The 55,276-nt window shown below is 69.1% G+C and carries 50 protein-coding genes and 18 pseudogenes (1 of these 68 running past the window's edge); 35 read left to right on the top strand and 33 right to left on the bottom strand.

The window, feature by feature from the left end; genetic code table 11:
- Both AQJ64_RS16860 and AQJ64_RS16855 read right to left on the bottom strand, forming a co-directional pair.
- On the bottom strand, positions 1–101 hold the 5' end (the start) of the coding sequence (locus AQJ64_RS16860) for an alkene reductase (protein WP_055637006.1). 988 nt of this gene lie to the left of the window's left edge; the window shows 101 of its 1,089 coding nt (coding positions 1–101); its start codon is at positions 99–101; its stop codon lies off the left edge, out of view.
- A 163-nt stretch (positions 102–264) separates the two neighbouring features.
- Complete coding sequence (locus AQJ64_RS16855) at positions 265–1,611, bottom strand: aldehyde dehydrogenase family protein (protein ID WP_055637007.1); 1,347 nt, start codon at positions 1,609–1,611, stop codon at positions 265–267.
- Positions 1,612–1,784: 173 nt separating this feature from the next.
- Here AQJ64_RS16855 and AQJ64_RS16850 point away from each other — a divergent pair, with 173 nt between their 5' ends.
- Together AQJ64_RS16850 and AQJ64_RS16845 are read left to right on the top strand one after the other, a co-directional pair.
- Positions 1,785–2,708 carry a helix-turn-helix domain-containing protein gene (locus tag AQJ64_RS16850; RefSeq protein WP_059202747.1) on the top strand — a complete coding sequence of 308 codons (924 nt, stop codon included), beginning with the start codon at positions 1,785–1,787 and terminating at the stop codon, positions 2,706–2,708.
- 573 nt (positions 2,709–3,281) lie between these two features.
- Positions 3,282–3,692 (top strand): tetratricopeptide repeat protein, encoded by a 411-nt coding sequence (locus AQJ64_RS16845; protein WP_211286485.1) that lies wholly within the window; start codon positions 3,282–3,284, stop codon positions 3,690–3,692.
- 315 nt (positions 3,693–4,007) lie between these two features.
- Here the strand turns inward: AQJ64_RS16845 and AQJ64_RS16840 are convergent, their stop codons facing one another.
- Positions 4,008–4,421 (bottom strand): peptidase inhibitor family I36 protein, encoded by a 414-nt coding sequence (locus tag AQJ64_RS16840; RefSeq protein ID WP_063788824.1) that lies wholly within the window; start codon positions 4,419–4,421, stop codon positions 4,008–4,010.
- Between the two features lie 234 nt (positions 4,422–4,655).
- On the opposite strand from AQJ64_RS16840, the gene AQJ64_RS16835 reads away from it, so the two are divergent.
- Positions 4,656–4,886 (top strand): hypothetical protein, encoded by a 231-nt coding sequence (locus AQJ64_RS16835; RefSeq protein WP_055637010.1) that lies wholly within the window; start codon positions 4,656–4,658, stop codon positions 4,884–4,886.
- A gap of 128 nt (positions 4,887–5,014) precedes the next feature.
- Here the strand turns inward: AQJ64_RS16835 and AQJ64_RS49080 are convergent, their stop codons facing one another.
- The 3 genes from AQJ64_RS49080 to AQJ64_RS16830 form a co-directional block, all read right to left on the bottom strand.
- Positions 5,015–5,164 (bottom strand): hypothetical protein, encoded by a 150-nt coding sequence (locus AQJ64_RS49080; protein WP_157881094.1) that lies wholly within the window; start codon positions 5,162–5,164, stop codon positions 5,015–5,017.
- Positions 5,161–5,292, bottom strand: a complete 132-nt coding sequence (locus AQJ64_RS51730) for a hypothetical protein (protein ID WP_276206708.1) — start codon at positions 5,290–5,292, stop codon at positions 5,161–5,163. The genes AQJ64_RS49080 and AQJ64_RS51730 overlap by 4 nt, the downstream gene beginning before the upstream one ends.
- A gap of 139 nt (positions 5,293–5,431) precedes the next feature.
- Positions 5,432–5,836: a growth inhibitor PemK gene (locus AQJ64_RS16830; RefSeq protein WP_055637011.1), complete on the bottom strand. Its 405-nt coding sequence runs from the start codon at positions 5,834–5,836 to the stop codon at positions 5,432–5,434.
- Between the two features lie 166 nt (positions 5,837–6,002).
- Here AQJ64_RS16830 and AQJ64_RS45900 point away from each other — a divergent pair.
- The 4 genes and pseudogenes from AQJ64_RS45900 to AQJ64_RS16810 all read left to right on the top strand — a co-directional run.
- Positions 6,003–6,458: pseudogene (locus AQJ64_RS45900) on the top strand (IS701 family transposase); the annotation flags it as partial.
- A pseudogene (locus AQJ64_RS16825) lies at positions 6,394–6,984 on the top strand (MHYT domain-containing protein); the annotation flags it as partial. The pseudogenes AQJ64_RS45900 and AQJ64_RS16825, both read left to right, overlap by 65 nt.
- A 676-nt stretch (positions 6,985–7,660) precedes the next feature.
- Positions 7,661–8,590: a tetratricopeptide repeat protein gene (locus AQJ64_RS16815; protein ID WP_079061716.1), complete on the top strand. Its 930-nt coding sequence runs from the start codon at positions 7,661–7,663 to the stop codon at positions 8,588–8,590.
- Positions 8,591–8,860: 270 nt separating this feature from the next.
- Positions 8,861–9,267 (top strand): annotated as a pseudogene (locus tag AQJ64_RS16810) (transposase); the annotation flags it as partial.
- 21 nt (positions 9,268–9,288) lie between these two features.
- Here the strand turns inward: AQJ64_RS16810 and AQJ64_RS45895 are convergent.
- From AQJ64_RS45895 to AQJ64_RS16785, 6 genes and pseudogenes are all read right to left on the bottom strand, one after another.
- Positions 9,289–9,684 (bottom strand): annotated as a pseudogene (locus tag AQJ64_RS45895) (transposase); the annotation flags it as partial.
- Positions 9,685–9,741: 57 nt separating this feature from the next.
- A complete protein-coding gene (locus tag AQJ64_RS16805) occupies positions 9,742–10,431 on the bottom strand; it encodes a type 1 glutamine amidotransferase domain-containing protein (RefSeq protein ID WP_055637014.1) in 690 nt (229 codons plus the stop codon).
- An 88-nt stretch (positions 10,432–10,519) separates the two neighbouring features.
- Positions 10,520–11,113, bottom strand: coding sequence for a TetR/AcrR family transcriptional regulator (locus AQJ64_RS16800; RefSeq protein ID WP_055637015.1), 594 nt, complete (start codon positions 11,111–11,113; stop codon positions 10,520–10,522).
- Between the two features lie 337 nt (positions 11,114–11,450).
- Positions 11,451–12,038 (bottom strand): hypothetical protein, encoded by a 588-nt coding sequence (locus AQJ64_RS16795; RefSeq protein ID WP_159060293.1) that lies wholly within the window; start codon positions 12,036–12,038, stop codon positions 11,451–11,453.
- 178 nt (positions 12,039–12,216) lie between these two features.
- Positions 12,217–13,521: an MFS transporter gene (locus AQJ64_RS16790; protein WP_244902661.1), complete on the bottom strand. Its 1,305-nt coding sequence runs from the start codon at positions 13,519–13,521 to the stop codon at positions 12,217–12,219.
- A 170-nt stretch (positions 13,522–13,691) separates the two neighbouring features.
- Positions 13,692–14,321 (bottom strand): flavin reductase family protein, encoded by a 630-nt coding sequence (locus AQJ64_RS16785; protein WP_055637016.1) that lies wholly within the window; start codon positions 14,319–14,321, stop codon positions 13,692–13,694.
- A 29-nt stretch (positions 14,322–14,350) separates the two neighbouring features.
- Here AQJ64_RS16785 and AQJ64_RS16780 point away from each other — a divergent pair, with 29 nt between their 5' ends.
- The 6 genes from AQJ64_RS16780 (at position 14,351) to AQJ64_RS16755 (ending at position 20,153) form a co-directional block, all read left to right on the top strand.
- The gene (locus tag AQJ64_RS16780) at positions 14,351–15,112 is read left to right on the top strand and encodes a helix-turn-helix domain-containing protein (RefSeq protein ID WP_099054074.1); all 762 of its coding nucleotides are present in this window, start codon (positions 14,351–14,353) and stop codon (positions 15,110–15,112) included.
- Positions 15,113–15,307: 195 nt separating this feature from the next.
- Positions 15,308–16,399, top strand: a complete 1,092-nt coding sequence (locus AQJ64_RS16775; protein WP_055637018.1) for a homoserine dehydrogenase — start codon at positions 15,308–15,310, stop codon at positions 16,397–16,399.
- Positions 16,392–17,822 carry an aldehyde dehydrogenase family protein gene (locus AQJ64_RS16770; protein WP_240512843.1) on the top strand — a complete coding sequence of 477 codons (1,431 nt, stop codon included), beginning with the start codon at positions 16,392–16,394 and terminating at the stop codon, positions 17,820–17,822. Before AQJ64_RS16775 ends, AQJ64_RS16770 begins: the two co-directional genes overlap by 8 nt.
- A complete protein-coding gene (locus AQJ64_RS16765; RefSeq protein ID WP_055637019.1) occupies positions 17,819–19,225 on the top strand; it encodes an aspartate ammonia-lyase in 1,407 nt (468 codons plus the stop codon). Before AQJ64_RS16770 ends, AQJ64_RS16765 begins: the two co-directional genes overlap by 4 nt.
- A 161-nt stretch (positions 19,226–19,386) precedes the next feature.
- Complete coding sequence (locus AQJ64_RS16760) at positions 19,387–19,800, top strand: DMT family transporter (protein WP_240512844.1); 414 nt, start codon at positions 19,387–19,389, stop codon at positions 19,798–19,800.
- Between the two features lie 35 nt (positions 19,801–19,835).
- Positions 19,836–20,153, top strand: coding sequence for a DMT family transporter (locus AQJ64_RS16755; RefSeq protein ID WP_055637021.1), 318 nt, complete (start codon positions 19,836–19,838; stop codon positions 20,151–20,153).
- A gap of 43 nt (positions 20,154–20,196) precedes the next feature.
- Here AQJ64_RS16755 and AQJ64_RS16750 read toward each other — a convergent pair whose 3' ends face one another.
- The 3 genes from AQJ64_RS16750 to AQJ64_RS16745 form a co-directional block, all read right to left on the bottom strand.
- Positions 20,197–20,670: an Lrp/AsnC family transcriptional regulator gene (locus AQJ64_RS16750; protein WP_055637022.1), complete on the bottom strand. Its 474-nt coding sequence runs from the start codon at positions 20,668–20,670 to the stop codon at positions 20,197–20,199.
- Positions 20,639–21,217, bottom strand: coding sequence for an HAD hydrolase-like protein (locus AQJ64_RS45890; protein WP_244902660.1), 579 nt, complete (start codon positions 21,215–21,217; stop codon positions 20,639–20,641). Before AQJ64_RS45890 ends, AQJ64_RS16750 begins: the two co-directional genes overlap by 32 nt.
- A 162-nt stretch (positions 21,218–21,379) precedes the next feature.
- On the bottom strand, positions 21,380–22,615 hold the full coding sequence (locus tag AQJ64_RS16745) for a trans-sulfuration enzyme family protein (RefSeq protein ID WP_055637023.1): 1,236 nt from the start codon (positions 22,613–22,615) through the stop codon (positions 21,380–21,382).
- Positions 22,616–23,184: 569 nt separating this feature from the next.
- Between AQJ64_RS16745 and AQJ64_RS50855 the strand changes: the two are divergent.
- From AQJ64_RS50855 to AQJ64_RS16730, 4 genes and pseudogenes are all read left to right on the top strand, one after another.
- Positions 23,185–23,298 (top strand): annotated as a pseudogene (locus tag AQJ64_RS50855) (XRE family transcriptional regulator); the annotation flags it as partial.
- A gap of 5 nt (positions 23,299–23,303) precedes the next feature.
- Positions 23,304–23,921, top strand: a complete 618-nt coding sequence (locus tag AQJ64_RS16740) for a 2-keto-4-pentenoate hydratase (RefSeq protein ID WP_099054075.1) — start codon at positions 23,304–23,306, stop codon at positions 23,919–23,921.
- Positions 23,922–24,172: 251 nt separating this feature from the next.
- Positions 24,173–25,222, top strand: a complete 1,050-nt coding sequence (locus tag AQJ64_RS16735; protein WP_059202746.1) for an amidohydrolase family protein — start codon at positions 24,173–24,175, stop codon at positions 25,220–25,222.
- A 12-nt stretch (positions 25,223–25,234) separates the two neighbouring features.
- Positions 25,235–26,794, top strand: a complete 1,560-nt coding sequence (locus AQJ64_RS16730) for an MFS transporter (RefSeq protein WP_059202745.1) — start codon at positions 25,235–25,237, stop codon at positions 26,792–26,794.
- A 224-nt stretch (positions 26,795–27,018) separates the two neighbouring features.
- Here AQJ64_RS16730 and AQJ64_RS16725 read toward each other — a convergent pair whose 3' ends face one another.
- The 4 genes and pseudogenes from AQJ64_RS16725 to AQJ64_RS45880 form a co-directional block, all read right to left on the bottom strand.
- On the bottom strand, positions 27,019–27,624 hold the full coding sequence (locus tag AQJ64_RS16725) for a carotenoid oxygenase family protein (RefSeq protein WP_055638932.1): 606 nt from the start codon (positions 27,622–27,624) through the stop codon (positions 27,019–27,021).
- A gap of 42 nt (positions 27,625–27,666) precedes the next feature.
- Positions 27,667–27,831: pseudogene (locus AQJ64_RS45885) on the bottom strand (Ku protein); the annotation flags it as partial.
- A gap of 25 nt (positions 27,832–27,856) precedes the next feature.
- Complete coding sequence (locus AQJ64_RS16720; RefSeq protein ID WP_055638931.1) at positions 27,857–28,246, bottom strand: hypothetical protein; 390 nt, start codon at positions 28,244–28,246, stop codon at positions 27,857–27,859.
- 47 nt (positions 28,247–28,293) lie between these two features.
- Positions 28,294–28,593, bottom strand: a pseudogene (locus tag AQJ64_RS45880) (integrase core domain-containing protein); the annotation flags it as partial.
- Positions 28,594–28,689: 96 nt separating this feature from the next.
- Here AQJ64_RS45880 and AQJ64_RS50850 point away from each other — a divergent pair.
- Positions 28,690–29,277, top strand: a pseudogene (locus tag AQJ64_RS50850) (transposase); the annotation flags it as partial.
- On the opposite strand, the pseudogene AQJ64_RS16710 reads toward AQJ64_RS50850, so the two are convergent.
- The 3 genes and pseudogenes from AQJ64_RS16710 to AQJ64_RS16705 all read right to left on the bottom strand — a co-directional run.
- Positions 29,272–30,139, bottom strand: a pseudogene (locus AQJ64_RS16710) (IS701 family transposase); the annotation flags it as partial. The pseudogenes AQJ64_RS50850 and AQJ64_RS16710 overlap by 6 nt on opposite strands.
- Positions 30,140–30,276: 137 nt before the next feature.
- Positions 30,277–30,531, bottom strand: a pseudogene (locus AQJ64_RS50845) (aminoglycoside phosphotransferase family protein); the annotation flags it as partial.
- A 621-nt stretch (positions 30,532–31,152) separates the two neighbouring features.
- Entirely contained in the window at positions 31,153–31,782 is a 630-nt protein-coding gene (locus tag AQJ64_RS16705; protein ID WP_059202744.1) for a hypothetical protein, read from the bottom strand.
- 128 nt (positions 31,783–31,910) lie between these two features.
- Between AQJ64_RS16705 and AQJ64_RS16700 the strand changes: the two genes are divergently transcribed.
- The 4 genes from AQJ64_RS16700 (at position 31,911) to AQJ64_RS16685 (ending at position 33,824) form a co-directional block, all read left to right on the top strand.
- Positions 31,911–32,342: an Hsp20/alpha crystallin family protein gene (locus AQJ64_RS16700; protein ID WP_059202743.1), complete on the top strand. Its 432-nt coding sequence runs from the start codon at positions 31,911–31,913 to the stop codon at positions 32,340–32,342.
- 101 nt (positions 32,343–32,443) lie between these two features.
- Complete coding sequence (locus AQJ64_RS16695; RefSeq protein ID WP_059202742.1) at positions 32,444–32,839, top strand: DUF2267 domain-containing protein; 396 nt, start codon at positions 32,444–32,446, stop codon at positions 32,837–32,839.
- A gap of 53 nt (positions 32,840–32,892) precedes the next feature.
- Entirely contained in the window at positions 32,893–33,336 is a 444-nt protein-coding gene (locus tag AQJ64_RS16690; RefSeq protein WP_059202741.1) for a DUF2267 domain-containing protein, read from the top strand.
- A 245-nt stretch (positions 33,337–33,581) separates the two neighbouring features.
- A complete protein-coding gene (locus tag AQJ64_RS16685) occupies positions 33,582–33,824 on the top strand; it encodes a hypothetical protein (protein WP_055639086.1) in 243 nt (80 codons plus the stop codon).
- Here the strand turns inward: AQJ64_RS16685 and AQJ64_RS16680 are convergent.
- Entirely contained in the window at positions 33,803–34,585 is a 783-nt protein-coding gene (locus AQJ64_RS16680) for a helix-turn-helix domain-containing protein (RefSeq protein WP_059202740.1), read from the bottom strand. The genes AQJ64_RS16685 and AQJ64_RS16680 overlap by 22 nt on opposite strands.
- A gap of 86 nt (positions 34,586–34,671) precedes the next feature.
- On the opposite strand from AQJ64_RS16680, the gene AQJ64_RS16675 reads away from it, so the two are divergent.
- Complete coding sequence (locus AQJ64_RS16675; RefSeq protein ID WP_059202739.1) at positions 34,672–35,646, top strand: LLM class flavin-dependent oxidoreductase; 975 nt, start codon at positions 34,672–34,674, stop codon at positions 35,644–35,646.
- 189 nt (positions 35,647–35,835) lie between these two features.
- Here AQJ64_RS16675 and AQJ64_RS45865 read toward each other — a convergent pair.
- The 8 genes and pseudogenes from AQJ64_RS45865 to AQJ64_RS50840 form a co-directional block, all read right to left on the bottom strand.
- Positions 35,836–36,171, bottom strand: a pseudogene (locus AQJ64_RS45865) (glycoside hydrolase family 3 protein); the annotation flags it as partial.
- A 118-nt stretch (positions 36,172–36,289) separates the two neighbouring features.
- Positions 36,290–37,372 (bottom strand): carbon-nitrogen hydrolase family protein, encoded by a 1,083-nt coding sequence (locus AQJ64_RS16665; protein ID WP_063788643.1) that lies wholly within the window; start codon positions 37,370–37,372, stop codon positions 36,290–36,292.
- Between the two features lie 2 nt (positions 37,373–37,374).
- The gene (locus AQJ64_RS16660) at positions 37,375–38,403 is read right to left on the bottom strand and encodes a molybdopterin-dependent oxidoreductase (RefSeq protein WP_055631742.1); all 1,029 of its coding nucleotides are present in this window, start codon (positions 38,401–38,403) and stop codon (positions 37,375–37,377) included.
- Between the two features lie 118 nt (positions 38,404–38,521).
- The gene (locus tag AQJ64_RS16655) at positions 38,522–39,838 is read right to left on the bottom strand and encodes a MalY/PatB family protein (protein WP_079061713.1); all 1,317 of its coding nucleotides are present in this window, start codon (positions 39,836–39,838) and stop codon (positions 38,522–38,524) included.
- Between the two features lie 33 nt (positions 39,839–39,871).
- Positions 39,872–41,379, bottom strand: a pseudogene (locus AQJ64_RS16650) (CoA-acylating methylmalonate-semialdehyde dehydrogenase).
- Between the two features lie 175 nt (positions 41,380–41,554).
- A complete protein-coding gene (locus AQJ64_RS16645; RefSeq protein ID WP_055631744.1) occupies positions 41,555–42,277 on the bottom strand; it encodes an MFS transporter in 723 nt (240 codons plus the stop codon).
- 206 nt (positions 42,278–42,483) lie between these two features.
- Positions 42,484–42,654, bottom strand: a pseudogene (locus AQJ64_RS16640) (hexameric tyrosine-coordinated heme protein); the annotation flags it as partial.
- Positions 42,655–42,942: 288 nt separating this feature from the next.
- Positions 42,943–43,077 (bottom strand): annotated as a pseudogene (locus AQJ64_RS50840) (MFS transporter); the annotation flags it as partial.
- Between the two features lie 132 nt (positions 43,078–43,209).
- On the opposite strand from AQJ64_RS50840, the gene AQJ64_RS16635 reads away from it, so the two are divergent.
- The 6 genes and pseudogenes from AQJ64_RS16635 to AQJ64_RS16615 all read left to right on the top strand — a co-directional run bounded on the left by AQJ64_RS16635 (position 43,210) and on the right by AQJ64_RS16615 (position 47,702).
- Complete coding sequence (locus tag AQJ64_RS16635) at positions 43,210–44,064, top strand: LysR family transcriptional regulator (protein ID WP_055631745.1); 855 nt, start codon at positions 43,210–43,212, stop codon at positions 44,062–44,064.
- Between the two features lie 98 nt (positions 44,065–44,162).
- The gene (locus tag AQJ64_RS16630) at positions 44,163–44,978 is read left to right on the top strand and encodes an MBL fold metallo-hydrolase (RefSeq protein ID WP_055631746.1); all 816 of its coding nucleotides are present in this window, start codon (positions 44,163–44,165) and stop codon (positions 44,976–44,978) included.
- On the top strand, positions 44,957–45,283 hold the full coding sequence (locus AQJ64_RS50835; RefSeq protein ID WP_342342293.1) for a tautomerase family protein: 327 nt from the start codon (positions 44,957–44,959) through the stop codon (positions 45,281–45,283). Before AQJ64_RS16630 ends, AQJ64_RS50835 begins: the two co-directional genes overlap by 22 nt.
- A 1,436-nt stretch (positions 45,284–46,719) precedes the next feature.
- Positions 46,720–46,770 (top strand): annotated as a pseudogene (locus AQJ64_RS50830) (hypothetical protein); the annotation flags it as partial.
- A gap of 163 nt (positions 46,771–46,933) precedes the next feature.
- Positions 46,934–47,290, top strand: a pseudogene (locus AQJ64_RS50825) (nitronate monooxygenase); the annotation flags it as partial.
- Between the two features lie 85 nt (positions 47,291–47,375).
- Entirely contained in the window at positions 47,376–47,702 is a 327-nt protein-coding gene (locus AQJ64_RS16615; protein ID WP_055631748.1) for a hypothetical protein, read from the top strand.
- Positions 47,703–47,722: 20 nt separating this feature from the next.
- Here AQJ64_RS16615 and AQJ64_RS16610 read toward each other — a convergent pair whose 3' ends face one another.
- Entirely contained in the window at positions 47,723–48,307 is a 585-nt protein-coding gene (locus tag AQJ64_RS16610; protein WP_055631749.1) for a helix-turn-helix domain-containing protein, read from the bottom strand.
- 129 nt (positions 48,308–48,436) lie between these two features.
- On the opposite strand from AQJ64_RS16610, the gene AQJ64_RS16605 reads away from it, so the two are divergent.
- From AQJ64_RS16605 to AQJ64_RS16580, 6 genes and pseudogenes are all read left to right on the top strand, one after another.
- Entirely contained in the window at positions 48,437–49,273 is an 837-nt protein-coding gene (locus AQJ64_RS16605; protein WP_055631750.1) for a DMT family transporter, read from the top strand.
- 26 nt (positions 49,274–49,299) lie between these two features.
- Complete coding sequence (locus tag AQJ64_RS16600; protein WP_055631751.1) at positions 49,300–49,947, top strand: FMN-binding negative transcriptional regulator; 648 nt, start codon at positions 49,300–49,302, stop codon at positions 49,945–49,947.
- Positions 49,948–49,982: 35 nt separating this feature from the next.
- Positions 49,983–50,690, top strand: coding sequence for a B3/B4 domain-containing protein (locus AQJ64_RS16595; protein ID WP_055631752.1), 708 nt, complete (start codon positions 49,983–49,985; stop codon positions 50,688–50,690).
- A gap of 134 nt (positions 50,691–50,824) precedes the next feature.
- Positions 50,825–52,094: pseudogene (locus AQJ64_RS52295) on the top strand (trans-sulfuration enzyme family protein).
- A 777-nt stretch (positions 52,095–52,871) separates the two neighbouring features.
- Complete coding sequence (locus AQJ64_RS16585) at positions 52,872–53,705, top strand: PIG-L family deacetylase (protein WP_055631753.1); 834 nt, start codon at positions 52,872–52,874, stop codon at positions 53,703–53,705.
- A gap of 601 nt (positions 53,706–54,306) precedes the next feature.
- Positions 54,307–54,948, top strand: coding sequence for a hypothetical protein (locus AQJ64_RS16580; protein ID WP_055631754.1), 642 nt, complete (start codon positions 54,307–54,309; stop codon positions 54,946–54,948).
- A 12-nt stretch (positions 54,949–54,960) separates the two neighbouring features.
- On the opposite strand, the pseudogene AQJ64_RS48060 reads toward AQJ64_RS16580, so the two are convergent.
- Positions 54,961–55,068, bottom strand: a pseudogene (locus AQJ64_RS48060) (IS5/IS1182 family transposase); the annotation flags it as partial.
- Between the last annotated feature and the right edge of the window lie 208 nt (positions 55,069–55,276).

Below are 55,276 nucleotides of genomic sequence, written 5' to 3'. Positions count from 1 at the left end.
GCTGCGGGAGCGTCGGCGCGGCTGCGGGTCATCGGCGCCATCGCGACGCGGTTGGCCAGCGTCTTGCCGCCCAGGTCGATCGGGTCGAACGCGGTAGTCATGGCAGCTTCCTTCGAAGAATGGGTCGGGTGAAAGAGACAGGCGGCAGCATGGGCCTGGCGGGTGTCAGGGAACCGGGACCTCAGCAGTCCTCATTTCGGCTGGGCAGAGGCACTTTCTGTAGCCGATCACCAGTCGGGCAGCCTGCTTCGGGAGAGCGCGGGCCTAGTTGAGCGGCACGTCCGCGACGGCCTTGAGGTGGCTGAACGTCTCGAGGGAATACCGGCCGTGGTACCGGCCCATGCCGCTTTCGCCGACGCCACCGAACGGCAGGCCGGGCATGAGCAGTTGCATCACCGGCTGGCCCCAGGCGACGCCGCCGGAGGACGTCTCGTTCACGAGGCGCGACTTGGTGGCCTCGGACGTGGTGAAGGCGTAGAGCGCGAGGGGCTTTTCGCGTTCGTTGATGAAGGCGATGGCGGCATCGAGGTCGGCGACTTCGACGACGGCGAGGATCGGACCGAAGATCTCTTCCTGCATGACCGGCGATGCGGGGTCGACATCGGTGAGCACGGTCGGTGCGATGAACAGGTCGTCGCGGTCGTGCTGGCCTCCCACCGCCGCCCGGCCGGAGTCCAGCAGACGCGTGAGCCGGTCGAAGTGCCGCTCGTTGATGATCCGGCCGAAGTCCGCTGAGGTCTGCGGGGTGGAGCCGAACTGGGCGTCGACCGCCGCGCGGAGGGCGGGGACCAGTGCGGCGGCGGTGGCAGGGTCGGCCAGAACGTAGTCGGGGGCTATGCACTGCTGCCCCGCGTTGCCGAACTTGGCGCCGACCAGCCGCTTGGCGGTCTCGTCCACGTCGGCGTCGGACGCCACGAACACCGGTGACTTGCCTCCGAGTTCGAGCGTGACGGGGGTGAGGTTCTTGGCGGCTGCGGCCATGACGATCCGGCCGACCGTGCCATTGCCGGTGTAGAAGATCTGGTCGAACCGTTGTGCCAGCAGGGCCGTGGTCTCATCGGCGCCCCCCTCGACCACGGTGAGCACGTCGGCGTCGAAGTACTGTCGCAGGAGACGTGAGGCGACCGCCGATGTGTGCACCGAGATCTCGCTCGGCTTGGCCACCACGGTGTTTCCGGCGGCCAGAGCGCCGATGACGGGGTCGATGAGAAGGTGCAGCGGGAAATTCCACGGAGCGATCACCAGGACGACCCCGAGCGGGTCGTACGTGGTGTAGGCCGTTGTCGTGGGACCGAAGTGGGCGGGAACCTCCACCGGGCGAGGCTGAAGCCAGTTTTCGAGGTTCGCCAGTGCCTCGTCGATGTCGGCGACGGTGAAGTCGATCTCCTGCGTCTTGGCCTCGGCGGCGTTCTTCCTCAGGTCCGCCCAGAGGGCTTCGATCAGTTCCTGCTCGTTCTCGACCAGCAGTGCCCGCAGCCGCTGCAGCTGGCTGACGCGCCAGTCCAGTCCGCGGGTGACGCCGGTGTTGAACGTCGCACGAAGGCGGCCGACCACCTCCGCGGCCGTTTCGGTCCGGTGCGTCCTCGGCTCGATCCCCTGTGTTGCGCTCATGGGATGTACTCCGTTCCTGATGCAAGCCACGCCCCGGCCGCCTTCCGGCCGGGCACGGTGGCCAGCGTCCCGGACGGGCCGGCATCCACCCAGGCCACGGCATTGCGTACGTGCGCTGTGCCTACCACTGGTTGGGTCAGGCTGGTGTGCGTGCGACCGTGGATACTCGAGGCATGGACGAATACGCCGAGCCGGTGCACGAGCTGGTCGCCGGCGCTCTGGACCCGCGTGCCGAGCTCAGTGAGTTCCTGCGCACCCGGCGGGCCCGGCTGAAGCCGGAGGATGTGGGGCTGCGGGGCTTCGGACGGTACCGGCGGGTGCCGGGGCTGCGCCGCGAGGAGCTGGCGCAGCTGGCCGGGGTGTCGGTGGCGTATTACACGCGGCTGGAACAGGGCAACGGGCGGACCGTGTCGGCGGAGGTCCTCGATGCCATCGCCCGCGCGCTCAGGCTGAGCGACGCCGAGCACGCGCACCTCACGCACCTGGCGAAGCCGAAGCAGCACAAGAAGAAGCCGGCCGGCCGCGCCCCACAGGTACGGGGCCCCCTGCGGACGCTGCTGGACACCATGGACGGCGTTCCGGCGATCCTCGTGGGGCGGCGCTCGGACATCCTCGTCTGGAACCGGATGGCCGCGGCGGTCTTCGGCGACTGGGCTGAGCTGCCGGCGCGGGAGCAGAACTGGGCGCGGCTGGTCTTCCTGCGGCCCGAGTACCGCGACCTGTTCCTGGACTGGGAACGCAAAGCCAGCGACATCGTCTCTCAGCTGCGCATGGACGCCGGCTCCCATCCGGACGACCCCCGGCTGTCCGCGCTGGTGGGCGAACTCTCCGTGAAGAGCGAGGAGTTCAGGCGGCTGTGGGCCACCCACGACGTCAAGGAGAAGTGTCACGGTATCCAGCGCCTGCACCACCCGCTCGTCGGCGAACTCGATCTCCGCCTCGAGTCGTTCCACCAGGCCGACGCCCACCAGCAGATGTTGGTGACCTACCACGCCGAACCGAACTCCCCGTCGGCGGAGGCTCTGCGGCTGCTGGCCGGCTGGGGCGCGGATGCGACCCGGGCGGGAACGGGCACGTCGTCGGCACGGACGGCTTGATGAACTCCCCTTGATCATCGGTAGTTGGCTGCGCGCCACACCCAGCGTCCTTTCGCACGCCAGACGCCTCCGGCGATGGTGCCTCCGGGACGGCGGGCGATGAAATGCCCTCGCCAACCGGTGATCGACATGACGCTGGACGACAGTCCGTGGACAGCTCAACAGCGCATAAACGAAGTGGGACGGATTTCGGGCTCTCGTCTCCGTCGACACAGGCGGCCGAAGGGCCTGGCGCGGCAGGCTGCAGACCTCGGCGACCTCCATGCGCTGCTCAACTTGGCCTGGAAACGGAAGGAGGCCGGGGACCGGGTGAAAGCCGACGCTCTCTATCGGCAGGCCGTTGTGCACGGCTCCCTACGCGCTGCGTAGGACCTGGCTGAGCTACGGGAAGAAGCCGACGGCCCGGAGGCTGCCGAAGCCTTGGCCTGGGCGGCCGCAGACCACGGTGACATCCTCGCGGTGCTCCGCCTGGCCCGGATGCGGAAGGATGCGGGGAACCTGGAAGGGGCCGAAGCACTGCTCCGGCGGGCCGTAAGCCGCGGCAGCACCACTGCTATGTCCGTATGGGCTCGGATGCGGGAGGAGGAAGACCAGCGGGAAAGCGCCGAGGCCCTCTACCGGCGAGCAGCAGACCAGGGAAACACCCGCGCGCCGATGCGCCTGACTGAGATGCGGGAGAAAGCCGGGGACCGGGAAGGCGCCGAAACACTGGCCTGGCGAGCCGCAGACCACGGCAGCGTCGACGCGCTGCTCCGCTTGGCTGAGATCCGGGAGGAAGCCAGGGACCCGGAAGGCGCCGAGGCCCTCTACCGGCAGGCCGCCGACCACGGCCATACCAACCCATCGCACCACCCGCCCGAGACGCAGGAGGTGCTCAGCAGGCTGTGGCCGTACGGCTTGGACCCGGACGGTACGCCAACACCTCCATGGCAGCCGTCGGTGTCCGCTCTCTTCGAACGAACCGTGCCACCGGGCACGTCGTAGGGATGGCGTCCTGGTCCAGGAGACTCGCGGCGCTCTCGGAAAGGGGACGGACACCACCTGACGGCCGCTCACTGGAACCTGTCCAGGGTCTGACCGAGACACGGGTCAAAGGAGCTCCCGGCCGGCTGGAAGCACTGCCAGTCGCCTCGCTCACTCTGCGGCGTAGCCGCTGTGCCACTCCAGCTCCGCGTCATACTCGCGACCACACTGCAAGCACTTCCGATTATCCGCATCGGCGACGGTGGGGCCGCTCCCCCTTGACGGCCCCACCGGGCGCTCGGCCCGTGCCGTGCTCACCCTCCCCGGCGTCCGGACTCAGCAGCTGGCGAGCCACTTGTGGGACAGCACCTTGAGGCCGGGGCCGCCGCTGACGCCAGGGCCCTTCACGCCCTGTCCTATGCAGCCGAGATACCCCGAGTAGCCCGCTCCGGAATAGAGGCCGACCCCCTCGTACGAGGAAGAAGTCCCGTGGTTGTAGACCGACTTGACGTTGCGGTCGTCGGCCCATGAACACGTCACGGTCCCGCTGGTCCAGTCGCTGTCGGCGTTGCTCCAACTGCAGCGGTTTCCCGTGTAGTTGATTTGGTCCCAGACACACAGGCTGCCGGAAGGGCAGTCACTCGCGGCGGCTTCGGCCGAACTCGGTGCCAACAGGCCCAGAGCCGCCACCGTGGCGGCGACGACGGTCACGCTCAGAGTCCTGCGGGCTGTGCTTGTTGTGACGTTCATTCATGGTCCCTTCCCGTGAGTGATCCTTCCGGCGGAGAACACGTCTCGGGCCGGCCCCTCGGCGGTGCGTGCACGGATTGTGGAATACCGACCTTGCCGAAACCTTGTCCGACCTGTACGCGCCTGCTGTGATGGATCCGCACCCCAGGTGATGAAGTGGACCGAGCGGACGGGTTGGGATGACGGACTTTCGACTGCTGGGCCCGCGACGACTTCCCGGGCCTGGCCGACGACGTGGACAGTGACCTCCTCGACGGCAGTCCGCGCAACAACCTCGGCACCGAGGGCGGACTGCGCGCGGCGCTCGCAGCTTTCGAAGAACTGCACCAAAGCGCCTACGAGGGGCTCCACTTCCCAGTGGACAGCTGGGAACTGAAGCGGATCGCCCGCTGGTTCCTGCTGTCCTGCGTGGTCCTGCCCTGGGCCGTGGAGCAGTACGACGCCCAGCTCGCCCCGGTCGGCTGATGGGCGGCCTCCTGGAGCCGGGCACCATGCACGCCGTGGACGTGAGTGTCACCCTCACCGCGCAGTAGCGCGGAGAGATCACGACTCCGGTGCGGGCGCGCGCAGGTCATCCTCTCCCGGCTGCTGCGTCACTCGGCCGCGTCCAGCTCGCGCTCGGACAGGCCGCCGTCCATCGAGGCGAGCTCGTCGTACGGCACGTTCGCGAAGAGACCGCCGAGTCCGGCCAGGTTCTCGTGAGCCGTGCTCAGACGCTCGGAGGCGCCGCGCAGCATCATCATGCCGACAGCAGGTCCTGGGCGGCCCTGGCGACTTCCTCGTCGTGGTTCCCGCCGTTGTAGACGCGGATCGCCCTCTTGTCGTGCAGGTGTCGCAGCCCGGAACCGGTCTGGCTGATTGCCTGGTCCATGCGCTGGGTGAGGCTGGCCAGGGCGACGACGGTACTCCAGCCGTAGATCGTGATCTCGATGGTGAGGGGCGCCGAGGCGACAGTCGGGCAGCGTCGACCATCTGGCCGAAACCGCCCACGCCGTCGGCTCCTTCTCCCTCTACCCGAGTTCACCGGGACGGAGGGCGTCCCTTATCTCGCTGAGCTTCGCGGTCGTCGCCGGGGTCTGCTCCTGCGCTTGTTCAGCGAGTCGGAGGGCATCGTCGATCTCGCTGAGCTTCGCCGAGGACAGGACGGCCGCCCGCTCTATCAGGTCGTCCCGTGACACAGTGGTCAGCCACGTGCAAGGGGTGAAGCCTGGACGCGGGAACGCGAGCCGCAGCACGCCTTCGAACGGCACTCCTTCACCGGCGCCCACCATCACCTCGATGCCCAGACCGCTGATGTCGACGCCCGCCGGAGCGACGACCTGCATCACCCGGATCCCGGACGCGTCGTCTCCCGACAGCAGTACGACCAACCTCCGCTCGTCGAACTGGACCCACCAGACTTCGCCACGTTGCACAAGTCCTCCAGCCACAGGACAGCGGACAGACGCTGCGCGAGCCTGACGCGCTGCGGAGACGGGTGCGGCCACCGTTGATCATCGGTGTGTGAAGACTGAAGATCACGCGGTGGCCGCAGGTCACAGCGTAAACCCTGCCTACTGGCAGGAGGCGTTCGAGGGCCTGATGAGCCGGATAGCGGGACGGTTCACGCGGGTCGAATCCCGGCGCCGAGCCCGGAAGTTGGTACCCGGCCTGCTGTCGGACCTGCCGCGCAAGAACTGCTGGACCATCGCCGAGTGGGCCGGGGACAGGACCCCGGACGGCATGCAGCACCTGCTCGGGCGGGCCAAGTGGGACGCCGACCAGGTCCGCGACGACGTGGGTGACTACGTGGTGGAGCATCTGCACGACGACGAGGCGGTGCTGGTGGTCGACGAGACCGGCGACGTGAAGAAAGGCACCGACACTGTCCGTGTCCAGCGCCAGTACACCGGCAGCGCCGGACGCGTCGAGAACAGCCAGGTAGCCGTCTACCTCGCCTACTCGACCCCGCGAGGGCACCCGGCGATCGACCGCCTGCCTCGGCGCCGGGCTCGGGCTGCGGTGCACGACACGGTCGCTGCGGCGTCCGCACCGCAGGGCCGGGTGGCTGGCCCTGGGCGCCATATCGATCGGGTGCGGCATCTGGACCATGCACTTCATCGCCATGATCGGCTTCAGCGTCCAGGGCGCCCTGGTCGGCTACGACACGACGAGGACGCTCCTCAGCCTCGCCGCCGCCATCGTCGTCGTCGCCCTCGGCGTGTTCCTCGTCGGCTACCGGGGCGGCTCCCCGATGTCCCTGGCGACGGCCGGCACGGTCACCGGTCTCGGTGTCGCGGCCATGCACTACCTCGGGATGGCCGCCATCCACACCACCGGCACCCTGCACTACGACACCCTCACAGTGGTGCTGTCCGTCGTCATCGCCGTCGCAGCCGCCACCGCGGCCCTGTGGGCGGCGGTCTCCATCCACGCCCTGTGGGCCAGCCTCGGCGCCAGCCTGATCATGGGCGTGGCCGTCACCGGCATGCACTACACCGGCATGGCCGCGGTCTCCGTCCACCTCACCGGCCAGTCCGCGACCGCCCAGTCCTCCACCAGCCTGCTGTCGTTCCTCCTCGTCACTCCGGGCCAAGGGGCGACCGCATTCGCACCGGGAACCCAGCTCTCCGGACGCCGCCAGGGCAGGCATCTGCGAGCCGACGGCCGGCGGGCCGCCCACGGGATGCACGCGAGTGCACGGTAGTTGCGCAGAGGCTTCATCAGGTCGTTTGAAGGACGATCACGCTGTGGGTGCGCCGGTCACTTCCGGGTCGAAGGGCTCGCTTCAGAACCCGCGCCGATCGTGCTGGCCGGTCCAGCGGCCGTCGCCCCCGTAGCACCGGGGGATCATGGTCCCGGTCAGGTCCCCACAGCGGTTCAGCATGAGGATCATGACCGTGCCGTGGCAGCCACGCGCCGCAGTGGACCAGATCCTCGTGGGCTCACGGCTCACCACCGCGGTGTTCCGGGAAATCCGAGCCCAGGTCTCCATGCGTAGTCCTCGCAAGGGGGAGTCCCTGCGGTGGGAGTTGAGCGCCAGCAGGTCGCTGCGGCTGGCGTCTGCGTCAGGACAGAGGACAGAGGCACGGACAGGCACAGCCGCTGAGACCGAAGCGGCGCCCAGCGGGACGGCTGCCAGCAGCGCTACGACGGCAGCAAGATTTCGGATGGACGTGGTGGGCAAGGATTCCCCCTTTCCCGGTGTCGCCGCCTGTGCGATCATGCGAACCCGTTCCGCGGACATGTGAGGGTTCGGCGTGGGCAGGCACGGTGGGCTGAAGGGCTTGAGGGCGTACTGGCGCGCGGTCGGCCTCGCGAAGCGCGAACGGAACGAGGACGCCCGTCGGCTCTACCTCCGTGCGGCCGAGGCGGGCAACATCAACGCGCAGTACAACCTGGCGCTGCTCCACTCCGGCGCCGGTGAGCTCGACGAGGCGATCGCCTGGTTCCGGCGGGCCGCCGACGCCGGGGACGCCGGAGCCATCCATGGCCTCGCCAAGTGCCTCATGGACACCGGGGATCCGGGCCGGGTGGAGGAGGCGCTGGCGCACTACCGCGAAGCGGCCGACCTCGGCCGGGTCGATTCGCGGTACAACCTCGCACTGCACTTCAAGGTAGCGGGCGACGAGGACGAGGCCGAGCGGCACTTCGAGAAGGCGGCTGCTGCGGGACACCGTGACGCCGCAGTCCACCTCGCCGGCATCCGGATCAAGCGCGGCAACCACCGCGAGGCCGAGGCGCTCCTGCAGCGGGAGGCTGCCGAGGACCACCCCGGCGCACTGGACATCCTGGGCCACCTGGCCGAGGGACGCGGAGACCTCCGTCGGGCCGCCACCCTCTACGAGCGCTCGTACCGGGCGGGGTTCGTCGGCGCGGCGGTGAACCGGGGGCTGTTGTACGAGGCGGAGGGGGACACGCCCATGGCCGCGACCTGGTACGGCTACGCAGCCAAGGCAGGCAACGTCGCAGGCATGTACGCCCTGGGGATGAACCTCGCCAAGCGTAAGCAAAGGGGCGAGGCCATGCACTGGCTCGCCAAGGCAGCCAACCTGGGCCATCCCGAGGCGGCACACGCATGGCAGATCACCGCCTCCCGCGATCGACAGTCCCGTGCCGCCCACACGCCGCAGGACTCCGCAGTCCAAGAGCGACGGGACTCCGGGGAGAGACGGCCGCCCCGGACTTGACCCCACGCCGCCCCACCGTTTCGCCATCGCAGCCCCGCCCTGCTCCGAGTGGGCGTTCACATAGGGTTCTTCCGGTATGCCTGCTTTACCCGTGACCTACTTTGAGTGCCTTCGTCGGGTAGAGGTTATTCGTTCCCTGCAAGGGGGAGCACTCGACTGTCCACCTCACGTGGTTCTGCACTCGGAAACCCGTCTGATTTGAAAATGCCACAGAACCGCCCGACTTGCAGCGGAACCCGCCCTCCGCCACGGCCGTGATCACGCTGTGCCGTGAGTGAGCGCACGTCGTACCCCAGCGATCTGTCCGACGCCCGATGGCCCTGATCGAGCCGACGTTGACGGCCTGGCGAAACGGCCGCCTCGAACGCCGGCCAACAGGACAGCCAGCCAAAATCGACTTACGCGACGTGTTCGACGCACTCCTCTACCTGAACCGCGCCGGAATCCCCTGGAAATACCTCCCGCACGACTTCCCGGGCCACGGCACCGTCTACTTCTCCTACGCCGCCTGGCGCGACGAGGGAATCCTCGCCCAGCTCAACCACGACCTGACCGGCCTGGCCCGCGTAAAGGAAGGCCGCAAGCCCGAGCCGACCGCCTCCGTCATCGACACTCAGAGCGTCAAGACCTCCACCAACGTGCCCCTGAGCAGCCAGGGAACTGACGCCGCGAAGAAGACATCCGATGCGGAGAACGTGTCAAGCGGCGAGGGTGAGACGGGGGTCTTTCGAGGTCGGGAAGGCTACGGCCTCGTTGAACAAGACGCGGTGAGTCAGGCAGTGGTGGAGGCAGCCGATCATTCGGTTGAAGAGGTTCCTCTGGGCGGCCGTGTGGCGATCTCCGGCCTCACGTCGGCGGTCGTAGTGAGCCCGCGCCCCATCGGAATGGGCCATCGCCGAGAAGGCCCCCATGTAGCCGACCCCGGCCAGCCGCTGGTTCTTCACCCTTCGGGCCGCGACGGACACGCTCTTGCCGGAGTCGCGGGTGACCGGGGCGCAACCCGCGTAAGCCTTCAGCCCTCTGGCGTCGGCGAACCGAGTCCGGTCGTCGCCGATTTCCGCCAGAACCCGAGCTCCGCTGAGCGGACCCAGCCCTGAGGGCCAGCTCGGCCGGGTCGCTCACGCGCTCGCGGAGCATGACGACGTAGGCGCTCACACGCCGCCCTTGGTGACCAGCTCGATCAGGGCGTCGGCCGCGGGAGCGGAGGAGGCCGGGTTCTGCCCGGTGATCAGCAGACCGTCCTTAAGGACGTAGGGCTGCCAGTCGTCGGTCTTGGAGTAGATGCCCCCGAGCTTGGTGAGTTCGTCCTCGACCAGGAAGGGGACGATGTCGGTGAGCTGGACGGCCTCCTCCTCGGTGTTGGCGAATCCGGTGACGTTCTTGCCGCGCACCAGCGGGGTGCCGTCCTCGTTGACGGTGTGCCGTAGGACGCCGGGTGCGTGGCACACCAGTCCCACCGGCTTGCCGGAGCGCAGGGTCGACTCGATCAGTCGGGCGGAGTCGGTGTCCTCGGCCAGGTCCCAGAGCGGGCCGTGGCCGCCGGAGTAGAAGACCGCGTCGAAGTCGCCGGCCGAGACCGCATCGAGGCGCACGGTGTTCGCCAGTGCCTTGGTGGCCTCCGGGTCGGCCTCGAAGCGCCGGGTGTCGTCGGTCTGGAAGCCGGGCTCGTTGCTCTTGGGGTCCAGCGGCGGCTGCCCGCCCTTCGGCGAGGCGAGCACGATCTGCGCGCCGGCCTCCTTGAAGCGGTAGTACGGCGCCGCCAGCTCCTCCAGCCAGAACCCGGTCTTCAGGCCGGTGTCGCCCAGCTCGTCGTGGGAGGTGAGAACAATCAGAACCTTCATGACATGCTCCTTGGGGGTGAGTAGACCAGTCTACTTTTGATGGGTGGAGATGTCCCCATGACCGGGGCGGCCATGGGGTGCGGGCCTTCTACAGGTGCAGCAGCCTGCGGGTCACCGCGGTGACGGTGTCGAGCGGCGCCAGACTGCGATGGATCTTGCACATGACGCTCGCGCCGAGCCACATGTCGTACAGGGCCTGCGCCACGTCGCGGGGATCACCGTCGACCGAGAGAGAGCCGTCCTCCAGGCCGTCGGCGATGGTGCGCGCGATGCGGTCGACGATGGCGCCCGTCCCCTCTTTGAGGGCCAGGCGCATCGACTCCGACAGGTCGGCCACCTCGGCGCCGAGTTTCACGGCCAGACACTTGCCCTGGCACTCCTCGACGCTCTGCGTCTCCCGCCACTGCTGCCAGTAGGCCATCAGCCGCTCGGCCGCCGACTGGCCGGACCGGGCGAGAATGCCGTCCATGTCCGCGAGGTAGTCCGCGAAGTAGCTCTTGAGGATCGCTTCGCCGAAGGCGTCCTTCGAGGCGAAGTAGTGGTAAAAGGACCCCTTCGGCACGCCGGCCTCCGCGAGCACCTCGTTGATGCCGACGGCCGAGTAGCCCTTGTGGGCCATGATCCGCTGGGCGGTGTCGAGGATGTTCCGACGGGTGTCTGTGCTCCGTGTGGTGACCGGCATGCATGAACCGTAGCATCCGAGTAGACCGGTCGTCTAGACGGTGTTCCGGTAGAAGGCGGCCTGCACCGCAACATGGGCGACGAGAACAACGTCACTCGAAGTGCTGGAGTCGGCCAAGTATCAGGTGACGGCCATCCGGTCTGGCAGTGAAGGCACCCGTCGCGTCCGTCCGACCGATCGCCTGTTTCTGTATGTCCGGCTGCTGGGAGTGGCGGAGTACCTGTCTTCGGGAGAGTTCGGCAGCGTAGTCAGCCCGTGTGGGGCCTGCCTCTGTGGTCCACTTCCCGGCTCGGGAGATGTGCAGTGGGTGCAGCTCCCGCTCTGGGAAGTCCGTGGGTCAGGCCGTGAGTTGGTAGTTGTGCTGGTCGGGGGTGGGGTGGAGACGTTCGTGCTCCCGGGCAAGGTGGAAGGTCCAGTACTCGTCGATGTCGCCGTTGTCGTTCAGGGCGCGGAGTTTGAGGACAGCCTCGGCGCCGTCCAGGCCCCAGCGGGCGCCGGTGATGTCGAGGCGGTCACCGATCAGGTGGCGGCAGGCGCCCTCGATCGCGCCGGTGGCGATCGGCCAGCCCGCCGCCAGGGCGGTGTCGTAGCAGAGCTGGTCGAGGTGGCCGGTGAGGCAGCCGATACAGGCGTCGACGGCCTCGCGTCTGGCTCCGCGCAGGCGGGCCCGGCCAGCCTGCGCGGTGATCTCGGTGGCGGCGCGGGCGGCCTGGCCGTGCAGGATGGTGATCAGGTGGCCGGAGACCCAGGCTTCGGCGTCGGCGGTGCCGGGCGGGTGGAAGGCGTGCGCCGCGGTCCACAGGTACTCGCTGACCTGCACGATGTCGAGCAGAACGTGCACGGGGATGTGGCGGCGGTCGGCTTCGGTGTGGATCAGGAGGTCGAGCTGGTGGCGGGCGCCGTCGACGGGCACAAACCAGGCCAACACCGCCCAGTCCTACCGGACCATCGTCGAGCTGCTGCTGGGGCTGGCCGAACGTAGCGGGCGAGGCCGCCCTTGCGGCTGGCATACGGCCCGATGCGCGTGCTGACGGCCCGCAAGGACGAGCACGGCCTCCAGAGCGGCACGGTAGATCTCGGCCATGTGACCACCCCACTCGGCGTTACCTGCTCACCGGGCGCTCGCAAAACCTCCCGCCGGCCCGCTTCTCCAATGTCGCTGCCAGGACGGCTGCCGTTGTCCCGCTGATGCCGAGGAGGAGGGGCAGCCGCACATCCAGGCCCGTGAGGGAGCCGGCCAGGGCGGTGCCGGCGGATCCTGAGGTGATCTTCAGGGCGGCTACCCAGATGAAGACCTGTCCTTGGAGAGCGGGAGGTGCGTACTCGGTGCGGGCGGCGAGAGTGGCGGCGAAGAAGAGTGCGTTGAGGATGCCGGTGAGCGCGAACGCCGATATGGAAAGGGCGAAGCTGTGGCTCATCGCGACCGCACCGAGGCCGACGACGACGCACAGGGCAAGGCGGCGCGTCAGGCGGTCGGGGTCACCGGTGAGAGGAGAGACCATAACCGTCACGGAGCCGACGAGGTTGCCGAGGCCGTAGGCGGCGGTCAGAACTGCCGCGGTGCCTGATTCGACACCGAGGATCTTCGTCATGTGCACCGCCGTGACGGGCAGGGCGGCAACGCTGAGTGCAACGGTCATCGTCACGTAGGTGGTGCGCCGGAGATGGCCGGTGCGGGCCATGAGCATGAGGGTCGGGCCCGGCTTGAGGATCTTGCCTCTGTCGCCTCCACGATCCGGCGCGGCGGGGGGCAGGAGCAGCACGCAGACGGCCGCCGCGCCCACCGCAGTCGCCAGCGCGAGTGCGGCCGCGGTGGGCGAGCCCCAGCTGGCCAGGGCAGCCACCAGGGACGGGCCGGCGGTGCCGCCGATGCCGTAGGTGGCCCCATCCCAGCCCTGTGCACGCCGCTGGGTGCGGAGCTGCGGTCCGGCGATGGCGGGCAGTCGGCTGCTGATGCCGCCCGTCAGCAGGGGGCCGCAGGTGCCGGCCACGGCCAGCAGCAAGGCGCTCACCAGGGCGGGCGCACGGCCGTACGCCAGCACTCCTGCGGTCAGTGCAGTGGCGTACAGCAGGCAGGCTGCCGCGATGACCTTGCGGCCATCTCGGGCGAGGTCCAAGGGACGGGCGACGAAGGGGCCAAGTAGATGTGGTGCGGTGATGCACGCTCCGAACGTACCTGCGAGGGTCCCTGGACCGCCCGACGAGCTGACGAGCAGGACGACGGCGACAACCGCTCCTCCGTCAGCCGTGCGCGCCAAGGCCGCGGCTATGACGTAGCGGGCGAGGCCGCCCTTGCGGCCGGCATGCCTTGCCGGCGCGGTCACCGCATTCGTTCCGGTCGCGATGTGCTGGTGATTCATGGCAACGGGCTCAGGCGGTGAGCCCGAGTGCGTCCAGCGCTTCGACAACGTCCTGATGTGCGGCCTCGTCCAACCCGCGCAGAGGACGCGGCAGGTTCGGTTCCCCCGTCAGCCCGAGGTGGGAGGCGGACACTTTGTCCTATGCCAAACTCCCACCGCAACGCCGCCGGGTGAGTCCGGACTCTCCCGGCGCCGGACTCACTCCCTGCTTCAGCCGGTCACCCCGTACGCGCGGAGACCGTGGCCGTCTCCGAGCGGAAGCCATGGCCGACCTCGGGAGCGAGCCCGTGGTAGTGGCGGAAGTTGTAGATGAGCGGGCTCCACACTTCGGGGTCGACGTGGTGCGTGCCGGGGACCACGATGCGCTCGTGAGCATGGACACGGACCACCTCGCACTCGACGGAGAAGAAGCGGCCTTCTCCGCCCGGGTTCAGGGCAACGGCCCTCGCTTCAAGCTGGAGGGGCGACTCGGCGACCCGCGGCGGTCGTACAAGGTCAGAGGGCTGCGGGGTCAGTCCGGCGGCGGAGAACTTGTCGGGCTCGTACCGGTACACCGCCCGCTTGCTCTCCGGCACCGGGTGGGCACCGGTGAGCGGCGCGAGCCGCTCGACCTGCTCCCACAGTTCGGGCGAGGCGAGGCTGATGACCACGTCCTGCCGCTCGGCCAGGTTGCGCACCGTCCGGTTTTCGCTGCCCAGGCCCAGGACGACGTTCTGTCCCAGGGCCCAGGCGGACGAGATGGGAGCGAGGTTGAAGGTGCCGTCCTCGTTCTCCGTGGTGAGCAGGACCACCGGGTTTCCGAAGTAGAGGATGCTCGGGCGTATCACTCGATGCGTGTCAGTCGTCATGCAGAAAACGCTAAGCACGCGACCTTTCGATGCTCGTCGAAGTGACGGTTGCCGACAATGGATCTGTGACCAGCCAAGACGTGTACGCCGAAGAGCCGGATCTCGCTGCTCTGGCGGCCCTCCTGGCCGACCGGACGCGTGCTGAGTTCTGTCTCGCGCTGCTGGACGGCCGGGCGTGGACGGCGACGGAGCTGGCCCGTCTGGCCGGCGTCGCCCCGTCCACCGTGACGAGCCACCTGAACCGGCTGGTGGCGGGCGGCCTGCTGGCCGAGGAGCGAAAGGGCCGCAACCGCTATGTCCGGCTCGCCGACCCGGGCATCGCCGAGATGATCGAAGCGCTTGCCGCACGGTCTCCCCAGCATCCGGTGCCCGTACGGTCCCTCACCGCGGCCCGCCGTCATCGGGATCTGGCCTTCGCTCGCATCTGCTACGACCACCTGGCCGGATCCCTGGCTGTCGCGATCACCGACGCGATGACCGCCGAAGGGTTCCTGTCCTGGGACTATGGGCCGGCGCTGACCACTGCGGGAGCCCGTTGGATGAGGGAACTGGGCATCGTCGACGAACCCGCCGCGTCGTCGCACCGCCCGCATGTGCGGACGTGCCTTGACTGGACCGAGCAACGACTCCACCTGGCAGGCGGTGTCGGAGCCGCCGTCTTCCGGCACGCGGTTGAGGAGTCCTGGCTGGTCCACGCACGCGACACGCGCGTGGTGCGGCTGACGGACGACGGTCACGGCGCTCTTCGTGTGCACCTGCGTCTGCCGGACGCGGCGCTGACAGCCGGCTGATGGCGGCACCCATGAGACCCGTCCATCGGGCACGGCCGCAGGAGACGCCGAGCGGTCGCCCTGCGAATCGTCACCACGACCGTGCAATGCGACATGGTCCGTGGTCGCTCCGGCATAGCCGCACGGCCCCCGCCTGATGCCAGGCTCTGATCAGCCGCGCCGTGTGGCTGCGGTGCCTTGCGAAGGAGTCATCACATGGGCCGATACGACCTCGCCCTCATCGGATTCGGTGGCGTCAACCGCGCGCTCGCCGAACTCATAGCCGCACGTGGGGACCGCTTCGCGGAGGAGCTGGGCTTCACCCTGCGGGTAGTCGCGATCACCGACCTGCGCGCCGGCTCCCTGGTGGACACCGCCGGCATCGACCTGGCTCCGCTGCTGGCGGCCGAACCCGGCGAGCTGAGCTTCGCCGGCCTTCCCGGGGGAAGCGCCGACCCCCGTAACAAGTGGGTGATCCGAGAGGTCCCGGCCGACATCGTCGTGGAGGCAACCTTCACCAACCCCAACGACGGTGAGCCCGCCCTCTCCCACGTGCGCTGGGCCCTGGAATCCGGCAAGCACGTGTGCACCACCAACAAGGGACCCGTCGCCCTCGCCGGCAGCGAGCTCAAGCGGCTCGCCGCAGAACATGGCGTGAGCTTCGAGTTCGAGGGCTCCGTACTCAGCGGCACCCCGATCCTGCGCACCGCTCAGCGCCTGCTCGGCGGACTGGAGATCACCGGGGTGCAGGGCATCATGAACGGCACCTCGAACTACATCCTCGGCCGCCTCGAGGAAGGCGTCGAACTGCCTACGGCCGTCACGCAGGCGCAGGAACTGGGGTACGCCGAAGCCGATCCCACCGCCGACATCGAGGGCCACGACGTCCAGCTCAAGGTCATGATCCTGGCCAACGAAGTCCTGGGTGCCGGCCTCCGCCGCGAGGACGTCTCCTGCACGGGGATCTCCGGCATCACCCCGCAGGATGCGCAGGACGCCATCTCCAAGGGGCTGCGCTGGAAGCTGGTCGGCTCGGCCGCCCGCCGACCCGACGGCACCGTCGAGGCCCGGGTGGCTCCCGTGGCGCTGCCCGCGCACCACGCTCTTGCGGGGATCTCCGGCCCGGTCAATGCGGTCGCCTTCCACACCGACCTGCTGGGCACGGTCACCGTGTCCGGGCCAGGGGCCGGACGGACGGAGACGGCCTATGCCCTGCTGTCGGACATCATCGCCATCCACCAGCACCACCACGCGGACGACGACACCGCTCCCCTGCACCGTGTTCTTCAGGAGACCCACCGTGGCTGACACCGTTGTGACCCCCGGCATTCAGCTCGGCGCCGACATGGCATCCGTGCACAACCCGTTCACCGGCGAGGTCATCGCCTCGGTGTGCACGGTCGAAGCCCGTGCCGTGGGGACTGTCCTGCAGCGGGCCAGAGCCGGCCGTCGCGTCGCGGGCGCTCTGTCCCGCGCCGCCCGCGCGTCCATCCTCGAGCGCACGGCCCATCTCATCGAGCGGCGCGCGGAGTCCTTCGCCCACCTGATCGTGAGCGAGGCCGGTAAAACCATCGTCCAGGCCCGCAAGGAAGTGGCCCGCGCGGTCAACACCCTCGCGCTGTCCGCCGCCGAGGCACGGCGCAACGCCGGCGAGGTGGTGCCCTTCGACGCCTACGAGGGCTCCGAGAAGCGGCAGGGCTGGTTCACCCGCGAACCCCTCGGCATCATCGCTGCCATCACCCCGTTCAACGACCCCCTCAACCTGGTCGCCCACAAACTGGGCCCGGCCATCGCAGGCGGCAACGCGGTGATCCTCAAACCCTCCGCCTTGACGCCCCTGTCCTCGCTCCGCCTGGTCGACACCCTCGTAGAGGCCGGTCTCCCCGAGGAGATCGTCACGGTCGTCAACGGTGGTGCCGACATCGGCGCCGCGATCGTCAGCGCCGCAGACGTCCGTATGGTGTCCTTCACCGGCGGATTCGCCACCGGCGAGGCCATCTCCCGGACCGCCGGTCTGAAGAAACTGGCCATGGACCTCGGCGGCAACGCCCCGGTCATCGTCATGGACGACGCGGACCTCGACGCGGCAGTGGACTCGTGCGTCTCCGGCGCGTTCTGGGCCGCGGGCCAGAACTGCATCGGCACCCAGCGGATCCTGATCGACCGCAAGGTGTACGAGTCCTTCCGCGACGCCTTCGTCGCCCGCACGAAGCTGCTGCGCGTCGGCGACCCGTCCGACGAGCACACCGATGTCGGCCCCATGATCACCCCGGAGGCCGCCCGCGCCACCCGGGCGGAGGTCGACGCCGCGGTGGCGCAGGGAGCAGTACTGCTGTGCGGCAACCACGTCAGCGGCTCCCTGTACACGCCGACCGTCCTCGAAGACGTCCCGGCCACCTGCACGATCTGGCAGGAGGAAGCCTTCGCCCCGGTCGTCGTACTGCAGCCGTTCGACTCCTTCGAGGACGCCGTCGAGCAGGCCAACGCCATCGACTACAGCCTCCACGCGGGCATCTTCACCTCGCGCCTCGACCGCGCCCTGACCGCAGCCCGGCTGCTCCAGGCCGGGGGCGTGATGATCAACGACTCGTCCGACTACCGGTTCGACGCGATGCCGTTCGGCGGCTTCAAGTACGGCAGCATGGGCCGCGAAGGCGTGCGCTTCGCCTTCGAGGAGATGACCCAGCCCAAGGTCGTCTGCGTCAACCACATCAGTGACGTGGTCCAATGACCGCCTTCCGTACCGAGTGCGACTCCCTCGGCGCACTCTGCGTCCCGGCCGACGCGTACTGGGGTGTGCACACCGCCCGTGCGCTGGAGAACTTCCAGGCCAGCGGCATCCCGCTGGCCGCCCACCCGGACCTCGTACGGGCGCTTGCGACCGTCAAGCGCGCCGCGGCCCGCGCGAACCGCGAGATCGGCGCCCTGGACCCGGAGATCGCCCAGGCCGTCGAGGCGGCCTGCCAGGCCATCGAGGCCGGCGGTCACCACGAGCAGTTCCCGGTCGACGTCATCCAGGGCGGTGCCGGCACCAGCACCAACATGAACGCCAACGAGGTCATCGCCAACCTCGCCCTGGAGCGCCTGGGCTTCGAACGCGGCCGCTACGACCAGGTGTCCCCGCTCGACCATGTCAACCGCTGCCAGTCGACCAACGACGTCTACCCCACCGCTCTGCGGCTCGCCGTCAGCAGCGCCCTCACCGGCCTGCTGACCGAACTGGGCCCGCTGACCGAGGCGTTCGCTGCCAAGGGCGCGGAGTTCGCCCATGTGGTGAAGGTGGGGCGCACCCAACTGCAGGACGCCGTGCCGATGACCCTCGGCCAGGAGTTCACCGCGTTCGGTGTGACCCTGGCCGAGGACATGGCCCGTATCCGCGAGACCCTGCCGCTGCTGCACGAGATCAGCCTCGGCGCGACCGCCATCGGAACCGGCATCACCACGGAACCGGGGTATGCCGAGGCCGTGATACGGCACCTGGCCGCGTTCACCGGGCTGGATCTGAAGCCGGCTTTCGATCTGGTCGAGGCAACCTCCGACACCGGCGTCTTCCTGCTGGTGTCGGGCGTCCTGAAGCGGTTGGCCGTCAAGCTGTCGAAGACCTGCAACGACCTGCGCCTGCTGGCCAGCGGCCCGCAGAACGGACTCGGCGAGATCAACCTGCCGCCCCGCCAGGCCGGCTCGTCGATCATGCCGGGCAAGGTCAATCCGGTCATCCCGGAGATGGTCAACCAGATCTGCTACGCGGTAGCCGGAGCCGACGTGTCGATCACGATGGCCGCAGAGAACGGACAACTCCAGCTCAATGCCTTCGAACCGCTGATGGGGCACCTGCTCCTGACCTCGGTCCGGTGGCTCACCCGCGGCTGCACCGCACTGCGCACCCACTGCGTCGTCGGAATCACCGCCCACGAGGAGCACCTGGCCCGGCAGGCCGCCCGGTCCGTGGGGTCAGTGACCGCGCTGACGCCGTACATCGGGTACGCGGCGGCCGCCCGGATCGCCAAGCAGGCGCTGGAAACAGGATCGAACGTGGCGGATCTCGTGGCCCAGGCCGGGCTGCTCGATCAGGCAAAGGCACAGAAACTCCTCGCCCCCGTGTCATTGAACGGCTCTGCCGTAACCGGCGGTTGACAGCCCCCGCAGGGTGAGCTGGGGGCCGTGTGACGCACCTGCTCCGCCCGGACACCCCGGCCGTCTTCACGTCCTGATCTTCCTTCGCGCGCCCCGGGGCCGCCGCACCCCCCGTGCAGGCAGGCCCCGGGCGCGCTCCAGCAATGTCCTTGGAGGACTTCGTGCCGACTGCAGACTCAGACCGCACCCAGAGCGTGAACCGCGGCTGGGCCTGGCTGCTGCTCTCCTCACTGTTCGAGATCACCTTCGCGCTGTCCACGGAGGCCACCCACGCCTTCACCCGCCTGGGACCTTCCCTGCTCACCGTGGCCGCCCTGTCCAGCTCGATCTTCACGCTGTCCCAGGCACTGAAGTCGATCGACGTCGGAGTCGGCTACACCGTCTGGTCCGGCATCGGGGGCGTCGGCACCGTGGTGTTCAGCACGCTCGTCTACCACGAACCGCTGACCGCGTGGAAGATCCTCGCCTTCGCTCTGATCATCGGTGGCGCCGCCACCTTGCAGATCAGCGACAAATTCGAGACCGGGAAGGAAGCCGCCGAACACGACCCCGGTCCCCACCAGCCCGTCGCCTGACCTCCAGCCGACCTGACGCGGAAAGAACTCCCACCATGACCTGGGTCTACCTCGGCATCGCCGTCATCTTCGAGATCTGCTTCGCCCTGAGTACCCACGCGGCCAAGGGCTTCACCCGCCTGTGGCCCTCGGTGCTGGCCATTTTCGGCGCCGCAGGAGGTGTCTACGCCCTCTCCCTGGCCCTGCTCGACCTCGACGTCTCCGTCGGTTACACCATCTGGACGGGTGTGGGCGGCGTCGGCACCGTCATCATGGGCGCCATCCTCTTCAAAGAGAAGATCACGCTCACCCGTCTGCTGTCGTTCGCCGCCATCATCAGCGGCGTCATCATTCTGCGCCTGACCTCGATCTGACCTGCAAGGCGGCCGATCGCGGGGCGCAGAGAGCCGCCCTCCTTCATCCGCCGGCCGCCGGCTCCTTCGACTCCTTCACCCGTCGCGGTCGGTTGACGACGTTGGACAGGGTGAGCGCCGTGGTCGTGTCACGCACACCCGGCATCCGGGCGATGTCTTCCCAGATCTCCCGGACGCGTTCCAGGGAAGCCGCTTCGAGCCGCACCATGATGTCGAACTCGCCGCTGAGAACCTCGCAGATGACGACCTCCGGGATGCGTTTGAGCGCGGCCAGGACATCGCCACCACGCATGCGGTCCTGTCGGTAGATGAGGACCAGTGCCGAGACGACACCGTCATCGGCGTTCTCACCTGGGCGGACGATGGTGTAGCCGGCGATGTGTCCCTGGCGTTCCAACCGCTCGATGCGCTGGCGCACCGCGGTGCGGGACAGCAGCACCCTGCTGGCCAGCTCGGCATGCGGGATGCGGGCGTTGCGGGCGAGTTCAGCGATGATCTTCTCGTCGATGACGTCCATGGCGGACGGTCTCCTTCGTGATGAAGGCCCCTGGCAGGGGGCTGACTGCCAGGGGCCGGTACGACAGGGCTCTGCACGTCAGGAAGCGGGAGGTACCGCACGGTGTGGTGGCGATGTCGCCGAGGACAGCAGCAGTTGTGCCAGGGCATGGGGGGGGGAGTCGGCGGTCGCAATGGCCCGTGCGGCGGCGGCGCAGGCATTCCCGGATCACATCTCGCTTGGTCGTGCGTCCTGCCCTGTCGGACGTGCCGCACACCGTCACCAGGTGTGTGGCCAGGCCGTAGTGCTCGGTGATCCGAACAGCCTGGTCCTCGACTTTCGAGGTCGCCACCGCCATGGGGATCCCGGCCGCGGCCAGTTCCTCCAGCAGGCCGGGAACCCCGTCGTACATTCTGCTGTCCAGGTCACCTGTCTCCGCGTAGGCAGCCCGGTACAGCCGCAGTGCCCGCTTGGCGGTGAGTTCATCAAGCCCGACGACCTCGCGGAACGACCGGTACATGGGCGGGCCGACGAAGCTGCGCAGGGTGTCCCCGTCGGGGACCGGCACTCCGATCCCGGTGAGCGCGCTCGCGACGCCGGCGGCGATGCCCGGGCGGAGTCCATCAGGGTTCCGTCGAGGTCGAAGAGAAGGCATGTGGGCGTCACAGCAGTCACCTGTGCCGACGCTGCGGCATCGCCACAGCGTCGGCGGACTCGTGGGACAGTCGGATCAGGACGGGAAGGTGGCATCGAGGGCGGCGCGGATGTCGGCGACGAGATCGTCCGCGTCCTCCAGACCGATCGACAGACGCAGATGCCCGTACTTCCTGAAGGGCTCCGGGTAGTTCTCCATACCGCCGCGACCGCTGCCGCCGACATGCACGATCAGGGACTCGTCATGGCCGAGCGACACGGCAGAGGTGATCACCTGCAGGTTGTTGACGAACCGGTTCTGTGTCTCGGAGTCGCCGTCCACGGCGAAGGCCATCATGGCGCCGAACCCGGCCCCGGCGAACTGCCGACGTGCCGTCTCGTGCTGCGGGTGTGACTCCAGACCCGGGTAGTACACGTAGGCGATCCGCGGATCGGAGGCGAGGTACGCCGCGACCTTCTCCGCGGAGGCGAGGTGCTGGCTCAGGCGCAACGGCAGGGTCACCGAGCCACGCATGATCATCCAGGCGTTGAACGGCGAAATCACGCCGCCCACCTCGACCATGGCCTCGTGCCGGATCGGGTCCACCAGGTCCCGGGCCCCGACGACGACGCCGCCCATGGCATCTCCGTGACCGTTGATGTACTTCGTCAGCGAGTGCACGACCAGGTCCGCGCCGTCCCGCAGGGGACGGTAGAACGGCGGCGGGGTCCAGGTGGAGTCGACCGAAAGCAGAGCGCCGGCAGCGTGCGCGATCTCGGCGAGGCCGGCGATGTCCGCGACCGTCGTGGTCGGGTTGGCGATGGTCTCGGCGTGAACCAGCTTCGTGTTCGGGCGCACGGCGTCGCGGACCGCGTCGAGGTCACTGATGTCGACGAAAGTGGCCTCGATGCCGTACTTCTCCGGGAACAACTCGGCGAACAGCCGATAGACGGCGTCATAGGTCACGTTGGAAACCACCACGTGGTCACCCGACTTCAGATGCGTGAAGAACACGCTGTGCAGGGCAGCCACACCAGTGGCGAACGCGACCGCGTCCTCACCACCCTCGATCGCCGCCAGCTTGGTCTGCAGATTGACCTGATTGGCACCGGAGTTGCGGGTGTAGACCAGTCCCTCGGGCGAGGACCAGTCCATGGTCGACGGATCCTCCGGCAGCAGATACGAGTTGGCCATCACCAGCGGCGTCCGCACCGCCCCCGTGCCTTTGTCGATCGTGTTGCCGACATGTACCGACTGCGTCGCGAAGGCAAGCGTGGACGGGTCGTGCTTGTCGGGCCGAGGAGTGCCCGATGCGTAGGGAGCAGTGCTCATGGTCGGTGGTTCCTTTCGTCGGCACCCCTGGGGATGCCGTAAGACAAGAAATGGGTCGGCGGGGGCTGAGCGCCGGGGGCCGGGCACTGGCCAGGCCCGGCGTGGGGCGTCTCAGGCAGGGACCTGAGGGTGTCCCGGCCGAGGTGCACGCGGTCTGTTCGGCGCGGGACGGACAGGACACCTGCGGCAGTGGCGAAGCCGTCTTCGCGGTCGGTGCGGAGGGTTCCCGCATGAGGAGGGCGGACCGCCTCAAGCCCAGCCGACGCTCAGGTAATCGCGTCCGGCGGACCCACCCCAGCGTACAATCAAACGACCGAACTGGCTACTGAAACGACTGTGCTGTAAGTCCGGGTGCTCCAACAGGCGTGGCTCTGGGCGATACGCGCAGCCGTCTCCCGCCCTGCGCGGGGTCACCGCGCGGGCCCGTCGTCCGGGACCGACCAGCAGAGTTCCGCAGCGATCCGCGGCCCGGTCGAATGATCCGCTCTGGCATCGGAGCGACCCGGCGCAGCCCTGATGAAACGACCGAGAGATGCCTCCGGACAACCCGCCAAGGAAAGGTGAACAAGGTGGCCGACACGTCGACAGCTCTGCGGGCCGTCGCGCTGAACGTGCGGGCAGCACGCGTGCGTGCGGGCCTGTCCCAGGGGGAACTCAGCCGACGCTCCCAGGTCAGCAAAGGGCGACGGTGACCGGCCACAAGGTCGGTCTGACCTCCGCCGCCATGCAGCAACTCCTCGGCGTACACGAGCCGGACTTCGGGCACCTGCTGGACGACATGGTGCAACGCGACGGCGGCACCATACGCGCCACCCGCTACTGCGCTCCGCGCGTCGAACCCGAGATCTGCTTCCGCCTCGCCCGGCCACTGCGCGGACCCGGCGTGACCACCAGTGACGTACTGGCCGCCACCGAGGCGGTCGCTCCCGCACTGGAGATCGTCGACAGCCGCATCCGCGACTGGCGGATCACCCTGGTCGACACCGTCGCGGACAACGCCAGCTCCACGGGGCTGGTCTGCGGCTCCTGGACACCGATGGAATATGCGCCCGACCTCTCGGCGGTCACCGTGGACCTGCACGTCAACGGTGATTACGTGGCCTCCGGCAGCGGCAAGGAGGTCCTGGGCCACCCGGCGACCGCGGTCGCCTGGCTGGCCAACACGCTCGCCGCCTTCGGTACCGGACTGGACCCCGGGCACGTGGTCCTGCCCGGCGCCATGACCACCGCTCCCTTCGTCGGCGCCGGACAGAAGGTGGAGGCCCGTTTCGGAGCCCTCGGCTCGGTCTCGGTGTCCTTCGTCTGACCGACCATCCCACCCGCCATCCCGCCAGAGACATCAAAGGCCAGGTTCCCGATCCGCCCCCAGTCCCGACCCCGATTCTCTCTCCCGGTCTTTCAAATGGCCCTCGGTCACCGCCACTCCGGACTCCTTGGGGCCCCGGGGCGCCGACGCCCATAGCCTGCTCGTCGCGCAGTCGGCAGCGCGTGGTCGGCGGCCGGAATGACACGACTTCCCCGCCGTAGCACGCAGACCCGCATGAAAGGCCCCGTTACATGTCCCCTTCAACACAGCGCATCGACGTCCACCAGCATGCAGTGCCCGACTTCTACCGGGCTGAGCTCGCCAAGGCCGGTATCGCCGACGCCGGCGGCCGGGCCCTGCCCGACTGGAGCCCCGAGTCGGCACTGGACCTGATGGACCTGCTCGGCACCACCACCTCGATCGTCTCCGTCTCCACGCCCGGCACCGGCTTCCTCACCGACCCCAGCGAGGCCGCCGACCTGGCCCGACGCCTCAACGACCACTCCGCGGCCCTGACCGCCGACCGCCCCGGCCGTTTCGGCTTCTTCGCCACCCTGCCCATGCCCGACGCCGACGCCTCCGCCGCCGAGGCCACGCGGGCCCTGGACGCCCTGCGCGCCGACGGCGTCACCCTGCTCGCCAACAACCGGGGCACCTACCTCGGCGCCGACGGCCAGGACAGGCTGTGGCGCACCCTGAACGACCGCGGTGCGGTGATCTTCGTGCACCCGGCGGAACTGCCCGCGCCTCCGGTCGACGGCATTCCCGCCTTCGCCGCCGACTTCCTCCTGGACACCACCCGCGCCGCCTACCTCCTGGTCCGCAACGGCATCCCGCGCCGCTACCCGGACATCCGGTTCATCCTCAGCCACGCCGGCGGCTTCGTCCCCTACTCCTCACACCGCATGGCCGTCACCATCGCCAACGACACCAGGCGCAGCCCGCTCGACGTGCTGGACGACTTCCGCTCCTTCTACTTCGACACCGCCCTGTCCTCCAGCCCCGCCGCCCTGCCGACCCTGCTCGCCTTCGCCCGCCCCGGACACATCCTCTTCGGCAGCGACTGGCCCTTCGCCCCCACTCCCGCCGCGCAGTACTTCGCCAACGGCCTCGACAGCAACATCGACCCGGGCACACTCAAGGCCGTCAACAGCACCAACGCCGAAGCGCTCTTCCCCCGGCTGGCCGCCACTCCCCCAACGCCGCCCCCAGCCCTCCCGGCCCCGGTACGCCTGCGCCAGGCAGCCCAGCGCACCGCCGCCCGTCTTGTCTTCAAGCTCGTCCAGCCCGGCACCGACTAGGACAGGTTGTTCATGCCCACAGCGCCGCTCCGCAAGCCCGACGATCAGGCCGAAGCCGCACAGGAAGCCGTCGCAACCGGCCGCGCCGGCCATCACGGCGTCCTCTTCGCGATGTGCCTGTCCCTGGTCCTGGTCGTCGCCTCCGTCTCCGCCCTCAACCTCGCCCTGCCCGACCTCGCCATCGACCTGTCTGCCACCAACAGCTCGCTGACCTGGATCGCCGACGGCTACACCGTCGCCCTTGCCGCTCTCGTCCTACCCCTCGGCGCCATCGGTGACCGCGTCGGTCGCCGCAATGTCCTCCTCGCGGGCACCATCGTGTTCGGCGCCGCCTCCCTGGCCGCCTCCTTCGCGGACTCCACCACCAACCTCATCGTCTGGCGGGTCGTCATGGGTCTGGGAGCAGCGATGATCATGCCGGGCACCCTGTCCACGATCACCGCCGCCTTCCCTCCCGAGCAGCGCGCCAAGGGCGTGGCCACCTGGTCCGGGTTCGCCGCGGCGGGCGCCATCATCGGCATGCTCGCCGCAGGGACCCTGCTGGAGTGGTACTCATGGCGGTCGATCTTCGTCACCAGTGCCGCGGCCGCCCTCGCCGCCGCCGTCGCCGCCGTCGTCCTGGCGCCCGACACCAAGGACGAGCACCCGTCCCCGCCGGACGTGTCCGGGGCCGTGTGCACCGCCACCGGCATCGGCACCCTCGTCTTCGCCATCATCGAGGGCAACGAGCAGGGCTGGACGGAGCCTGCGGTGATCGCCGCCCTCGTCGTCACGGTGCTGGCCTTCACCGCGTACGCCTGGCTCGGCCTGCGCAATCAGCACCCGCTGCTCGACCCCGCACTGTTCGGCATCCGCGGCTTCCGGGCCGGCGCCATCACCGTCCTCGTGCAGTTCATGGCCGTCTTCGGGTTCTTCTTCGTGGGCCTGCAGTACCTGCAGCTGGTCCTCGGCTACAGCCCGCTCAAGGCCGGCGCCGCCCTCGTCCCCGTCGCCGTTGTCGTCCTGCCCACCTCCCAGGCCACACCTCACCTGGTGCGACGGGTCGGCATGAAGGGCACCATGACCGCCGGGCTGCTCCTGCTGAGCGCCGGCCTGTTCGTCATCTCCCGGCTCGACGTCGACTCCGGCTACCTGCCGTTCCTCGCCGGTCTCGTCCTCGCGGGCTTCGGCATCGGCCTGTCCGGATCCGTGGGCACCGCCGCCATCACCGGCTCACTCGGCCGCGGCCAGCAGGGCGTCGCCTCCGCGATGAACGACACCACCCGCGAGGTCGGCTCAGCGGTCGGCATCGCCCTCATGGGCTCGATCTACGGCAGCCACTACCGCTCCAACCTGCCCGACTCCGTCGACCAGCTCCCGGCCCAAGCCGCTGAAGCCGCACGAGACTCCGCAGCCGCGGGCCTCCATGTCGCCGATCAACTCGGTGCCCGAGGCGCAGTGCTGGCAGACGGCGTCAAGTCCGCCTTCATGGACGGCCTGTCCGCCTCACTGATCGCGGTCAGCGTCGTCGTCCTGGCCGCCGCGATCGGCTGCCTGTTCCGCGCACCGAAGGCACCGCCGACGTCCGACTGACTCCGGCACGGTGGCATTCGGTTCCCACGGTTCCCTGTGCACGCTGAGAAGCTGCTACGTCATGAGTGGTCAGCGTCGGCGACGCACCGACGCCGGCCCGGATCGCGGCGAGGAAACCGCACTCAGCGGCGTGGGCGATCACTCGCAGGCCCGGCTTCTTCGTCGCGCCGTCTCGACGACAGCCCGGGGCCGCCTTGAGGGGCAATGCACGAGCACGCTCCTGCTCAAGTGCCTGCGCGTCCAAGTGGAACATGTTTGGCGCGACGAAGAAGATCGCGTAGTTCTCGCTGACGGTGAAGTCGTGCATGAGGACCGGGATGCCGACGTCGATGACGCGGGACGATGACGTTGCCGGTCTTCGCGTCGGCGCGATACCAGGTAATGACGGGGCCGGTGGCGGCGAAGAAGAGCATGTCGCCGGTAGCCGGGTCGATCTTGAAGTGGGCGGTACACAGGATGTCGACGCCGCCATGGAAGTGGTAGGGGCCGTACGTCTCCAGTGTCTGCGGGGCCATCGCCGTCGCCAGAGCGCCCTCGAAGTAGACCAGCAGCTGGTCGTCGAAGATGCCGGCGTTGGTCTGGGGATTGTTCTTACCCCGCGGGGCACCCTCGGGCAGCCTGCCGGACGTACCGCCGTTGACGAAGCTGCCGTAGACGCCCTCGCCCTGCTCGACCTCGAACTTCATCGAGTCGGTCGCCACCCAGCTGGTGCGGTAGGCCACCCTGCCATCCCGCAGGTAGAGACCGGCGATCATGGCGTCGCCGTCCCACCAGTGGTGGCGCTCCGTGTTGCGCGGCTGGAAGCGGGGGTTGGAGGAGGTGCGGAACATCGCGCCCGCGAGGCCTCCGGGATGGCGCCCTCAACGGGGAGCCTGCCCGTCCGGCACCAAGTAGTACCCCTCCGCGATGCTGATCGGATCGATCGACTCCAGCGGCACGAACGCCTTGATCTCGATGGCTTTCGCCGTCGGCAGCGGCAGATCCCGCAGCTCCGCATCCGAGATCGGCACCACCTGGTCCTTGGCGTACTCGTAGCCTGGCTGTTGTGGTGGCAGCGGGCGGTCAGGCGTCAGGGTCGACTCCGGGGTGCGTGAACCGCACGGGCTTGCCCAGCGACCGGGCGTAGGCGATTTCGGCTCGGGTGCTGTCTCCGATGTAGTCGCCGACTACGAGCACCTCATCAGCGAGCCGGATCTTCGCCCGGTGCAGATCGTCGAGTCGAGCCTTCAGCGCCTCGGCCTCGGCAGGATCGGACCAAAGTTCGTGCGGAGACTTCATGTCACAGCCCGGTTTGACGACAATCTTTCCGGCTTTGGTCTCCCGCAGATCGGCCTCGTTCATCTCGGTCATGAAGCGGGTGGAGCCGCAGATCACGACGATACGCGGGAGGCTCAACAGCTTCTTCGCGTCGGCGAGCTTCTCCTCGGGGGTGGGCAGTTGCGGGTATGTCAATGGTTCCTCATGGTGGTGGGGCCTTGACCCCGAATCCTGGACACGGGTTATGCCGCTGGTGTCAGCGTAGGTGATGTTGTGCGGGACGTTGTTTCGTAGGCGATCGGGCTGCGGTGTCCGAGGCGGGAGTGACGGCGTCGGGTGTTGTAGCGGTGCAGCCAGCCGAACGCGTCGAGACGGGCCTCGCGCTCACTGGACCAGTGCTTGCGGCCCTGGAGCGTCTCGCGTTTGAACGTCGCGTTGACGGACTCGGCGAGCGCGTTGTCCGCGCTGGAGCCGATCGCGGTCATGGACTGGCGGACGCCGCCTTGGTTGCAGGCGTCGGCGAAGGCCCGACTGGTGTATTGACCGGGTTCAACCAATCGTAGCAACACTCCTGATCAGAGAGGTGTGTTGCGGGACGGCCAGCGGGTTGGACGACGGAGTTGACGGGTCGGTCGCCGATGAAGTCGCCGGGGCGGCCCTCGACTCGGCGCGAGGTCGAGCGGCTGTTCCGGGGCGAGATCGCCAAGGGCCTGACCAGTGAGGATGCGGCGGTCGCTGTCGGAGCTGCGCCGGCGATGGGAACGCGGTGGTTCCGACACGCTGGGGGGATGCCGCGGATCAACCTGACCGTCTCGGGCCGCTATCTCTCGTTCGCCGAACGGGAGGACATCGCTCTGCTGCGCGTGCGGGGCGCCGGGGTACGGCAGATCGCCGGACGGCTGGGTCGGTCGCCATCAACGATCTCCCGGGAGCTGCGGCGCAACGCGGCCACACGCGGCGGCAGTCTCGAGTACCGGGCCTCGGTCGCGCAGTGGAAGGCCGACCTCGTGGCGCGGCGCCCCAAGGAGGCGAAGCTGGCCGCGAACGAGCGGCTGCGGGAGTACGTCCAGGACCGCTTGCCGGGCGTGATCCGATCCGCGGATGGTAGGGCGCTTCCCGGTCCGCAGGTGCCCGATTGGAAGGGGCGCAACAAGCCGCACCGTAATAATCGCAGGTTGGCGAATGCCTGGAGCCCAGAGCAGATCTCAGCCCGGTTGAAGATCGAAGTGGTCCAGGCCCAGGCCGTGCTTGAGCTCGCGGTAGTCGTGCTCGATGCGCCAGCGGACCTTCGAGCAGCCAGCAGTCGGGCAGGATCCCGTCCCACCAGCCCTGTTCTGCTGAGGCTGCGGCTTTGATAGGGCGCTCGACGGCCTTGCCGGCGGGACGGACACGCACGGCGGCGAAGCGGGAGGTAACTCCCCTCGCGTACCGTGTCGCCAGGTGAGCGGGGTGAATGCCTCTGGTCCGAGGGCGGCGGCCAGGGCTGCCACGGATGGCGCGGTCTGCCGGTAGCGGGGCTGGGGCCAGCAGCCGACCGGCCCGTTGCGGGCCGGGGCCACAGGCTTCGTGTCGAAGAAGTGGGCGCTCACGTCCGAGCGGACGGCCAGGACGTAGGCGAGCCCACGCTCGGACGCGCGGTCCGCAGGTGTGCGTTGGTGCCGTAGGCGGCGTCGGCCACCACGACCGGCGGCCTCATGCCCCAGCCGGCGAGCGTGTCGAGCATGTCCAGAGCAAGGCGCCACTTCTCGCGGTGCGTGACGCCCGCAGGGATCCGGGCCAGGCCCCGGCGAACGGGGTGTCCGACGCCCACTCCTCGGGCAGGAACAGCCGCCATTGCAGAGGGCAGGAGGCGGTATCGGTGGCAGCGTGGACGCTGACCGCGACCTGGCAGTTGGCCCTCTTTCCCAGGGCCCCGCAGTACTGCGGGGCCACCCCGGCCGACATCCGGCCGTCCTTGGGCACCGACACATCGTCGATCACCCAAGCCGTCGGACCGATCAACGGCAGCATGCGTTCGACGATCCGCCGCTGCACCGGCACCGGGTCCCACGTGGACTGGTTCACGAACTGCTGCAGGTTCTGCTCGTTGAAATTGACCCCGATCGGCGAAGCCGTAATCGCAGCGATCCATGCGGCGGCAGAACCAGGACTTGTCCCGCCGACCATGTGACCAGTCCGTGTCCGGGGCGCTGACGTGGGCAGGGGCGAGGGGATGAGATGTCCTCTCAAGCTGGCCGCGTTCGTCCGCAGCACTCCTGGTTGAGTCCCTCCACTCTCCAGTGGCCGCGGTCGGGCATTTGGTCGTCTCGGCGCCAGCGCCAGGCCGAGAACATCGCCCAGTTCAGGGCGCGGCACCGCTGCGTCAGGCCGTGGTCAGCCCCCGCATAGTGCTCTCCCACTTCTTCGGGGGCATGGGCGAGGTCGAACTCGATCGGCCCACGGCAGCACGTGGCGAGGTCTACGAAAAGCGGCCCTCTCCTCGGGACGGGAACTGGCAGGGGGCATAGACCTCTTCTTTCAGGGGACACGTCGGGGGGCCCGGGTGCCGTACGGCACCCGGGCCCCGAGCTTTCAACACCATCTACCGGCGAACTGCGCCGGCCTTCTTTGTCCGCAGGTGCGCCTGGGAGGGCGGGACTGCGGGGATCGTGGATGCGTGACCGGGGACCACCTTCCAATCCGGGGCCTGCGGCACCCGGGCGGACTTCTTCCTCGCCCGGGCGATCCTGATGGCGTCTGCTCCTCTACTTCGGCTACACGGTCGTACTGCTGGATAACGCGGGTACTGCTCGCAGCCCCCGTGGGGCGTCCTGCTTGACGTGCATGCGCGGCAGTTCATCTCTGCCGTGCCCATCTCGACTTCCTGGGTACACGGAAAAAATAACCCTGCGACGAGCCAATGTCTACTGTGAACACAACAGATTTTCTTCAGTTCGATGCGTGTAGTTCTGCCGCAAACCTGGCGGGATGCGCTGCGTCAGCGGGAGATCTGGGCGCCCGGTGGCGTAATCCGGAGGACGATCTGCCGCCGGACTTCGAGGGCAATCGAGGGCCGCCCGGGGGCGGAGGCTGACTGGGCTGGTGCGGGGCACCGGGCGAGGTCAGGGGGGAGTGAGGGTGTCGAGCCGGGCGGCGAGGTCGGGGCGGGCGGCGGCCAGGTGGGGGCGGGTGGCGGTCAGGGGGGCGATGAGGTCGGCGGGGTCGTTGTGGGCGAGGGCCGCGTGGAGCTCATTGAGCGGGCGGCGGGCGGCAGGGGGAAGGTCGGTGAGGGCGGTGATCTGGCCAGCGAGGCGGCGCAGGTCGGCCGCATTGCGGCGGGCCCAGGTGGCGGTGTTGCGGTCGGCGGCCCGGGCCTGACGGGTGGCCGTCACGCGCTGTTCGCCGGTGGTCCCGGCCGGGCCGGGGCGGCCGCGCAGGTAGCGGCGCTCGGCGGCCTGGCGGCTGGCGACGCCGAGGGGGTGGGCGAGCTCGGCCCAGCTGGCTCCCGCGTCGCGGGCGGTTTCGATCAGGCCGGTCTCCCATCCGGCCAGCCGCTCACGTACCTGCCGCAGCAGCAGCAGGGAGGCGAGGGCCTGCTCCGGGGCCGGCCCGGCGCCGAGGGTGTCGGGGGTCTCGTGCTGGGCGTCGCGCAGGGCGTCGTCTATGGCTTTCAGGGCCGCCGCGGCGGCGAGGAACGACGCCGGGCTGTGGGCGTCGGCGTCGGTGGAGACCGACTGGTCGGGTGCGGTCACGGGCACCTCCCTCGGGTTGTCATCATGTCGACGACATCGTGTTTGTCATCCATTGGATGACATGTTACAACGGTGTCAGTGAGGCGCATTGGCAGTAACTGCCTGAACCTGCTGGAGGTGTTTTCACGATGTTGATGCGCACTGACCCCTTCCGTGAGCTGGACCGGCTGGCGCAGCAGCTGATGGGCCCGGGCACCTGGTCGAAGCCGTCGGCGATGCCGATGGATGCCTACCGCGAGGGTGATGAGTACGTGGTGGCCTTCGACCTTCCCGGCGTCAGCGCGGACGCGATCGACATCGACGTCGAGCGGAACATGCTGACGGTCAAGGCGGAGCGCCGGCCGGTGGCGAAGGCCGACGACGTGCAGATGGAGCTGTCCGAGCGGCCGCTGGGCGTCTTCTCCCGCCAGATCGTGCTCGCCGACACCCTCGACACCGAGCACATCAAGGCCGACTACGACGCGGGCGTGCTGACCCTGCGCATCCCGATCGCCGAGCGCGCCAAGCCCCGCAAGATCTCCATCGGCGTCGGGACCGGCCACAAGGAGATCTCCGGCTGACACCGGCCGGACAGGTGCGGAGGACGGGCACCTGATCTCCCCCTCACCCCGTCCTCCGCACCCCGTGGGCAGGCCGAAGAACAAGAAGGGGTGGCGGCGAGATGACCCTGCGACGCGAAGCGTTCCTCGACCACGTGAAGGAGCGCGGCGAGTACGGCACTGTGGAGCAAGCCGAGCGCGCGGCCCGTGTGGTGCTCGCTCTGCTCGGCACGCATCTGGTCGGCGAGGTTCGCGCCCAGCTCGCGGCACGTCTCCCGGAGGAATTCGCCCTGATCCTGCTCAACCCGCTGCAGAGCGCCGAACCGCTCCCCCCGGAGCGGTTCGTGCGGGCGACCGCGGCCTGGATCGAGGGCGCCACCGAGCAGACCGCGACCTGGGACGTCAGCGCCGTGCTGTCCACGGTCGCCGACACGGCCGACGAGGATCTGCTGGGGCAGATCCTGCTCCAGCTCCCCGCCGGCTACGACCTCCTCTTCGGCCGCCCCCAGCCCACCTGACCCCTACCTCGGTGCCACACACCCGCACCGCTCTACGAAAGGCATGCACTGCAGTGATCACCGACGTGCGCGTACCGGCTGAGTACCAGCAGCCGTACTCGACGGCGTATGAGCAGATGCTGGAGAAGGTCCGCTACGAGGGCGCCTACCCCACCCGCGAGAGAGCCGAGGAAGCCGTCCGCCTGGTTCTCGCGGGGCTGGGACGCCAGCTGACCGGCGACGAACGCGTCGACCTTGCCGCCTGCCTGCCCCTGGAAGCTGCACGTGTCCTGACCGCACAGATCCCCGACACCCAGCCGCTGACCGGCTGGGCCTTCGTCAAGGACCTCGCCGCCCGCTCCGGCGCCTCCCTGGCCACCACCCGCTGGGACACCGGCTCCGTCTTCGCGGCCGTCGCCGCCCACGCCGGCCCTGACCTCATCACCCGCATCCTCCACCAGCTCCCCACCGGCCACGCGCTGTTGTTCGGCCGCGCCGAACTCACCTCCGCCGCGTAAACGGCACCGGCACCCCCGGGCCGCAACAGGATCCCTCCGGCGGCCCTTGGTGAAGTCCCCGATCCGCGCGATCGGGGACTTCCGCCTTCGCTGTGCATGATGACCGTCTCGGGCGGTGTTTCTCATAAACGGTCCTTTGCCCGAGTAAGATCAAGAACGGGCCGCAGACCTGGACGCAACCTTGTCAGTCACCGCTGCGCATCGCACGACTGGTTCGAAGTGACCTGCCTGGCAAGGAGTTTCACGTGAGCAAGATCGACCCGCAGCACCTGGCTGACCGCTACATGGCTCAATGGACGCTGTCGGAGGCCGCCGAACGGCGCGCGGCCATCGAGCGGCTGTGGGCCGAGGACGGCACCCATATCCTTCATCCGCCCGCGGAGATCAAAGAGATCGCCGCGGATTCAGTGGTGGTTGGAGGCTTGGAAATTCTCATGCTCGATGACGACGGCCGGATCAAAACCGATTACATGGCACCGGGTGCCTGATCCGCAGCAGCAGAGGCGCCCATCGGCCCGACGGCTGCCGAGAGTGCCTCGGCCGTCGCCGCGTCGGCCGGCAGGAACGCCTCCAGCTTCAGCTCGGCAAGCGTTACGTCAACGGCGGTGGCGAAGGTGGTCACGGTCGTCATCAGACGCAGCTCACCATACGAGGACTGCAGGCGGAGCGGAACTGCGAAACCGAGTAGCCCGGCAGACGGATCCAGCTGGGGAACGTACCCCGTGAGCTCGGCACGCAACTCTGCCAGGTGGCCGAGGCGGGCCAGGATGTGGCGGGCCCATTCGGCGAGATTGTGGATGCGGGGAGCCAGGCCGTCGGGATGCAGCGCAAGACGGTAAATGTTCGTGCCCGGGCCGACCAGCTCGGGGGCCACCCCCTCGGTGATCAGGTCGAATGCGGCGTTCGCGGCGATCAGGTCACCACCGCGGTCCACAACCAACGCCGGATACGGCAGATGCCCGCGAAGGATGTGACCGATCGCTGTGCGCACGGGAGCCAGCACCGGGTCGTCGAGTGCGCTCTCGGGGTAGGCGGGTGCGTACCCTGCGGCCAGCAGCAGCTCGTTGCGCTCCCGCAGCGGAAGTTCCAGCGACTCGGCCAGGCGCACGACCATGTTCCGGCCGGGGACGGACCTGCCCGATTCGATGAAGCTGAGATGACGCTGCGTGGTACCCGCCCGAAGCGCCAGGTCGAGCTGGCTGAGATGACGGCGGGTACGCCGTTCGCGAAGCACACGAGGGAAGTCCACGGACCTGTTGTAACGGCGGTGGAGGGTCCCAGGCCATTCCCCGCAGGGAATTGTCGCCACCCGCACCGGTCGGGAACATCGCCGACATGGACATCGGTGTGCTGCTTCCGACCGGAACCGCCCAGTGGGGCCCGGCCGACGACCCCCGCGAGCTGGTCGCCTTCGGCCGCCAGGCCGAACACCTGGGCTTCTCCTCGCTCTTCGTCAACGACTCCCTGATGAGCCCGCGCATCGAGGCACTCACGATGCTGGCCGCGCTCGCTCCGGCGACCGAAAACGTGACGCTGGGTACAGCTGCACTGATGCCGTTCCTGCGACGGCCGATCCAGGCCGCGCAGTCACTTGGGTCGATCGACGTGCTGTCCGGCGGCCGGCTCACCGTGACCGTCGGCGCCGGCTTCCCCGGCCGCTTCGGGCGGCCCCTCTACACGCTGTCCGAGCTGCCGTGGGAAAGGCGCTTCGCCCGCCTGGACGAGACAGTCGCACTGTGGCGGGCCCTATGGGACGGCGCCGACTCCTTCCACGGCGAGATCCTCCAGTTCGATGACATCCCGCCCACGACCAGGCCGTCCCGAGCCGGTGGCCCGCCCATCTGGCTCGGCGGCGCGACCCCCGCAGCGCTGACCCGCACCGGCCGGACGTACGACGGATGGCTGCCCTACCCGCCTGCCCCCGCCGACTACGCATCCGGCCTCCGCAATGTCCGCCAAGCCGCGGCCGACGCCGGGCGTGCAGTCGAGGACATCACCCCCGCACTGTTCGTCTCGGTCCGTATCGACGACGACACCGAGAGCGGACGTCGAGCACTGGACGCCTACGCACGCGCCACATATGGCATGCCGTTGGAGGAACTGGAGAGGGTACAGGCTGTTGTCACCGGCTCCGCCGACCAAGTGCTCCGGCGCCTGGGACAGTACATCGCCGCCGGCGCCCAGCACATCGTCGCACGACTCGGTGCCCTGGACCTGCGCTCCCAGCGCGATCAACTCGAACGGCTTGCGGACCTGATCCCCGCCGTCCAGAAGGCAATGGATCACACCGCCGCCGCAGAAGGCTCCTGAGCCTGACCCGACCGACTGTGGGACAGCCCCCAGGCGAGTTGGCGTGGCGGGCGTCGAGACCGGGCCTGGCAGCGCCACTCGCTGTCCGCTGACACAACACCGCCAGCCGCACGGCAGGCACCCCTGACCCCAGACAACTGTCGCACTGTCACGATCGGCCGAGGGTCGCCGGCCCCACCGTAACGGCAAGCTGAGGGGTCCCCAGGTCGTGGGGAGCCGTCCGCCGGGCTCGTGGGCTCCGGTGAGGACGTCGGCGAGGGCGGCGCCGCCCTCCTGACCCGGGAACCAGCTGAGCAGGATGGCGGCGACCTCGTCCCGCCAGGGCAGTTCCACCGGGGAGCCGGAGTTGACGACCACGACCGTGTGGGGGTTGACGGCCGCGACGGCGCGCACCAGTTCGTCCTGGTGGCCCGGCAGTTTCAGGTCGGCGCGGTCGAAGCCCTCCGACTCTACGCGGTCGGTGGTGGCGACCACGACGACCGCCGTGTCGGCGGCGCGCGCCGCTTCGACCGCCTCGGCGATCAGCCGCCCCTGCCCAGGCCGGATCGTCGATGAAGTGGACGTGTGCCTCGTACTGCCTGTCTCCCCAGGGCTCCATCAGTGCCGCTGCCACGTCCTGCCACGCTTGGTCGTCGAAGTCGTCTCACTGAGCGTTTGGTCCGGTGATTCGTGTTTGGTCCCGGGTCGGGATGGTGGCGGAACCAGTGTGAGTACCGGCAGTTGAAGCCGCGCTGCCGAGGGCCCCGGTCGATGCGCTGGGAGAGAACGAGATGGGTTCGACACGCCGCCGGTTGACCCGCAGGTCGAAGATGTCGAACCGGTTGTACGAGCCGGAGAGGTCATGGAACTGTTTGGGTTCGAGGATGTCGTCCGGGTCGAAGGCACAGTACAGCAGGCCCTCTTCGCGCATGACGTCACTGATCACGTCCCCGAAGGGATCAAGGACCAGCGACACTCCCCTCGCACTCTCCTCGGCGACCCGTGCTGCCTCCTCGCCCAGGCTGCTGAGCGTCCTCGCCGACTGCTCGCCGAAGACGGAGGAGACGACGACATTGAAGACCTTGGCCTCGAAGGAGTGGGCGCCGGCGCGGATGCGGATGGCGTTCTCCAGGTCGTAGTTCTTGCCTGCCGAGCCGGGATCGCGGGTTGGCCACAGCGGCGGGTAGGTCGAGATGTGCACCTGCTCGGCTTCGGCCATCAGCGTGTAGCGCGCGAGTGGGTTGGTGTTCTCGCCGCAGATCAGCGCACCGAGGCGCCCCAAGGGCGTGGGGACGACCCGGAGTCCGTGCCCGTCGCCCGGCGTCCACACGAGCTTCTCGTAGAACGTCGGGACGATCTTGCGGTGGTGGTTGAGGATGGTCCCGTCCGGCCCGACGAGCACGTTGGAGTTCCAGATGCTGCCCAGGCTCGCGGGATTTCGCTCGCTGAACCCCACCGACACGAGGACGTCCTGGCGGCGGGCCGCCTGACGGATCTCTTCGATCTCTGGGCCGTCGATATAGATCGAGTTCTCGACGAAGGTCGTGAACAGTTGGTGGTTGTGGATCGGCGCACGGAGCGCCGTCCAGATCGGGAAACCGGGGATGAACGACTCGGGGAAGGCGATGAGCCGGGCACCGTTGCGGGCGGCTTCGCCGATCGCGTCGATCGTCTTGCGGACGGTGTCCCGCTTGTTCAGCAGGACGGGTTCGAGGTGTGCCGCGGCGACGGTGACGGTACTGCCCATGGCTACTCCTGGGTGACGAAGACAACGCGCTGGTGGATGCGGTTGCGGCGTGGGGTTGAGGGCTGTGTCGCACCCGAGAGCGTCCTCGCGCGGCAGGCGAGGATGTGTTCGCCGACCGAGGAGGGCGTCCAGGCAAGGGTGAACCTCTGCCAGGCGTGTCCCGTGCGGGATGTGACCCGGGCCGGTGTCCACGTCTGCCCGCCGTCGACGCTGATGTCGACTCGCGTCACGGGCTCGTGTGCCCAGGCCCAGCCCCAGATCTCGACGGGCTTTCCGGCGTGGACGCCTGCGTCGACGGGTGCGACGAGGAAGGAGTTGGGTGCCAGTTCCCATACCGGGGTGGCTTGTGCTGAGGCGTCTGCCGGTGGGTCCATGTAGTACTTGGTGGTGAAGGCGCCGGTGCTGCGACGGTCCGACACCGTGAGCGCGGTCAGCCACTTGGTCGAGTTGGTGCCGTAGTAGCCGGGTACGACGAGGCGGACCGGTCCTCCGCGGCGTGCGGGCAGTGGGGCTCCGTTCACGGTGAGGGCGACGAGGGTGGTTCCGTCCAGGGCTTTGTCCAGGGGGAGGTCCTTCTCGTAGTGATCGTGGTACGTGGAGTCGTACACACCGTGATCGAGGCCGGCGGAGATGACGTAGGCCGACCCGTCGTCCGGCCCGGCGAGGCGGAGGAGTTCGCTGAGGCGGACTCCTCCCCAGCGGACGTTTCCCACCCGTCGCTGGGGGATCGACGGCGCGAGAGGGCTGCCGGCGCATTCGTGCACGGAGGTGATCTCTGTCTGGGGAAGGGCTCGCAGGTCGTCGAGAGACAGGGTGAGTTGCTGTGCGACCGCTCCGCCGACCGTCAATGACCATCTGTCGGTGGTGACATCGGGGATGCCCAGATGCCAGACGGAGAACAGGTCTGCCTCGGGAGTGAGGAAGGAGGTCATGTCCGGCGGCCGTAGTCTCTGGTCCAGGCCGAAGCCTTCTACGAGCATCGAGGCGCGGTGAGTGTTGTCCGGGGCGTCGGGGCGGGAGGGAGTGGGCATGGCAGAGGCTCTCGTTCCTGGGTCGGCGTCCAGGCCTTCTTGATCGTTACTTTCGACTTTGCCTGGTGGGACGACCGCGAGACGGGGTTTGTCGGCGCGTCGACTCAAGGCTGAGCCGCTAGGCCGCGTGAAGCGCGGCGGCGCGTCCCATCCGGGTGAGCGCCTCCGTCAGGATGGACTGAGGGGTGGCGAAGTTCAGGCGGACATGCCCGGCTCCTCCAGTGCCGAAGATGTGGCCGGAGGACAGGGCCACCCTGCCCTGCTCGAAGAACAGCTTGGCCGGTCCGGCCAGGTCGGTGACGGCCACGAGACCTGTGCCGCGCTCTTCCTGGGCCACGCCGAGTGACCGGCAGTCGAGCCAGGCCAGGTGAGTCCCTTCCGGCCTGGTGAATCCGACCAACGGCAGGTGCTCGGCGACGAGTTCAGCCAGCAGGGTCCGGTTCGCGTCAAGCCCTGCGAGCAACGCGTCGAGCCATGCGTCGCCGTGGCGGAAGGCCGCCGTGTGCGCGATGACGCCCAGATAGCTGGCGCCGAGGTGGACCTCCGAGGGTATCCGGCGCAGATCGGCGACTGCCTCCGGACCTGCGAGGGCGAGCGCCGCCTTGATTCCGGCGAGGTTCCAGCCCTTGGTCGCCGACATGAGCGAGAAGGCATCCTCGGCGCCGGGCACGCTCAGGTAGGGCGTGAACCTGGCGCCAGGGAGCACGAGCGGGGCGTGGATCTCGTCGGCGACGACACGGACCCCGTACCGGCGAGCCAGCCCGGCCACGGCGGTGAGCTCTTCCAGGGTGTGGACGGCTCCGGTGGGGTTGTGCGGATTGCTGAGGAGGTAGGCGATCTTGCCCCTTCTGTTCCGTTCCCGGGTTCGTCGGAACGTCTCTTCGAGTGTCTCCGGGCTGATCCTGCCGTCCTGCCCGAGCGGCGCTTCGATGATCCGGCGGTCGCCATGGGTGATGAAGGCGTAGAAGGGGGCGTAGACGGGAGAGTTGACGACGACCGGGTCCCCAGGGTCGGTGATCAGCCGCAGCACCTGGACCGCGCCCATCATCACGTCCGGGATGACGGCGGCACGGTCGACCGATGCCCCGTCCCAGTTCCAGCGCCGGGAGGCGAAGGCGACCAGTGACTCGGCGAACTCGGTTCCGAAGGGGTACCCGGTGTCACCGGTCTCGATGGCCTGGTGCAGCGCGTCGGCGATCGCCGGTGCGAGCCGGACATCCATCTCCGCCACCCACAAGGGCAGGACATCCGCCGGATGTGTGCGCCACTTCATGCTCCCGCGCCGAAGGAGCTGCTCGAGGGACAGATCCTCCAGCGGGTTCGCGAACTCCCCGGCTGCGGGGGTGCCGTCCGTGGGGGCGGTCCCTCTGACGGCGCTCCCTTGTCCTCGGTCGGTCGGTGCGGGCAGGGGTCGGGCCAAGGGCGACTGGTTCATGAGCAACCTCCATGGTGAACCGGGGGCAGGACTTCAGGAATGGGTCGGCATCGCGAAGTCGGCGCGTACCTGGCTGTCGTTGGGCCAGCGGGTGGTGGCGGTCTTGTAGCGGGTGTAGAAGCGCACGCCTTCGGGGCCGTGGATGTGGTGGTCGCCGAACAGGGACCGCTTCCAGCCGCCGAAGGAGTGGAAGGCCATGGGCACCGGGATGGGCACGTTGACGCCGACCATGCCCGCCTTGACCTTGGCCAGGTAGGTGCGCGCGGTGTGTCCGTCGGCGGTGAAGATCGCCGTGCCGTTGCCGAACTCGTGGTCGTTGACCAGCTTCAGCGCCTCGGTGAACGACTGCGCGCGCACCATGGAGAGCACCGGGCCGAAGATCTCCTCCCGGTAGGTCCGCATGTCCGGGGTGACGTGGTCGAAGAGGGAGCCGCCGAGGAAGAAGCCGCCCTCGTGCCCGGGAAGCGCGGTCCGGCGGCCGTCGACGACCAGCTCGGCGCCCTCCTCGGTGCCCACGTCGAGGTAGCCGGCCACCTTGTCCCGGTGGACCTTGGTGACCAGGGGGCCCATCTGGACTCCGTCCTCGGTGCCGGGGCCGATCTTGAGGTCGGCGAGGGCCTCCACGATGCGCTCCCGCAGGGCGTCGGCGGTGTCCTCGCCGACGGGGACGACGACCGAGATCGCCATGCACCGCTCGCCGGCCGAGCCGTAGGCGGCGCCCATCAGTGCGGCGACGGCCTGGTCGAGGTCGGCGTCGGGCATGACGACCATGTGGTTCTTGGCGCCGCCGAGCGCCTGGACGCGCTTGCCGTTGGCCGTGGCCGTCCGGTGGACGTACTCGGCGATGGGTGTGGAGCCGACGAAGCTGACGGCCTCGATGTCGTCATGGGCGAGGAGGGCGTCCACCGCGGTCCTGTCGCCGTGCACGACGTTGAACACGCCCTTGGGCAGTCCGGCCTCGGTGAGCAGCTTGGCGAGCTCGACGCTGAGGGTGGGGTCCTTCTCCGAAGGCTTCATCACGAAGGTGTTCCCGCGGCGAGCGCGACGGGGAACATCCACATCGGCACCATGGCGGGGAAGTTGAACGGTGAGATGCCCGCGACCACGCCGAGCGGCTGGCGCAGGGAGACCGCGTCCACCGCGCGGGCGACGTTCTCGGAGAACTCCCCCTTCAGCTGCTGGGGGATGCCGCAGGCGAACTCGACGACCTCGAGGCCGCGGATGATCTCGCCCTTGGCGTCGTCGAGTACCTTGCCGTGCTCGGACGTGATGATCGCGGCCAGCCGGTCGGCGTCCCGTTCCACCAGGTCCCGGAAGCGGAACAGGATACGGGCCCGGATGTGCGGCGGGGTGAGGGACCAGGTCTCGAACGCCTCGGCTGCGGCCCGTACCGCCGCGTCCACGTCCGCGGCCGTTGCCAGGGCGACGAGGCCGGTGACCTGCCCGGTCGCCGGGTTGTACACCTCACTGCGGTCTTGAGCTGCGCGGTCGTCGGGGCGGCCGTCGATGTAGTGGTCGATGTGCGTTGCCGTGGTGGTCATGTGCGGCTCCTCGGAGGGATCGGGGAATCAGCCGTGGATCGTCGACTCCCGGAAGCGCGGGGCGTGGACGCTTCCAGGTCGTGGGCCGTCGGATACCGGCCGGCTCGTGCTGTGGGTCGTGGGCATCGCGACGGCCGGGAGATCAGCGACGAGGCACCGCCCGGCCGTCGTACGGTCACCGGCTCACGTCGCGCAACCGCGAGTTGGCCGTCCGCAGCGCCGCGGTCGACGCCTCCTGCCATGCCCGCGCCGAGTCCATGACCCTGACCAGGGCGATGAAGACCAGGACACTCACGGCCGCGATCAGCGGCGGCAGCAGGAACATCAGCAGCGTGTCGGCGGCGACGGCCTGGACGATGAACGTACCGCCGATCACCGCCAGCGGGAGAGTGAGACCGACCAGACCCGACACGAGGCCCCGCTGACGCACCGGCACCCGGTCGGCGATGACCGCGAGCAGCGGGGTACCGATCAGGTTCGCCGCGACGCTGTACAGCGCGAACGCGGCGAGCAGCACGGGCACGTTCGGAGCGAGTCCCATCACCGCTCCCAGCGCGACCACTCCGGCCGCGCCGGCGAGAAGGTAGGGACGGCGCATGCCCATGCGTGCCGTCGTCCGGTCGCTCAACCGCCCCACGACCGGCATCAGCAGCAGGGGCAGCAGGACACCCACACCGACGACGGCACTCAAGGTGCTCGCGGCGTCCTCGGAGCCGACCAGGGCCTGGACCTTGAGTGCGAGGGAGACTGTGCCCGGTGTCAGGCAGGCGATCCAGAATCCCGCGTAGGCGAACGCGAACGCGAAGATGAACGACTTCCCCACCGGGGGGTGCTCAGTGTCGGACGGCGTGATGACGGACTCGGCCAGCGGCCCGGGCGAGATGGGGGACGCAGTCATGTCGTGCCAATCTTCGTAAGGGGTTCCTCGGTCCCAGCGGCTGTCGGTCAATGGTGCGGCGTTGCGGAGACTGTAGGCTCGCCGACATCATGGCCAACGATTGGTTGCGATGGTGTCCATCGCCGACAGAGAACTTCGAGGTTCGTCGACCTGCCCTGGTGGCCCACATCCTCAGCATGCACGCGGCGCGGACCTGCGGTGCTCGGTCAGCGCCAGTAGTCGTTCGCTGCCGCGATCGTCGCGAACTCGACCGCGACCACATGGGCGATGGAGATCAGCGAGTCCGCGTCCTGCGCGTACTCGGGGCGCAACCGCTCACGCACCGCGCCGTCGGGCTGCGTGGCCTTGATGACCAGCCGGGCCATCTTAAGGGCAAGCTCGCGGCCCTCCTACGGAGAAGCGGTGATCAGGGTGTTGCCGGGGACCAGTTCAGTGGCCATGTCATACCTCCGTGGTGGTGACTGTTCTCTGGATCATCTTGTTCTCGACAGGTCCCGCCGCCGCTCGGTGGCGAGCGTCCGCGGGCGACCGCGCGGCTGACGCCAGGCACGGTGGTCAGTGCGCCTGTCGCAGGACTCATAGCCGGTCGGCGAGGTGCGCGAAGGTGTCGGTGAGGGATTCGGCCTTCGCCTGGCGGTGCCCCGGTTCCGGCCTACAGGTGGATGGGTGTGCATGAGCGGAAGGATCGGGGTGTAGACGAATCTGCCGATCCCCTGTCCCGCCGCGAGCGCTGCCGCCGCCTGGGCAACGATCGTCCAAGGAGACCGTGCTTGCGGACGGGGCGGGGCTGATGACTGCACGATCCTGTGCACCTTCCTGGTGGCGTTCCGTGGCCTGGTTGCACGCTAGGCAGCGCGCGTACGCCTGTGAAATGCCGGTTAGGCTGCCGCTATGCATGACAGGCATGGATGCGGTGAAGGGGCGCGAGGAGTATGGACGTCGAACTGCGGCACCTGCGGGCCTTCGCGTCCGTGGCGCGTCATCGGTCCTTCTCCCGGGCCGCGGAGGAGTTGCTGATCACGCAGCCGGCGCTGAGTCGCACGGTCGCGCAACTGGAGGGCAAGCTGAGTGTCCGCCTGCTCGACCGGTCCTCCCGGCATGTCGAACTGACCGACACCGGCGCGGAGTTCCTCGTACACGTCGAGCGGGTTCTCGCGACCCTCGATCAGGCTCTCGCCGTCGTGAGCCACCGCGTCACCCTGCGGCTCGGTTTCAGCTGGCTGCTGCCCGACCCCTGGACACAGCAGACCGTCAGCCGCTTCGAGGAGACCACGGGAGCGACGGTCTCCTTGACCCGGACCGACGATCCCCTTCAGGCACTGCGCCAGCGCGTCCTCGACATCGCGGTGGTCCGGGGCGCCTTCGACGCACCTCCCGGAGCGCGCACGATGCACCTGTTCGACGAGCCGCGCATCGCCGTATGCTCCGAGCACTCCGACCTGAACCGGTTCGACCATCTGGACTGGACAGACGTCCAGCACTGGACCCTGGTCGTCAACACGGTCAGCGGGACGACCGGCCCCTGGTCGTGGCCGGTGGACGAGCGCCCGGACCGGATCATCGAGACGGCCAACTACGACGAATGGCTGGAGACGGTGGCCGCCAACCGCGGCATCGGCATCGTCCCCGAGGTCGCGCAGCGCCGTACCCAGCACCCCGCCGTGCGCTTCGTTCCCCTCACCAACGCACCGGCGAGCCCGGTCAGCCTCGTCCACTTCCCCGACGCCCAGCGAACGCTGATCCGCCGGTTCCTGGACGCCGCCGTGCCGGCCGCCGTCCCGGAGTGATCTCAGCGGCCCCGGCGAGCAGAATCTATGCCTGACCTGCATGGGTGGGTCACCACAGGCATTTCTGCCAGAAGTGGAGAGTCACTAGCGTCGAGGGCATGAGCGAAACCCGCAGCGCAGCTCTGCCCCGACAGGAATCCGCGATCACCGTCCTGGGCGGTCCCACGGTCGTGATCGACCTCGGCGGCCTGCGCATCGTCAGCGATCCGACCTTCGACGACGCCGGCCCGCACGGGTACCTCACCAAGACGGCGGACACCGTCGTCGACGAGGACGGCGTGGGACCGGTCGACCTCGTTCTGATCAGCCACGACACGCATCCGGACAACCTCGACGAGCGCGGCCGCGCGTTCGCGAAGGCGGCCCCGCTGGTCCTCACCGGCCCCCTGGCCGCCGGACGACTGGGCTCGCCGGCCGTCGGCCTCGCACCGTGGAGCAGCCACTCCGTGCCCCGCGCGGACGGCGGCGGCGACCTGACCGTGCTGGCGGTCCCCGCGGTCCACGGTCCCGAGGACGGCGAGCGCGACGCCGACGGGAACGTCAACTGCGAGGTCACCGGATTCGTGCTGTCCGGCCAGGGACTTCCCACTGTGTATGTGAGCGGCGACAACGCCTCGATCCGCACGGTCGCGGAGATCTCCCGCCGGGTGCCCGCCATCGGCGCGGCCGTCCTGCACGTGGGAGCGGCACGCGTCCCGGCGAAGTTCGACGGCCGTCCCCTCTCACTGGACAGCCGCGCCGCCGCCGCGGCAGCAGCTGTCCTGGGCGCGGGCACCGTCGTCCCGGCCCACTACGACGCCTGGGCCCACTTCACCGAGGGACTGCCGGAGATCGAGCTGGCCTTCCACGAGGCCGGCCTGTCCTCCGTGCTGCGGGTCGCGCCCCATGGAACATGGGTGCAGCTGAGCCGCTGACTGCCGTCACCATCACCCACCGGCAACAGACGAGCAAGGAACGACGCATGCCATTCGTACGAATCGATCTCATCCGTGGACGCCGTCCCGAGGACATCAGGGCGATCGCCGACGCAACGCACCAGGCCCTCGTGGACGTGCTGGCCATTCCCGAGCGGGACCGGTTCCAGGTGATCACCGAGCACCCGCGACGCCAGGGCGTCGGCCGGTGTCGCCCTGTCGACCAGCGTGCCGCCCGCCGGGTCTGCCGCGCTGGGGACTTGACCGCCGCCCACGAACTTTCGCGCCCCCACCGTGTCGTTTGACGACAGGCGGCCGACGCGTCCAATGAACCCGTGCAATCCGGGGGGCTCGCAGCGGCTCGAATCACTGGTCTACAAGCGGGTCTCGACCGACCAGCAGTCCACCGTCTTCCCAGCAGTCCACCGTCTTCGCGGAGGACCCGGGTACCTCCAGCCGCCTTCACCCCCTCCAGCGCCCGAAGTTCCGCGAACTGCTCACGTACGCGCGGCCGGGCGACACCATGCACATCTCCGAGATGTTCCGCCTCGCGCTGCGCATCCACGACGGCGCGTTCTCCGCGATGGACCTCACCGCCCGCCACCCGCGCACCGGCGAACTGCTGTCCACCGTGAAGTTCATGGTGCAGACCCTCACCGCCGCCGGCGAACTCCAGCGCGACGTACAGCGCGAGCTGATGTACGACGGACTGCGCGCAGCCGAGGCCAAGGGCAGCAAGGGCGGCCGCCGCCCGGCCGTCCCGGCCGACAAGACCGACGTCGTGTGCGCCGCGTACCTGGAGAACCGCCCCATCGCCGCTCCGGCCCGCGAACACGGCGTCAGCCGCGGCGCCATCCGCACGGCCGTCGCCGACCTCACCCCCCGGCACGCCCCTGCCGACCGCGAGGGGGACCGCCGGGCGGGCGGCGCTCGACCAGGGCGTGCCCGTACGGCGCGGCCAGGGCTGCACCCTGCGTGGGGAAGCCACCCCCTCCGTGCACCGCCAGTGCCTCGCCCACTGTCAGCCTCTCGACGGCGGCCCGGTCGTCCCGGCCCGGCGCAAGGCCCGCCGCGAGTACGAGAACCGCGTCATTGCCCTCGCGGGCGTCACCCTGGAGCGAGTCGCCCAGCCGCCAAGATCACCCCGTGGCGGGTCTCTGGCGTATCCGGGTCATGCCCCAGACCGATCCCCCGGCCGATACCGCGGAGACCGTCGGTGACTTCTCGCCGGTGATCCGGGAGTCGACGGGCGGCTGAAGCGTCGTCGCCCGACCGAGCGACGCACTCCGGGAACCCGGCCGTACGCCTGGTCAGGGGATCCTGCGCTCCCGATCCCCCTCCACAAAAATGGGGACCCCGGTGGCCCCGTAGTCAGCGCCCCGCTTTTCCGTGACCCGGTGTGCGACGGGGCCGCCGACCCTGTCGCCCTCTGGCACCGCCAGAACCGGGCGCCTCGGTGATCTGGCTCAGGGATCTCCTGTAAGCAGCCGATCGATCACGACATCACACAGACCCTTGTTCACCGTCCTGTCGCTCGTTGGCCACCGTAAAGTTCTCTGCCGGTGATGGCTCCCATCGCAAGCAATCGTTGGATCTGAAATCTCGGCGAACCTACTGTCCCTATAACGCCGCACCGCCCACGCACCAACGGGCGGATGCCTTGGACGAAGAGGACTTCGCCTTGCTGACAACGCGCCTTACCCAAGCCTTCGGAATCGAGCACCCCGTCCTGCTCGCCCCCATGGACCTCGTCTCCGGGGCCCGGCTCGCCACCGCGGTGACCACCGCGGGCGGACTGGGCCTGATCGGCGGCGGCTACGGCGACGGAGAGTGGCTGAAGCGGGAGTTCGCCGCCGCGGCAGGCACCCGGGTGGGATGCCGGCTTCATCACCTGGAACCTGGCCCGCCACCCCGAACTGCTCGACATCGCCCTGGAGCACCAGCCCGCAGCGGTCATGCTGTCCTTCGGCGACCCCGCCCCGTTCGCCGACCGGATCCGCGCCGCCGCCGTACCGCTGCTGTGCCAGGTCCACACGCTCGACCAGGCCCGCCAGGCCCTCGACGCCGGAGCGGACGTCATCGTCACACAGGGCGGCGAGGCCGGCGGGCACGGAGTCGGAACGCGGTCGACATTCACCCTCGTCCCCGATGTCGCGGAGCTGATCGCGGACCGCGCCCCGGAAACGCTTCTGCTGGGCGCGGGCGGGGTGGCGGACGGTCGCGGGCTCGCGGGCGCGCTCGCCCTCGGCGCGGACGGCGTCCTCGTCGGCACCCGCTTCTGGGCGACCGAGGAAGCCGTCGTCTCGGCTCGCGCCCACGCCCGAGCGGTGACCGCCGGCGGTGATGAGACCATCCGCACCAGCGTCTACGACATCGTGCGCCAGACCGCAAACAGGCATGAGCACGACGCACAAGGCGGTGGCGACGGCATCCGGCTACACGTCGCCCCGATTCTCAGGCATCCACGACGCCTTCGAGAGCAACCTGCGCAACGGCGACGACCTCGGCGCCTCCGTCGCCGTCTACCACCACGGCGACCTGGTCGTGGACCTGCGGGGCGGCGCCCGGGACACCAGCGGGACGCCGTACCCCGAGGACGATCTGGCCTTCGCCCTCCCGGGATCCGGTGTCGCGTTCGCCTTCCTCACCAACCGGGCCGTCCCCGACCCCACGCCCCACACCCGGCTGTGGCGCCTGCTGTCGGCGGTTGCCGCCGCCCTGTGACGAGTGTGCTGTGCCGCGGGTCAGGTCGTCGCTGCCGGACCGGGCGGAAGGTGGACCGTCATGACCAGGTGGCAGGTCTCGGTGCCGGCGCCGCGGTAGGTGTGCGGGGTGTCGCCGTCGAACGTGGCGGTCTGGCCGGCTTCGACGGTGTGCTCGATGCCGTCGACGACCAGGCTCATCCGGCCGGAGGTGACACTGACGGTCTCCACGACCCCGGCCTGGTGGGGGTGGCTGGGGTATTCCTCGCCCGGTTCCAGTCGCCAGCGCCAGACCTCGACCGGAGCCGGCCCCGAGGTCGTCAGCATGAGCCGGGCCTCGCCACCCCGCTCGCCCGTCCACAGGGGTGCCACGGTGTCGGCGGCCACGACGCGGACACGTCCTTCGGGCGATCCCTGCATCAGGGCGGACACCGAGATGCCCAGGGTGTCGGCCAGCCGGACCAGGGTGGCCAGATTGGGGTTGCCCTGCGCTTTCTCCAGCCCCACGAGCGCGCCCTTGCTGACCTGGGCACGGCGGCTGAGCTCGTCCAGGGACAGGCCCGCGCGCATGCGTGCCGCCCGGACGTTGTGCGCGACCGTTCGCAGCGCTGCGGCCGTCTCCGCCACCTGGTCACCTTCCTTACCGCTGGTCCTTACCGCTGGACATTTCAATGCACCATGCGGTCGATCGGTTGTGACCTTCGGTCGATCCGCTATATGGTGTGGTCGTTCCACTGAATGGTAAGGGATTGTGCTGTGATCGCTCTGCTGCTGGCCCTGGGCAGCTCACTCGCGTACGGATGCGCCGACTTCCTCGGCGGTCTCGGCGCCCGGAGAGCCCATGTGCTGCGTACCGTGATGGTCGCCGCTCCGGCCAGCCTCGCGGTGGAGCTGCTGCTGTGGCCGCTGCTCGGCGCCTCCTTCAGCCCCGCAGCCCTGGGCTGGGGTGCCGCCTCGGGCGTCGCCTCGGCCGCCGCGTTCGCCCTGCTGTACCGCACCCTGGCGATCGGCCCGATGAACGTGCTGTCACCCGTGACCGCGCTGGTGTCCGCCGCGCTGCCCGTCGGCGTCGGCCTGCTGCAGGGCGAGCACCTGGCAGCCACTGGGCTGCTGGGTCTGCCGCTCGCGCTGGTCGCGGTGGTGCTGGTCAGCGCCGGACACGGCGCGGGTTCGACGCGCCCCTCCCGTACGGCGCTGCTGCTGGCCTTCGGCGCGGGCGCCGCCATCGCCCTGCAGCTGGTCTTCCTGCACGAGGCGCCGTCCGACAGCGGGGTGGCCCCGCTGATCGTGGGCCGGGCCGTCTCCTCGGCCGTCACCCTGGCCGCGGCCGGTCTGATGCACCGCAGGCTGGGCCCCGAGCGGCCCGCGTACGCACTCTCGGCGACCGCCGGTGTGCTGGACTTCGTGGCGAACCTGCTGTTCCTGCTCGCCGCCCGCAGCGGGGACCTCACCGTCGTCGCCGTCATCACCGCCCTCTACCCGGCCGGCACCGTCCTGCTCGCCCGTGGCGTACTCGCCGAACGGATACACCGCGCCCAGCTCGCCGGCCTCGGCACCGCCGCCGTCGCCGTCAGCCTCCTCGCCCTGACCTGAGCAGGCCCGCACAACCAAGGAGAAGCATGCTGGTCCACCCCTGGGACGCCGGCCTGGACGAGGCCGAGTGGCAGACCTGGATCGCCGACGGTCACGACTTCGGGCAGCTCAGCGTCAACGGCCTGCCAGGCCACCCGCCCATGGTCGTCCCCACCCACTTCACCCGCGACGGAAACCATCTCCTGGTCCACCTCGCCAAGCCCAACCCGGCCTGGCAGGCGATCGAGGACGACCCGAACGTCGTCTTCACCGTCATCGGCGACTACGCCTTCATCCCCGGCCCCTGGCGCGCCAAGCCCGGCAACCCGCCCACCGACGGCGTCCCCACCAGCTACTACGCGGCCGTCCAGTTCACCTGCCGCGCCGAGATCGTCGACGACCCCGAGGCCAAGGCCGAGCTGCTGCGCCGCCAGCTCGCCCACTTCCAGCCCGACGGCGACCACGCACCCGTAGCGGTCGACAAGCCGCCGTACGGCCGGATGCTCTCGGGCATCCGCGGGCTGCGCCTCGACGTCACCGACGTACGGGCCAAGTTCAAGTACGACGACCACAGACCCGTCGAACACCGCAGCACGGTCGCCCAGCGCCTCACCGAGCGGGGCCAGGGTCTGGACGTGCCCACCGCGCGCCAGCAGCTGCGCCGCCTCGACCACATCGGTCCCTGGCAGTCCTGACCGGCCCCCGCCCGCAAGAATCGGAAACTCCGCCCATGCCCGCCTTCCGCATCGCCCCCGCCGTCGCCGAAGCCTTCCCCGACACCCTGATCGCCCTGGTCACGGCCACCGGCCTGCGCGGCCGTGAGTCCTGGCCGCACACCGCCGCCGCCGTGGATGAACTGGAGCAACAGCTCGCCAACGGCACCTGGCACCCCGCCGACGAGACCGACCCCCGCATCGAGGCCTGGCACACCGCCTACCGCTCCTTCGGCACCAACCCCCGCCGGATCCGCCCCAGCGTCGACGCGCTCGGCCGCCGCCTCGCGAAGAAGGGGAGCCTGCCGCGTATCAACCCGGCCGTCGACTCCTACAACGCCGTCTCCGTCCGGCACGGCCTGCCCGCCGGCGCCTTCGACCTCGACCACGTCACCGGCGACGTCGACATCCGCCACGCGGACGGCACCGAGTCCTTCACCCCGCTCGGCGAACCCGACACCGTCGAGAACCCCAAGCCCGGCGAGATCATCTACACCGACCCCACCGGGGTCCTGACCCGCCACTGGAACCACCGCGACGCCCACCGCACCCGAGTCATCGAGGACTCCACCCACGTCGCGTTCGTCATCGAAACCCTCCACGCCGAGCGCGACGGCGACCTGCTCAAGGTCGCGGCCGAAGAACTGCAGGCTCTGCTCGCCCCGCACGCCGAACAGACCTCCGTGCACTTCATCAGCCCGGCACAGCCCCAGGTCACCACCTGAGACCCTGGAGGCCTCAACCACCAGGAACGCAAACCGACCGCAGCGGTCCAAGGGATCTCCATGCCGAATCCGAGCACTCGGCCCTGCGGACCCGACAAACATGATCCGGCCACACTCGCGTTCAGACCCAGGCGGTGCACTGCGGGAACCAGGCAGACATCTGCACGGGCGCGATCCGTACACCGATCATCATGGCGAACTCCTCCACCCTTCCCGAGGATCCGTTCACGCTCGACCCGGACAACCCTGACCTGCTCGTCTACACACGCGAGTCCGGCGCGAACCAGCTCGGACTCCAGACCAAACTCGCCGTCCTGGAGGGCGGCGAGGACGCGGTCGTACTGGGCAGCGGCGTCGCGGCTCTGCACGCGGCGTTCTTCACTCACCTGCGCGCCGGGGATCACGTCGTCGTCTCCGATGTCACGTACGGCGCCGTATGGCGGCTGTTCGCCGAGCTACTGCCGGTCAAGTCGGGCATCGAGGCGACGTTCGTCGACATCACCGATCTTGACGCCGTGCGCGCCGCGATGCGTCCCACCACGCGGATCATCCACACCGAGGTCATCGCCAACCCGACCGTCAAGACAGCCGACATCCAGGTCCTGGCCGACGTCGCCCATACGGCAGGCACGCTGCTGACCGTGGACTCCACCTGTACGCCGCCGCCCCTGTTCCGCCCGCTGGAGCACGGCGCCGACCTGGTGGTGCACTCCCTGACCAAGTACATCAACGGGCACGGCGACGCGATGGGAGGCGCTGTCATCGGGCCGCGCGAGCTGATCCTCCCGATCAAGTCCGAGGCCATGGTCAATGTGGGCGCCGCCATCTCCCCGTTCAACGCGTGGCTGATCCCGCGAGGGTCGATCACGCTGCCGCTCCGTCTGCGTCAGCATCTTGCGGGTGCCCAGCACGTGGTGGAGTTTCTGGACAGTGACCCCCGCGTAGCACGTCGCCCATCCGGGACTTGCCTCGCACCCGCAGCATGAGCTCGCCGAGCGGCAGTTCGGCGGACAGGGCTTCGGCGCGCTGATCGCGTTCGCTCTCGACGCCGATCACAAGACCCGCAACGCCTTCGTCAACAGCCTTCGGCTGATCACCTCCGCGGTGTCCCTGGGCCACGACGAGACCCTCATCGTCTCCGAGGATGCTCCTGCCGGCTGCGCCGCCGTGTTCCCCGAGGTGTTCCGCGCCCGCGGCCTGCTGCACCTGAGGGTGGGACTCGAAGACCCCGACGACCTGATCGCGGCCCTGGCCGCGGCCCTGGACACGGCGGTGTCCGCGCGCCGACTCAGCTGTCGGGCCCGGCCCGACGCAGTACCGCCGACGAACGGCACCAGAGGCCGGAACACCTATGGACGAGCAGTTCGAAGGAGACCCGGCCACGGTCTCCTGTGGCGTCGGTGAGTCCGCGGCGAGGTCGTCCACCGCGCCGGCCCCGTCCCCACGGGTGGAACACGACGCTCAGGTCCTCGCGGTCATGGTCGACGTCGGGACACCCTCGCGTCGGGCGGAACCACCCGGTCCACTCGATGGTGTCGACCTGCAAGAGCGGATCACCCCCGCGTCTCCCGAGAGCTGGGGTGTGCCCTCCGGCGCGTGGCTTTCGCTGGTGCACGGATGAACTGGTAGGGCGAGGCCGACACCGGGTGGTACACACACCGACCCGTGCGGGGCCAGCCCGAGGGCGCCAGGACTGCCCTGCCATGCTCGGCGGCCCCGCACGCCGCGCCCTGGTCCGGGGCCGTCGACAGCCCGGGGAAGGTCAGTCTCAGCCCAGACGGCCGGCTCTTACCTTGGGCGTTTCCTGGTGCCGGTGGGTTCGCGGGTGCTGCTCGGCCTCGGCGGGGTGTAGCGGAGTTTTTCAGGGCCGGTACTGAGGAATCCCCGGTCCGGGCGGACGCCGGCCTCAGTGCTGATGTGCTGTCAACCGCTCGGGCAGTGAGACGTGCAGATGGTGCCTGTACCTCGTGCGCGTGGAAACGCCGAAGCCTGCAAGGCCCAGCGGCTGCGCCGGGAACAGCCGGTGCGGCCGGCACGGTTGTATCGACCGGGGACCGGTGCGGCACGGGCGGGGAACACCCGGACCACAAGGTCGTCCGCCCCACCAGGATCCGGGCCCCAGGATCGCGGTACCCCGCCGCGTACCCAGGCCACAACGTATGTCTGCAGGAGGACTGTTTCATGACTGACCGGCCCTTGACACTTATGGCAGTACACGCCCACCCCGACGACGAGGCCACCGGAACCGGAGGGGTCCTCGCGCGGTACGCGGCGGAAGGCATCCGCACGGTACTCGTGACGTGTACCGACGGCGGGTGCGGCGACGGACCGGGGGGTGTCAAGCCGGGCGATCCCGGACACGATCCGGCGGCGGTCGCCTCGATGCGCCGTCAAGAACTTGACGCGAGCTGTGACGTCCTGAAGATCAGCGATCTGGAGATGCTGGACTATGCCGACTCCGGGATGGCGGGCTGGCCGGGCAACGACGCCCCGGGATCCTTCTGGCAGACCCCCGTGCAGGAAGGCGCGGCCCGACTCGCGGACCTCATGCGGCACTACCGACCCGATGTGGTCGTCACCTACGACGAGAACGGCTTCTACGGCCACCCCGACCACATCCAGGCCCACCGCATCACGATGGCGGCGCTGGAGATGACCGCGCTGACGCCGAAGGTGTACTGGACCACGGTGCCCCGCTCGATGATGCAGCGGTTCGGCGAGATCATGCGCGAGTTTCATGAGGACATGCCGGAGCCGGATCCTGCCGAGGCCGCCGCGCTGGCCGAGATCGGTCTTCCCGACGATGAGATCACCACGTGGGTGGACACCACCGCGTTCAGCGGTCAGAAGTTCGACGCGTTGGCCGCGCACGCCAGTCAGGGCGAGAACATCTTCTTCCTCAAGATGGGCAAGGAGAGGTTCGGCGAGCTGATGGGCATGGAGACCTTCGTACGTGTCCAGGACGCCACCGGCGCGGCCCTACCCGAGCACGATCTCTTCGCCGGACTGCGCTGATCCCCCCCCCGGCCCGGCGGGCCGGGAAGCGCATTGACTGCACGGCGCGATCGAGCGGGTCACACACCCGGAGGCTTGTCCACGCGAGTTCCGCTCCGGCAACCGGCCACGGGGTGGTGAAAGCGAGTCGGGGCAAGCAGGCCGGCAGCTCAGCGAGGGCCGGCCGAGACCGACCCGGGCCGAGTAGGCCGGGCGGGCCGAGCAGGCGCCGGCGGACCTGCTGCGTCGAACCGATCACGGCACTGACGGGCCGGTCCCTGCTTCTCCTGGCGTGAGTGCGTGTTTCTGATCCCCTGCTGCGAGTGGCTTCGGGCCCTACGCTGGCGGGGTGTCCGAGGGTGCCGGATGGGCTGGGGAGAGGAACTGCCGGAGCTGCAGGGAAAGGCTGAGGCCAGATACCCGGCCCGGGGCCGTCTTCTGCTCGTCGGCTTGTCGGGCCAGGCAGTGGCGGGCGGAGCAGCGCTTGCGCAGGCGCCTGGCGGCTGTCCGGGGCGGTGCCGGCCAAGGGTTGTCCCGCAATGCTCGGTTGGGTGCAAACGAGGCGGACAACCTGCTGTCGGCGGGGGCTGCGGGGGCGAGCGGACCCGCCTATGCTTCCGCCATGCAGCAGCCTCGATCCCTAGCGATGACCGACGGTGACCCGGTTGCGGCGTTCCCACACCAGCTTGCCAATGACGTTCGCGCGGTCTTGGCGGTCATGCCGGAGGCCCGGTCGCACCCGTCGCCGTTCTCGGTGTACGTGGACGATGAAGCCGTCGCCATTCCATATCGGATCTATCAGGATGAGCTGCCCGTCGACGTGGTGCGCTCGCTGTCGGGGGTGCAGCAGGCGATCCTGCACTGCCTGTACTCACGGCACAGCGACGGGCTGGTCCGCCAGCGTCACCTGGAGCAAATCGCCAGTTCCGACGAGCCGTGGGTGGTGCCGTTCGTGGTGCAGTTGGTCGGCGAGTACGTCTTGGAAATCCTGGAGTCCATCCAACACGGCCTTTCCGACCTGCCCTCCAAGCGGTCTGCCCAACGGCTGGCATACGGGGACTTCATCGCGCGGAATCCGGGGTTCTTCGCGCGGACTGAGCGCCGGGTGGTGAGCTACTGGTCCTGCTACTACCGGTGGAAGTTCCCTGTGTTCGGCACATACCCGGGCTGCCATCTGCTGGAGCTGCTGCGGGCCGCCGCAAGCGACCGCACGGGCAGGCCATGGCCGCGCCACACGCCGGCCGGAGACTGGTCCATGAGTTGAACGCCGTCGCTGTCACCCGGTGAGTGCGAGGTTGTACAGGTGGGCGATGCCGAGCATCGCGTGGTGGACGCCGTCGCCTTTCAGGCGGCAGTCGCGAAGGATCTTCCACGTCTTGCATCTCCCCTCCTACTGTGGAGACCGTGACTGGAGGGATAGTTGGGGGTCATGGCATCCAGGAAGCGCATCTACGACGCCGAGTTCCGTGAGGGGGCGGTGCGGATCGTGACGGAGACCGGGAAGCCGATTCCGGAGGTGGCCGACGATCTGGGCATTTCATCCCGGGACGCTGCACAGCTGGGTGTCGCGGGCGCGGCGAAACGGGTCGCCC

Origin of the sequence: Streptomyces griseoruber, from assembly GCF_001514205.1 — a bacterium.
Classification (GTDB): domain Bacteria; phylum Actinomycetota; class Actinomycetes; order Streptomycetales; family Streptomycetaceae; genus Streptomyces; species Streptomyces griseoruber.
The sequence above is the reverse complement of the archived record's forward strand: the minus strand, read 5'-3'. Positions and strand labels throughout refer to the sequence as shown.

What these genes read in the sequence shown, in the direction of transcription:
- AQJ64_RS16700 (WP_059202743.1), top strand. Translation starts at nt 31,911, where the DNA reads ATGTTGATGCGCACTGACCCCTTCCGTGAGCTGGACCGGCTGGCGCAG.
- AQJ64_RS50835 (WP_342342293.1), top strand. Translation starts at nt 44,957, where the DNA reads ATGGGTGCAGCTGAGCCGCTGACTGCCGTCACCATCACCCACCGGCAA.
- AQJ64_RS16850 (WP_059202747.1), top strand. Translation starts at nt 1,785, where the DNA reads ATGGACGAATACGCCGAGCCGGTGCACGAGCTGGTCGCCGGCGCTCTG.
- AQJ64_RS16655 (WP_079061713.1), bottom strand. Translation starts at nt 39,838, where the DNA reads ATGAACCAGTCGCCCTTGGCCCGACCCCTGCCCGCACCGACCGACCGA.
- AQJ64_RS16630 (WP_055631746.1), top strand. Translation starts at nt 44,163, where the DNA reads ATGAGCGAAACCCGCAGCGCAGCTCTGCCCCGACAGGAATCCGCGATC.
- AQJ64_RS16785 (WP_055637016.1), bottom strand. Translation starts at nt 14,321, where the DNA reads ATGACGACTGACACGCATCGAGTGATACGCCCGAGCATCCTCTACTTC.
- AQJ64_RS16805 (WP_055637014.1), bottom strand. Translation starts at nt 10,431, where the DNA reads ATGAAGGTTCTGATTGTTCTCACCTCCCACGACGAGCTGGGCGACACC.
- AQJ64_RS16595 (WP_055631752.1), top strand. Translation starts at nt 49,983, where the DNA reads ATGCCCGCCTTCCGCATCGCCCCCGCCGTCGCCGAAGCCTTCCCCGAC.
- AQJ64_RS16725 (WP_055638932.1), bottom strand. Translation starts at nt 27,624, where the DNA reads ATGTTCCGCACCTCCTCCAACCCCCGCTTCCAGCCGCGCAACACGGAG.
- AQJ64_RS16775 (WP_055637018.1), top strand. Translation starts at nt 15,308, where the DNA reads ATGGGCCGATACGACCTCGCCCTCATCGGATTCGGTGGCGTCAACCGC.
- AQJ64_RS16635 (WP_055631745.1), top strand. Translation starts at nt 43,210, where the DNA reads ATGGACGTCGAACTGCGGCACCTGCGGGCCTTCGCGTCCGTGGCGCGT.
- AQJ64_RS16855 (WP_055637007.1), bottom strand. Translation starts at nt 1,611, where the DNA reads ATGAGCGCAACACAGGGGATCGAGCCGAGGACGCACCGGACCGAAACG.
- AQJ64_RS16755 (WP_055637021.1), top strand. Translation starts at nt 19,836, where the DNA reads ATGACCTGGGTCTACCTCGGCATCGCCGTCATCTTCGAGATCTGCTTC.
- AQJ64_RS16695 (WP_059202742.1), top strand. Translation starts at nt 32,444, where the DNA reads ATGACCCTGCGACGCGAAGCGTTCCTCGACCACGTGAAGGAGCGCGGC.
- AQJ64_RS16845 (WP_211286485.1), top strand. Translation starts at nt 3,282, where the DNA reads ATGCGGGAGGAGGAAGACCAGCGGGAAAGCGCCGAGGCCCTCTACCGG.
- AQJ64_RS16585 (WP_055631753.1), top strand. Translation starts at nt 52,872, where the DNA reads ATGACTGACCGGCCCTTGACACTTATGGCAGTACACGCCCACCCCGAC.
- AQJ64_RS16840 (WP_063788824.1), bottom strand. Translation starts at nt 4,421, where the DNA reads ATGAACGTCACAACAAGCACAGCCCGCAGGACTCTGAGCGTGACCGTC.
- AQJ64_RS16730 (WP_059202745.1), top strand. Translation starts at nt 25,235, where the DNA reads ATGCCCACAGCGCCGCTCCGCAAGCCCGACGATCAGGCCGAAGCCGCA.
- AQJ64_RS16735 (WP_059202746.1), top strand. Translation starts at nt 24,173, where the DNA reads ATGTCCCCTTCAACACAGCGCATCGACGTCCACCAGCATGCAGTGCCC.
- AQJ64_RS16580 (WP_055631754.1), top strand. Translation starts at nt 54,307, where the DNA reads ATGCAGCAGCCTCGATCCCTAGCGATGACCGACGGTGACCCGGTTGCG.
- AQJ64_RS16765 (WP_055637019.1), top strand. Translation starts at nt 17,819, where the DNA reads ATGACCGCCTTCCGTACCGAGTGCGACTCCCTCGGCGCACTCTGCGTC.
- AQJ64_RS16745 (WP_055637023.1), bottom strand. Translation starts at nt 22,615, where the DNA reads ATGAGCACTGCTCCCTACGCATCGGGCACTCCTCGGCCCGACAAGCAC.
- AQJ64_RS49080 (WP_157881094.1), bottom strand. Translation starts at nt 5,164, where the DNA reads ATGATGATGCTGCGCGGCGCCTCCGAGCGTCTGAGCACGGCTCACGAG.
- AQJ64_RS51730 (WP_276206708.1), bottom strand. Translation starts at nt 5,292, where the DNA reads ATGGACCAGGCAATCAGCCAGACCGGTTCCGGGCTGCGACACCTGCAC.
- AQJ64_RS16600 (WP_055631751.1), top strand. Translation starts at nt 49,300, where the DNA reads ATGCTGGTCCACCCCTGGGACGCCGGCCTGGACGAGGCCGAGTGGCAG.
- AQJ64_RS16750 (WP_055637022.1), bottom strand. Translation starts at nt 20,670, where the DNA reads ATGGACGTCATCGACGAGAAGATCATCGCTGAACTCGCCCGCAACGCC.
- AQJ64_RS16800 (WP_055637015.1), bottom strand. Translation starts at nt 11,113, where the DNA reads ATGCCGGTCACCACACGGAGCACAGACACCCGTCGGAACATCCTCGAC.
- AQJ64_RS16675 (WP_059202739.1), top strand. Translation starts at nt 34,672, where the DNA reads ATGGACATCGGTGTGCTGCTTCCGACCGGAACCGCCCAGTGGGGCCCG.
- AQJ64_RS16645 (WP_055631744.1), bottom strand. Translation starts at nt 42,277, where the DNA reads ATGACTGCGTCCCCCATCTCGCCCGGGCCGCTGGCCGAGTCCGTCATC.
- AQJ64_RS16615 (WP_055631748.1), top strand. Translation starts at nt 47,376, where the DNA reads ATGAGCACGACGCACAAGGCGGTGGCGACGGCATCCGGCTACACGTCG.
- AQJ64_RS16780 (WP_099054074.1), top strand. Translation starts at nt 14,351, where the DNA reads ATGCTCGTCGAAGTGACGGTTGCCGACAATGGATCTGTGACCAGCCAA.
- AQJ64_RS16665 (WP_063788643.1), bottom strand. Translation starts at nt 37,372, where the DNA reads ATGGGCAGTACCGTCACCGTCGCCGCGGCACACCTCGAACCCGTCCTG.
- AQJ64_RS16660 (WP_055631742.1), bottom strand. Translation starts at nt 38,403, where the DNA reads ATGCCCACTCCCTCCCGCCCCGACGCCCCGGACAACACTCACCGCGCC.